This is a genomic window from Streptomyces sp. NPDC030814, assembly GCF_055572155.1.
On the sequence record NZ_JBVIDX010000009.1, the window covers coordinates 1 to 56,510 of the forward strand.

General features: G+C 71.3%; 49 protein-coding genes and 4 pseudogenes (1 of these 53 running past the window's edge). 19 read left to right on the top strand and 34 right to left on the bottom strand.

Annotated elements, in window-relative coordinates; genetic code table 11:
- Positions 1–127: 127 nt before the first annotated feature.
- From ACZ43N_RS20040 to ACZ43N_RS20055, 4 genes are all read right to left on the bottom strand, one after another.
- On the bottom strand, positions 128–1,156 hold the full coding sequence (locus tag ACZ43N_RS20040; RefSeq protein ID WP_468099065.1) for a methyltransferase: 1,029 nt from the start codon (positions 1,154–1,156) through the stop codon (positions 128–130).
- Positions 1,157–1,214: 58 nt separating this feature from the next.
- Complete coding sequence (locus tag ACZ43N_RS20045) at positions 1,215–2,273, bottom strand: right-handed parallel beta-helix repeat-containing protein (protein WP_468099067.1); 1,059 nt, start codon at positions 2,271–2,273, stop codon at positions 1,215–1,217.
- Between the two features lie 320 nt (positions 2,274–2,593).
- Positions 2,594–3,355 (bottom strand): CbtA family protein, encoded by a 762-nt coding sequence (locus ACZ43N_RS20050; protein WP_468099068.1) that lies wholly within the window; start codon positions 3,353–3,355, stop codon positions 2,594–2,596.
- An 18-nt stretch (positions 3,356–3,373) separates the two neighbouring features.
- Positions 3,374–3,595 carry a CbtB domain-containing protein gene (locus ACZ43N_RS20055; protein WP_468099069.1) on the bottom strand — a complete coding sequence of 74 codons (222 nt, stop codon included), beginning with the start codon at positions 3,593–3,595 and terminating at the stop codon, positions 3,374–3,376.
- Positions 3,596–3,856: 261 nt separating this feature from the next.
- Between ACZ43N_RS20055 and ACZ43N_RS20060 the strand changes: the two genes are divergently transcribed.
- Positions 3,857–4,426 carry a histidine phosphatase family protein gene (locus ACZ43N_RS20060; RefSeq protein WP_468099070.1) on the top strand — a complete coding sequence of 190 codons (570 nt, stop codon included), beginning with the start codon at positions 3,857–3,859 and terminating at the stop codon, positions 4,424–4,426.
- Between the two features lie 921 nt (positions 4,427–5,347).
- Here ACZ43N_RS20060 and ACZ43N_RS20065 read toward each other — a convergent pair.
- A complete protein-coding gene (locus ACZ43N_RS20065) occupies positions 5,348–6,691 on the bottom strand; it encodes an MFS transporter (RefSeq protein WP_468099071.1) in 1,344 nt (447 codons plus the stop codon).
- Positions 6,692–6,828: 137 nt separating this feature from the next.
- Between ACZ43N_RS20065 and ACZ43N_RS20070 the strand changes: the two genes are divergently transcribed.
- On the top strand, positions 6,829–7,188 hold the full coding sequence (locus ACZ43N_RS20070; RefSeq protein ID WP_468099470.1) for an ArsR/SmtB family transcription factor: 360 nt from the start codon (positions 6,829–6,831) through the stop codon (positions 7,186–7,188).
- A 120-nt stretch (positions 7,189–7,308) separates the two neighbouring features.
- On the opposite strand, the gene ACZ43N_RS20075 is transcribed toward ACZ43N_RS20070, so the two are convergent.
- Together ACZ43N_RS20075 and ACZ43N_RS20080 are read right to left on the bottom strand one after the other, a co-directional pair.
- The gene (locus ACZ43N_RS20075) at positions 7,309–8,052 is read right to left on the bottom strand and encodes a DUF1775 domain-containing protein (protein WP_468099073.1); all 744 of its coding nucleotides are present in this window, start codon (positions 8,050–8,052) and stop codon (positions 7,309–7,311) included.
- Between the two features lie 58 nt (positions 8,053–8,110).
- Positions 8,111–8,776, bottom strand: coding sequence for a hypothetical protein (locus ACZ43N_RS20080; RefSeq protein WP_468099074.1), 666 nt, complete (start codon positions 8,774–8,776; stop codon positions 8,111–8,113).
- 735 nt (positions 8,777–9,511) lie between these two features.
- On the opposite strand from ACZ43N_RS20080, the gene ACZ43N_RS20085 reads away from it, so the two are divergent.
- The 3 genes from ACZ43N_RS20085 to ACZ43N_RS20095 all read left to right on the top strand — a co-directional run bounded on the left by ACZ43N_RS20085 (position 9,512) and on the right by ACZ43N_RS20095 (position 12,055).
- Positions 9,512–11,167: an MFS transporter gene (locus ACZ43N_RS20085; protein WP_468099472.1), complete on the top strand. Its 1,656-nt coding sequence runs from the start codon at positions 9,512–9,514 to the stop codon at positions 11,165–11,167.
- A gap of 11 nt (positions 11,168–11,178) precedes the next feature.
- Positions 11,179–11,733, top strand: coding sequence for a hypothetical protein (locus ACZ43N_RS20090; protein WP_468099075.1), 555 nt, complete (start codon positions 11,179–11,181; stop codon positions 11,731–11,733).
- Between the two features lie 124 nt (positions 11,734–11,857).
- The gene (locus ACZ43N_RS20095; RefSeq protein WP_468099076.1) at positions 11,858–12,055 is read left to right on the top strand and encodes a hypothetical protein; all 198 of its coding nucleotides are present in this window, start codon (positions 11,858–11,860) and stop codon (positions 12,053–12,055) included.
- Between the two features lies 1 nt (position 12,056).
- Here ACZ43N_RS20095 and ACZ43N_RS20100 read toward each other — a convergent pair whose 3' ends face one another.
- Positions 12,057–12,683, bottom strand: coding sequence for a potassium channel family protein (locus tag ACZ43N_RS20100; RefSeq protein WP_468099077.1), 627 nt, complete (start codon positions 12,681–12,683; stop codon positions 12,057–12,059).
- Positions 12,684–13,027: 344 nt separating this feature from the next.
- Here ACZ43N_RS20100 and ACZ43N_RS20105 point away from each other — a divergent pair, with 344 nt between their 5' ends.
- From ACZ43N_RS20105 to ACZ43N_RS20120, 4 genes are all read left to right on the top strand, one after another.
- Positions 13,028–13,894: a YhjD/YihY/BrkB family envelope integrity protein gene (locus tag ACZ43N_RS20105; RefSeq protein WP_468099078.1), complete on the top strand. Its 867-nt coding sequence runs from the start codon at positions 13,028–13,030 to the stop codon at positions 13,892–13,894.
- A gap of 135 nt (positions 13,895–14,029) precedes the next feature.
- Entirely contained in the window at positions 14,030–14,470 is a 441-nt protein-coding gene (locus ACZ43N_RS20110) for an SHOCT domain-containing protein (RefSeq protein WP_468099079.1), read from the top strand.
- A gap of 64 nt (positions 14,471–14,534) precedes the next feature.
- Positions 14,535–14,972 (top strand): DUF7144 family membrane protein, encoded by a 438-nt coding sequence (locus ACZ43N_RS20115; RefSeq protein ID WP_468099080.1) that lies wholly within the window; start codon positions 14,535–14,537, stop codon positions 14,970–14,972.
- A 485-nt stretch (positions 14,973–15,457) separates the two neighbouring features.
- Positions 15,458–16,294: a class II glutamine amidotransferase gene (locus ACZ43N_RS20120; protein ID WP_468099081.1), complete on the top strand. Its 837-nt coding sequence runs from the start codon at positions 15,458–15,460 to the stop codon at positions 16,292–16,294.
- A gap of 7 nt (positions 16,295–16,301) precedes the next feature.
- Here the strand turns inward: ACZ43N_RS20120 and ACZ43N_RS20125 are convergent, their stop codons facing one another.
- The 10 genes from ACZ43N_RS20125 to ACZ43N_RS20170 all read right to left on the bottom strand — a co-directional run bounded on the left by ACZ43N_RS20125 (position 16,302) and on the right by ACZ43N_RS20170 (position 26,632).
- Positions 16,302–17,012 (bottom strand): gamma-glutamyl-gamma-aminobutyrate hydrolase family protein, encoded by a 711-nt coding sequence (locus ACZ43N_RS20125; RefSeq protein WP_468099083.1) that lies wholly within the window; start codon positions 17,010–17,012, stop codon positions 16,302–16,304.
- Positions 17,009–18,499 carry an aldehyde dehydrogenase gene (locus ACZ43N_RS20130; RefSeq protein ID WP_468099084.1) on the bottom strand — a complete coding sequence of 497 codons (1,491 nt, stop codon included), beginning with the start codon at positions 18,497–18,499 and terminating at the stop codon, positions 17,009–17,011. Before ACZ43N_RS20130 ends, ACZ43N_RS20125 begins: the two co-directional genes overlap by 4 nt.
- Positions 18,500–18,695: 196 nt before the next feature.
- On the bottom strand, positions 18,696–20,153 hold the full coding sequence (locus tag ACZ43N_RS20135; protein ID WP_468099085.1) for an APC family permease: 1,458 nt from the start codon (positions 20,151–20,153) through the stop codon (positions 18,696–18,698).
- 237 nt (positions 20,154–20,390) lie between these two features.
- Positions 20,391–21,029 carry a TetR/AcrR family transcriptional regulator gene (locus tag ACZ43N_RS20140; RefSeq protein WP_468099086.1) on the bottom strand — a complete coding sequence of 213 codons (639 nt, stop codon included), beginning with the start codon at positions 21,027–21,029 and terminating at the stop codon, positions 20,391–20,393.
- A 50-nt stretch (positions 21,030–21,079) separates the two neighbouring features.
- A complete protein-coding gene (locus ACZ43N_RS20145) occupies positions 21,080–21,925 on the bottom strand; it encodes a fumarylacetoacetate hydrolase family protein (RefSeq protein ID WP_468099087.1) in 846 nt (281 codons plus the stop codon).
- Positions 21,918–22,838 carry a 3,4-dihydroxyphenylacetate 2,3-dioxygenase gene (locus ACZ43N_RS20150; protein ID WP_468099088.1) on the bottom strand — a complete coding sequence of 307 codons (921 nt, stop codon included), beginning with the start codon at positions 22,836–22,838 and terminating at the stop codon, positions 21,918–21,920. Before ACZ43N_RS20150 ends, ACZ43N_RS20145 begins: the two co-directional genes overlap by 8 nt.
- The gene (locus tag ACZ43N_RS20155; RefSeq protein ID WP_468099089.1) at positions 22,831–24,291 is read right to left on the bottom strand and encodes an aldehyde dehydrogenase; all 1,461 of its coding nucleotides are present in this window, start codon (positions 24,289–24,291) and stop codon (positions 22,831–22,833) included. Before ACZ43N_RS20155 ends, ACZ43N_RS20150 begins: the two co-directional genes overlap by 8 nt.
- Positions 24,292–24,414: 123 nt before the next feature.
- Complete coding sequence (locus tag ACZ43N_RS20160) at positions 24,415–25,227, bottom strand: acetoacetate decarboxylase family protein (protein ID WP_468099090.1); 813 nt, start codon at positions 25,225–25,227, stop codon at positions 24,415–24,417.
- A gap of 14 nt (positions 25,228–25,241) precedes the next feature.
- Positions 25,242–26,441, bottom strand: a complete 1,200-nt coding sequence (locus ACZ43N_RS20165; RefSeq protein ID WP_468099091.1) for an NAD(P)/FAD-dependent oxidoreductase — start codon at positions 26,439–26,441, stop codon at positions 25,242–25,244.
- A 2-nt stretch (positions 26,442–26,443) separates the two neighbouring features.
- Positions 26,444–26,632, bottom strand: a complete 189-nt coding sequence (locus ACZ43N_RS20170) for a ferredoxin (protein WP_055512415.1) — start codon at positions 26,630–26,632, stop codon at positions 26,444–26,446.
- Between the two features lie 167 nt (positions 26,633–26,799).
- On the opposite strand from ACZ43N_RS20170, the gene ACZ43N_RS20175 reads away from it, so the two are divergent.
- Together ACZ43N_RS20175 and ACZ43N_RS20180 are read left to right on the top strand one after the other, a co-directional pair.
- Positions 26,800–28,155 carry a glutamine synthetase family protein gene (locus tag ACZ43N_RS20175; protein ID WP_468099092.1) on the top strand — a complete coding sequence of 452 codons (1,356 nt, stop codon included), beginning with the start codon at positions 26,800–26,802 and terminating at the stop codon, positions 28,153–28,155.
- Between the two features lie 20 nt (positions 28,156–28,175).
- Positions 28,176–29,474 carry a cytochrome P450 gene (locus ACZ43N_RS20180; RefSeq protein WP_468099093.1) on the top strand — a complete coding sequence of 433 codons (1,299 nt, stop codon included), beginning with the start codon at positions 28,176–28,178 and terminating at the stop codon, positions 29,472–29,474.
- A gap of 406 nt (positions 29,475–29,880) precedes the next feature.
- Here ACZ43N_RS20180 and ACZ43N_RS20185 read toward each other — a convergent pair whose 3' ends face one another.
- A complete protein-coding gene (locus ACZ43N_RS20185; protein WP_468099095.1) occupies positions 29,881–30,573 on the bottom strand; it encodes a DUF6215 domain-containing protein in 693 nt (230 codons plus the stop codon).
- Between the two features lie 229 nt (positions 30,574–30,802).
- Between ACZ43N_RS20185 and ACZ43N_RS20190 the strand changes: the two genes are divergently transcribed.
- Together ACZ43N_RS20190 and ACZ43N_RS20195 are read left to right on the top strand one after the other, a co-directional pair.
- Positions 30,803–31,825 (top strand): Gfo/Idh/MocA family protein, encoded by a 1,023-nt coding sequence (locus ACZ43N_RS20190; RefSeq protein ID WP_468099097.1) that lies wholly within the window; start codon positions 30,803–30,805, stop codon positions 31,823–31,825.
- 150 nt (positions 31,826–31,975) lie between these two features.
- A complete protein-coding gene (locus tag ACZ43N_RS20195; RefSeq protein WP_468099099.1) occupies positions 31,976–32,797 on the top strand; it encodes an SDR family oxidoreductase in 822 nt (273 codons plus the stop codon).
- 27 nt (positions 32,798–32,824) lie between these two features.
- Here ACZ43N_RS20195 and ACZ43N_RS20200 read toward each other — a convergent pair whose 3' ends face one another.
- From ACZ43N_RS20200 to ACZ43N_RS20215, 4 genes are all read right to left on the bottom strand, one after another.
- Positions 32,825–33,325: a hypothetical protein gene (locus tag ACZ43N_RS20200; RefSeq protein ID WP_468099100.1), complete on the bottom strand. Its 501-nt coding sequence runs from the start codon at positions 33,323–33,325 to the stop codon at positions 32,825–32,827.
- Entirely contained in the window at positions 33,322–35,679 is a 2,358-nt protein-coding gene (locus ACZ43N_RS20205; RefSeq protein ID WP_468099102.1) for a molybdopterin oxidoreductase family protein, read from the bottom strand. Before ACZ43N_RS20205 ends, ACZ43N_RS20200 begins: the two co-directional genes overlap by 4 nt.
- Before the next feature lie 206 nt (positions 35,680–35,885).
- Positions 35,886–38,102 carry a catalase/peroxidase HPI gene (katG, locus tag ACZ43N_RS20210; protein WP_468099103.1) on the bottom strand — a complete coding sequence of 739 codons (2,217 nt, stop codon included), beginning with the start codon at positions 38,100–38,102 and terminating at the stop codon, positions 35,886–35,888.
- Positions 38,103–38,126: 24 nt separating this feature from the next.
- Positions 38,127–38,576, bottom strand: coding sequence for a Fur family transcriptional regulator (locus tag ACZ43N_RS20215; RefSeq protein ID WP_468099104.1), 450 nt, complete (start codon positions 38,574–38,576; stop codon positions 38,127–38,129).
- Between the two features lie 130 nt (positions 38,577–38,706).
- Between ACZ43N_RS20215 and ACZ43N_RS20220 the strand changes: the two genes are divergently transcribed.
- Both ACZ43N_RS20220 and ACZ43N_RS20225 read left to right on the top strand, forming a co-directional pair.
- On the top strand, positions 38,707–39,387 hold the full coding sequence (locus ACZ43N_RS20220; protein ID WP_468099105.1) for a phosphoribosyltransferase: 681 nt from the start codon (positions 38,707–38,709) through the stop codon (positions 39,385–39,387).
- A 319-nt stretch (positions 39,388–39,706) separates the two neighbouring features.
- A pseudogene (locus tag ACZ43N_RS20225) lies at positions 39,707–40,390 on the top strand (UdgX family uracil-DNA binding protein); the annotation flags it as partial.
- A 35-nt stretch (positions 40,391–40,425) separates the two neighbouring features.
- On the opposite strand, the gene ACZ43N_RS20230 reads toward ACZ43N_RS20225, so the two are convergent.
- From ACZ43N_RS20230 to rhaI, 11 genes and pseudogenes are all read right to left on the bottom strand, one after another.
- Positions 40,426–40,713: an SAM-dependent methyltransferase gene (locus ACZ43N_RS20230; protein WP_468099474.1), complete on the bottom strand. Its 288-nt coding sequence runs from the start codon at positions 40,711–40,713 to the stop codon at positions 40,426–40,428.
- A gap of 224 nt (positions 40,714–40,937) precedes the next feature.
- Positions 40,938–41,042: pseudogene (locus ACZ43N_RS20235) on the bottom strand (transposase); the annotation flags it as partial.
- Between the two features lie 64 nt (positions 41,043–41,106).
- On the bottom strand, positions 41,107–42,423 hold the full coding sequence (locus ACZ43N_RS20240) for a glycosyltransferase (protein ID WP_468099107.1): 1,317 nt from the start codon (positions 42,421–42,423) through the stop codon (positions 41,107–41,109).
- A gap of 1,210 nt (positions 42,424–43,633) precedes the next feature.
- Positions 43,634–43,924 (bottom strand): annotated as a pseudogene (locus tag ACZ43N_RS20245) (YxiG-like protein); the annotation flags it as partial.
- A gap of 165 nt (positions 43,925–44,089) precedes the next feature.
- Positions 44,090–44,272, bottom strand: a pseudogene (locus tag ACZ43N_RS20250) (YxiG-like protein); the annotation flags it as partial.
- A 14-nt stretch (positions 44,273–44,286) separates the two neighbouring features.
- A complete protein-coding gene (locus tag ACZ43N_RS20255; RefSeq protein WP_468099109.1) occupies positions 44,287–44,943 on the bottom strand; it encodes a LutC/YkgG family protein in 657 nt (218 codons plus the stop codon).
- Positions 44,940–46,538, bottom strand: a complete 1,599-nt coding sequence (locus ACZ43N_RS20260) for a LutB/LldF family L-lactate oxidation iron-sulfur protein (RefSeq protein WP_468099110.1) — start codon at positions 46,536–46,538, stop codon at positions 44,940–44,942. The genes ACZ43N_RS20255 and ACZ43N_RS20260 overlap by 4 nt, the downstream gene beginning before the upstream one ends.
- A 43-nt stretch (positions 46,539–46,581) precedes the next feature.
- Complete coding sequence (locus ACZ43N_RS20265; RefSeq protein WP_468099112.1) at positions 46,582–47,337, bottom strand: (Fe-S)-binding protein; 756 nt, start codon at positions 47,335–47,337, stop codon at positions 46,582–46,584.
- A gap of 194 nt (positions 47,338–47,531) precedes the next feature.
- On the bottom strand, positions 47,532–48,980 hold the full coding sequence (locus tag ACZ43N_RS20270; protein WP_468099114.1) for a rhamnulokinase: 1,449 nt from the start codon (positions 48,978–48,980) through the stop codon (positions 47,532–47,534).
- Entirely contained in the window at positions 48,977–51,016 is a 2,040-nt protein-coding gene (locus ACZ43N_RS20275) for a bifunctional aldolase/short-chain dehydrogenase (protein ID WP_468099115.1), read from the bottom strand. The genes ACZ43N_RS20270 and ACZ43N_RS20275 overlap by 4 nt, the downstream gene beginning before the upstream one ends.
- A 159-nt stretch (positions 51,017–51,175) precedes the next feature.
- Positions 51,176–52,336: an L-rhamnose isomerase gene (gene rhaI / locus ACZ43N_RS20280; RefSeq protein ID WP_468099117.1), complete on the bottom strand. Its 1,161-nt coding sequence runs from the start codon at positions 52,334–52,336 to the stop codon at positions 51,176–51,178.
- 254 nt (positions 52,337–52,590) lie between these two features.
- Between rhaI and ACZ43N_RS20285 the strand changes: the two genes are divergently transcribed.
- The 4 genes from ACZ43N_RS20285 to rhaS form a co-directional block, all read left to right on the top strand.
- Positions 52,591–54,108, top strand: a complete 1,518-nt coding sequence (locus ACZ43N_RS20285; RefSeq protein ID WP_468099119.1) for a sugar ABC transporter ATP-binding protein — start codon at positions 52,591–52,593, stop codon at positions 54,106–54,108.
- Complete coding sequence (locus ACZ43N_RS20290) at positions 54,105–55,145, top strand: ABC transporter permease (protein ID WP_468099121.1); 1,041 nt, start codon at positions 54,105–54,107, stop codon at positions 55,143–55,145. Before ACZ43N_RS20285 ends, ACZ43N_RS20290 begins: the two co-directional genes overlap by 4 nt.
- Entirely contained in the window at positions 55,138–56,169 is a 1,032-nt protein-coding gene (locus ACZ43N_RS20295) for an ABC transporter permease (protein WP_468099123.1), read from the top strand. The genes ACZ43N_RS20290 and ACZ43N_RS20295 overlap by 8 nt, the downstream gene beginning before the upstream one ends.
- Before the next feature lie 61 nt (positions 56,170–56,230).
- On the top strand, positions 56,231–56,510 hold the start of the coding sequence (gene rhaS / locus ACZ43N_RS20300) for a rhamnose ABC transporter substrate-binding protein (RefSeq protein WP_468099125.1). The gene runs 803 nt beyond the window's last position; the window shows 280 of its 1,083 coding nt (coding positions 1–280); its start codon is at positions 56,231–56,233; its stop codon lies off the right edge, out of view.

Sequence of the window (56,510 nt, forward strand, 5' to 3'; positions counted from 1 at the left end):
CCCCCCCCCCCCCCCCCCCCCCCCCCCCCCCCCCCCCCCCCCCCCCCCCCCCCCCCCCCCCCCCCCCCCCCCCCCCCCCCCCCCCCCCCCCCCCCGGCTGCCCAGGAGGCCCGCCGAAGGGGTGCGGTCATCCGGGGACGGTGCAGTCGAACGCGTGCAGGTAGGGGTTGACGGGGCGGATGTCGCCGATGACCAGGCCGGCGTCCGTGAGCCTGGCGACCATGCTCTCGGTGGTGTGCTTGGCCCCGCCGACGTTGAGGAGCAGCAGCAGGTCCATGGCGGTGCTGAACCGCATCGAGGGCGTGTCGTCGACGAGGTTCTCGATGACGATGACCCGCGTTCCGGGTCCGCCCGCCTCGATGACGTTGCGCAGGGTCCGGCGGGTGCTGTCCTCGTCCCATTCCAGGATGTTCTTGATGATGTACACGTCGGCCCGGGCCGGGACGGCCACGCGGCAGTCCCCGGGCACGATCCGCATCCGGTCCGCGAGCGCGCCTCCCGGGCGCAGCCGCGGGTCGGCGTTCTCCACCACCCGCGGGAGATCGAGCAGGATGCCGCTCAGTGACGGATGCTTCTCCAGCAGGCTCGCCACCACGTGCCCCTGGCCGCCTCCGATGTCGGCCACGGTCGAGCTCCCCGACAGGTCGAGGAACTGCGCGACGTCCCGCGCGGACTGCGCGCTGGAGGTCGTCATGGCCCGGTTGAAGACATCGGCCGATTCCGGTGCGTCGTTGTTGAGGTAGTCGAAGAACTCCTTTCCGTACAGGTCCTCCACGACGTTCCGGCCGGAGCGCACCGCCTCGTCCAGCATGGGCCAGGCGTCCCAGGTCCACGGCTCGGTGCACCACAGGGAGATGAAGTGCAGGCTGTCCGGGGCGTCCTCGCGCAGCAGACGGGACATGTCGGTGTGCACGAAGGTCCCGTCCTGCTGCTCGGCGAAGATGCCGTAGCAGGTCAGGGCCCTCAACAGCCGTCGCAGCGGCTTCGGTTCGGCCTTCACGGCGGCCGCGAGGTCCGTCACGGATCGCGGGTCGTCTCCGAGGGCGTCGGCGACGCCGAGCCGGGCGGCCGCACGGATGGCCGCGGCACACGCGGCCCCGAACACGAGCTCCCTCAGGCGCATGGCCGGCGGTGGTGCGGTCTGTGCGGTCGTCATGCGCCGCTTTCCTTCCTCGAGTTCATGAGAGACCGTCCATGAGTGCCCATGGCGCCGGTCAGCACAGTCCCGCGGGCCTGGACGCCCGGCAGGAGTTGCGTGCGAAGGTGTTGTCCTTGCCGGTGTCGGCGTTGACGAGGTCCGCGGGCGCGTTGCCCTTCACCACGTTGTCGGTGATCCGGTTCCGCTCGCCGGGGATGCCCACGAAGCTCTTGAACAGGACGATGCCGCCCGACAGCGAGGAGGCGCCGACGTTGTCCATGACCCGGTTCCCCGTCACCAGGGTGTCCTCGGTACCGGTCAGCACGATGCCGGAACCCTGCAGAGCGTCCAGCCGCGCGGTCCTCGGGCAGGACTTGTTGTTCCGTGCGATGAGGTTGTCGCGCACGGTCAGGGCGCCCGCCCTCGGCGTGTTCTCGTCGCCCACGACGAACACGCCCGCGCAGTTGTCGGTCAGGTGGTTGTCCGCGACGGTGAGGTTCCGCAGGCGCCGGACGGTGATGCCGATCCGGTTGCCCGTCAGGCGATTGCCTTCGACCACCGTTCCCCCGGTGTCCTTGGCTCCCTCCTCGGCCTTGATCGTGTTCGCGAGGAACAGGCCGGCGTCGCCGTTCCCCCGGGAGGTGTTGTTCCGGAGCACACTGCGCACCGACCGCTCCTGGGCGATGCCCCAGACCCCGTTGTTCGTCGCGGTCACCTTGCGCACGGTCAGCCCGTCGGTCGCCACGGCGTGCACGCCGGTCCCGGCGAAGCCGGTCACGGTGAGGGAAGCGATGGTGACGTCCTTGACGCTGCGGTCCTTCGTCCCGGTCACACAGATGCCGTTGCCGCCCTCGGCGCAGCTGTTGCCGGCCTTCTGCGCGCTCGGCCTGACGACGGTGCTGCGGCCCATGCCGCGCAAGGTGACCCGGGGCGTGCTCACCGTGACGCTCTCGTGGTACGTACCAGGGGTCAGGAGAACGGTGTCTCCCGGCTCGGCGGAGTCCACCGCCTGCTGGATCGACTCTCCGGGAAAGACCAGGATCATCTGGGGGGCGGCGACCGACGGGGCGGCGCCGAGCCCCGTGCCGATGACCGCCGCGGCACACACCATGTAGGTGATATGGGATTTCTTCATATTTCGCACAGTATTTCCCGAAGGCCGGAGAACAGGCCGGATAGACCATCCGGCGGCGTGTCATGCGACACCGCGCCACCGCCTCCCGTTGCCCCGGCTTCTGCCCGCAGCGATGCGCCGGCGGCAGGCCGTTCAGGAGGAGCACCGGCCGGCCGGGCGGCCCTGACCGTCACGAAGGGCCCGATGCCGGGCGGAGACGGAGCCGACGGGTATGGACGCGGGTGACGGCCGGCCCGCAACGCGGTCGGGCGTGAAAACGCGTCAGGTGGCCCCGGGGCGTGGAGCCCGGGGCCACCTGACGCAGGCGTGCCGACGGCTTGCTACGGCGTCGCCCGCACCCCCGCCTCCGTCCCCGCGGCCGTCGTGACGTGCTGGGCGAGGGACCGTTCGGCCAGGAAGCCGAAGAGAAGGCCGAAGGCTGTCCAGAGCACGGCCTGGACGCCGAGGGACGCGAGGCGGAACTCCCAGAGGTCCGTGGCCGGGAAGCCGTGGGGAATGTTGTCTCCGCCGGGGAGGAAGACCATGGCCACGGCGACGGCCGCCGCGAAGGCGACCCCGGCGGCGATCGAGGCGTTCCAGTTGCCCCATGCCGGTGCCAGGCGGCGGCCGAGAAGGACGGCTGCGATGCCCAGGAGAACGCTCAGCGCGATCATCAGGAAGTAGAGGATCGTGCGTTGGTCGATGGTGTCGGGGTTGCCGACGGCCGGAGGGTTGGCCGGGTATTTCAGCGTCGGTACGAGGCAGACGGTGAGAAAGCCGGCGAGGGCGGTCAGAGCGGCGGTCGACCGGGCGTCGAACCGGCCGATGCGGCCCAGGGCGAAGCAGAACGCGAGCGTGGCGAGCCCGCCGATGGCGACGCCGAAGACGAGGACGCCGGTGGCGAGGCCCGCGGTCGACTGGACCGACCTGCTGACCAGTTCCTCGCCGCCCGCGTGATGATGGGCCTTCGCCTCCTCGAAGGCGATGGCCGCATCCACGGGGCCCTCACCCACCAGGTAGGCGAAGAAGAAGGCGAGCACGCCGGCCCCGAGGCCGGCGAGCATGCCGCGCACCAGGAGGGTGCGCACGGTGACGGAGTTCATCTGTGGGCGGCCCTGTCCTCAGTGGCAGGGGAAGCCGAGCAGGTGGCGGCCGTCGTGCACCCACTCGTGCACGCCCTCGCCGGAGAACAGCGCGGTGGCGCCCTGCTCGGCGCCGACGAAGTACAGCAGGATCAGCATCAGGACGCCGAAGAAGACGGCCCAGGGCAGGATGGCCCGGAGCGGCAGCGGCGCGGCGGTGGCCGGGGTGACGGGGGTGGGGGCGGCAGTGGACTGCGCCATCGTGAGACCTCCTCGGGAACACGCGTCCCGTAATCGTGTGGAGCACTCGACGGCGGCATCGGGTCTGACTTCCCCGGTTCCTGACGCGTGGTCAGAGGACCGAGGTCCACAGTGGCGCGACCGTGCCGGAATTGCACCGGACTTCCGTAACGCCGTCGTCCTTGTCGTCCCAGATCGTAGAGGCAATCGGGGTTCCGGCCAATATGGCCTGCACCACCTACCCTTGGCAGAACCGGTAACCAAGCCCTGGAGGAGCTTCCCGTGACCGTCCGGCTGACCCTGGTGTGCGCCGCCGCACCCTCTGTGCGTGAAGTGCGCTTCGCCGACGGACCCTTGGACGAGCGGGCGGCCCGGCAGGCGGGACGGGCGGCCGGAGCGCTGGGCGCGGCCGACCTCCGTTTCACCGCGCCGTCGCGGCGGTGCCGTGAGACGGCGGCGGCGCTGGGCTGGGAGGCGCTTGAGGAGTCGGCGCTGCGCGACCTGGGCGTGGGATCGTGGCAGGGCCGGTCTCTCGACGAGGTCGCGGCCGACGATGGCGCGGGCCTCGCGGCGTGGATGGCCGATCCCGACGCCGTTCCGCACGGCGGCGAGTCCCTGAGCGCGTTGTGCTCTCGCGTCGCCGACTGGCTGGAGACGTTGCCCGCCGAGGCGGGGCGGGTGTCCGCCGTGGTGGAGCAGGCCGTCGCGCGGGCGGCGGTACTGCACGCGCTCTCCGCGCCGGCGACCTCCTTCTGGCGCGTCGATGTGCCGCCGCTGGCCGTCGTGTGTCTCACCGGCCGGGCCGGGCGGTGGAATCTGCGCATGCGAGCCGCCGTCTCCGACGGCGACTGACCCGCGGCGGGTTCGGCGAGTCGCCCGAGGAAGGGTTCGTCGGTCCCAGGGCCGTCCGTGGCCGGGACGTGAAGTCACCGACGGCCATGGGCAGGTCGCCGGCAACGGCCGTCCGGCCGCTCGTCATGAATCTGCGCGATGAATCTGCGCGTCGAACCGCCCAGCGGTGACAGCGGCCCGTGAGCGGGCCCGTTTCTTCGAGGGGCGGGACGTGCCGGCTTGGCTGCGCCCGGCGCGACTTCCCGGGCCCCGAAATGCGGGCCGGACCGGCCCCGCGCAGGCGGGTTCCCGCGCCTCGACGCCGGGTTCCAGTCGCCGTTACCGGCCCTCTGCTTCACCGGCGTCCAGGTGGCGGCGACCGCGGGCCGCTGCCGAGGTTCACCTGCGGCTCACCGTTCGCGGCGCCGAGGCCGGCCGCCACCATGGGCGCCCGGAGCTGAGGGAGGTGACCGGTTGGATCTGCCCGGGTGGGGAGTCCGGTGCACGGACCTTCCCCGGACGGACCGCACCCACGGCGCTCGGCCCTCGGCCGGCATCGGGAGGAGCCGTCGAAGCCGCCGGTCGCACAGGCCCTGCTGGTGCTGTGACCGGAAAGGTTCACCGGCTCGCGACGCCCGGCACGGCACCTCGCCGCGCTGTCGCATCACCCGCGTACCTCCAGTACGCGGGTGCTACTCCGCCTTGCGATGCTCCCCCACTGCCTGAACGGCGTGGGAGGTCCCCCGGCGCCGGACGCCGCGAGCTGTCCGCGGCAAACCCTTCCGGTCACAGCACTGGAGTCGTATGCGGCCATGGTGTGAGGCTTCGAGCCCGGTCGGACAGGGCAGGAGGACGCCCGCCGCACTCCGGTCGGTGCCGCACATGTGACGACGACGGCCCACCGCCGCGCTCGGTGTCACCGAGCCGCACGTCCTGTCCGGATCAGTGGTGCGCGTGCAGCCCGTCCGCCGAGTAGTCGTGGCTGTGCCGCCAGCCCGCCGGAACGCGGGTGGCCCCGGCGAGGTGAGGATGGCCGGCGTGCAGGTCCGTGTGCTCGTGCTCGGTGACCACCCCCTCCCGCCTCGGCCACAGGCGTACCGCCAGCAGTGCCGCCGCCAGGGCGATCCCGCCCAGGGCGACCACGGCCGCCTGAAGCCCCGCTGCGGCGCCGAGCCAGCCGGCCAGGGGATACGTCAGCAGCCAGCAGCCGTGGGAGAGGGAGAACTGCGCGGCGAACGCGGACGTCCGCTGATCGGCCGGCGCCGAACGGCGGATGAGCCGTCCCGTCGGTGTGAGCACCATCGAGCAGGCGGCGCCGAAGGCCAGCCATGCCAGAAGCAGTGCGGGCCATCGCCAACCACCGCTCCCGGGGGCCGTGATGGCGCCGAGACCGAGGAACACGGCGGTCAGCAGCAGCGCCCCACGCAGCATGACCGTGCGGTCGGGGACGCGGTCGAGCACCCTGGGCAGCAGCAACGCCACGGTCATCGAGCCCGCGCCGTACGCGCCGAGCGCGAGCGAGACGTCGGTGCCGTTGCCGTCGAACCGGTCGCGGACGTAGACCACCGTGTTGACCGTGACCATGGCGCTCGCGGCGGCCACGGCCAGATTGAGGGCGAGCAGGGCCCGCAGCCGCGCGGTGCGGAGGAACAGACGGGTTCCGGCGGTCGCCTTGGCGTGGGAACCGCTCGGCCGGGCCGTGCAGGCGGCGCCGACCGGCTTGGGCAGGACGGCGGAGACCACCAGGGCGGCGGAGGCGAGGAAGCCGCACACCGTCCCCAGGAACAGCCAGTTGTAGCTCACTACGGTGAGCAGGGCCGCCGCGAGCGCCGGGCAGGCCAGGCTCTCCAGGTCGTACGCCAGCCGCGACAGGGAGAGCGCCCGGGTGTAGTCGCGTTCGGCGGGCAGTACGTCCGGGATGACCGCCTGGAAGGTCGGCGTGAACGCGGCGGAGGCCGCCTGGAGCAGGAAGATCAGGACGTAGACCTGCCAGACCTGGTCCACGAAGGGGAGCGTGAGCGCCACGGCGGCCCGGACCAGGTCCGCGCCGACCAGGAGCGCGCGCCGCGGCAGCCGGTCGGCGACCGCGCCGATCACCGGGGCGATCGCCACGTACGCCGTCATCTTGATGGCGAGCGCGGTACCGAGCACCGAACCGGCCTCGGCGCCCGCGATGTCGTAGGCCAGCAGCCCCAGCGCCACCGTGGCCAGGCCGGTGCCGACCAGGGCGATGGCCTGGGCCGTGAAGAGATGGCGATACGTACGGTCGCGCAGAACGGACAGCATGCGGCGGCCCTTCGACCGGCTCGACGAGGACGACGGACCTCCACTGTATCCATAGGTGCGCATCTGTGCACATGTCGATCGTCGAGGGAGTCGCCGACGAGGTCCTGCCCGCACCCGTACGGCCTACGCTGGGGCTCATGCCAGTGCGCGAGTCCTTGTCATCCGCTACCGGTGCGCATCTGCGTGACCCGGACAGCCTGCGCCTCGCGGAGGCGACCGAGGTGTTCGCCCTCCTGTCCGACGTGACCCGACTCCATCTGCTGTGGCTGCTCGCGCAGGGCGAGGCAGACGTCGGCTCGCTCACCGAGCGGTGCGCGGCGTCACGCACGGCGGTCAGCCGGCACCTGGCCAAACTCCGGCTCGCGGGGCTCGTCGAGACTCGGCGAGAGGGGCGGCACATCCACTACAGCCTGCGCGACGGGCATCTGCGGCGTCTCGTCCTGGAAGCACTCAGCCACGCGGATCACCGGGTGAGCGGAACGGCATCGCACGACTGAGCAGCCGGACCGAGACGCACGGTCTCCCGGCCGCTTCCGTGGTCCGGGTTCCCCCGTATCCCGCTGGGAGCCGGCGGGACACGGGGCGCGGTCACGTCGCCATCGGCCGTGTGGGCCCGCCTACGCCGACGCGCCGGACCGGCGGCGTACGAGGTGGACGGCCCCGCCCGCGACGACGAGCACGGCCGCTCCGATGCCGGCCCACGCTCCGGCGGACAGGCCGATGTCGCCCTCCTCGCCCGCCCCCGCGGCCGCAGTGGCCGTGGCCGTGGTGTCGGCTTCGACGGAGGTCGGGGTGGGCGACGGGGAGGCCGCCTCGGTCTCCGTCTCGGTCGGGGACGGGCTGACCGGCTTCGCGCCGGGCGCGGCGGGCTTGAGTTCGAGGAAGGGGGCCTCGTTGCCGTGGCCGTCACCGCTGGGCTCGCTCAGCTCGATCCAGCGGTCGATCCTGCCGTCGCTGTAGGTCTGGAGCGTCTTGAAAGCCAACTTCTTCGCGTCCGGGAGCTGGCGCACGACGACGGAGTACGCCACGTCCTCGCCCGCCTTCACGGCCGGGCCCTTGACCGTGTAACCGTCGTCGTCGGCGGTGAACTTCCAGCCCTTCGGACCCTCCCCGTAGGTGACGTCGGCGGGTGCGATGCCCTCGGGCAGGACCACGCGCAGCTCGGTGATGCCGGCCGCGTCGGACTCGGACTCGGCGACGAAGTCGAGTTCGACGTTCTCGGCGAGGGCCCGGGCGTTGTCCGACTCGACCTCCACGTGGGCGGCGGCGGGACCGGCGACGAGCAGGACGGCCGTGGCGGCCACGGCGGTGGTCAGGGTCAGACGCCGGGCGGTGCGGCGCCCGGTGACGGCACGGAACATGAGTGTCTCCAGACAGGGGGAGCCAGGGGGCGAATTGAAAGGGCCGGTCCCAGCGGTGTCAAAGGGCGAGAGGTATTCCCGCCTGGGGAGGGCCCCGCCGCACCACGACGTTCGCGAGCACCCTAGCCCGGGGCGGTCGGCGCCTCGTCCGGGTCGGAGGGAACGTCGGCTGCCCGGAATCCGCCGAGGCGCTGCCCTCGGCCCACAGGGCCCAGGCGGTGGCGATTCCCCCGCGCACGGCTCCGACCGTCGACGTCAGCCCCCGTGCCAGACGCCGGCACGCCGCGTCCGCGCGGTGCAGGAGCACGGCGACCCCGACGGCGGCGACGGCATGGACGGCGGTCATGGCCGGCGAGTCGTGCAACCGGTCGTGCCACGCCTCGTGGACACCCACCGACCGACGATGGACGTGCCCGTGTGCGGCGGGAGTCGTCTCGTGGGCACTCGAAAGCCACAGGTGCACGCCCATCTGCACGGCACCGCACGTCGCCACCACCGAGCCGAGCGAGCGCGGTCGCCGCGCGCCGGCCGGACCGACCGCGAACAGCACGCCGGCCGTCACCACGCACTTGCGCCAGGGCAGACGGGCCTCGGCGACCAGGTGGTGTGCGCTCGCCCCCAACACCGTGCCGACGACCGCGAAGACCACGGCCCGTGGAACGGGCACTGGCGCGCGGTGCGACGTGGTGCGGAACTCGTTCATGATCCGCCCATCATCGGTCATCGCGCGGTCGTCCGGCAGGAGGGTCCCGCAAACCGATCGCGGGTGTGCGCCTCGGAAGGGAGGCACAACAGACCCGTGAGGAGCGGATGTTGCCCAGGCCGGAGACGGTGGCGTCGTGCGGGCCCGCGTGGGGCGCCTCGCTGCGGGGCCGCCGCCAGAACATGACCACGGTCGCTTCGCACCCGGGCCGAGGGGCCGGCTCGGGCTGGTGATCCTTTCTCCCCACAGGCGTGAGGGGCGACATGCGCACCGTCGGAACTCGCCCGCTGTCCCGCCCGATTGCTGAATCGGTACGGCGCCATCAGGCCGACGCCGTACGACGTGGACGGGAGACACGGTTGATGGAGGAACCCCGGCGACGGAGGAAGGCCACTGCGGTCGGCCGGCCATGCAGGGCGTGTCAGCGCCGAGCACGGCCCCTCCAAGGCGAGGGAGTCGGCGGCGCTCGGAGAGCAGGCGTCAGCCTGCCGGGCGGAACTCACGCGTGTTCTTCCGAACCGACGCCGGCGAGCCACAGAAGTGCTGTGCCGGGCACGCGAGCGGGGGTTGGCACGACCTGTCCAGCCGGCATGGCGGTCGTGGTCACCGGACGGGCGGGGCCCAGCAGCTTCGCCCGTGGCGGGTGAGGCGCGGGACGGGCCCCTGAGCTGGGATGGAGACGGCGACCGGTCGGTGGCGGTCGTCGCCCGGGGGACGCTCAGCGGTGTCCCGGGCCGACTCGGCGAGGTGGACACCGTGGCGCACTGGCGGGCTCTGATCGTTCTCGGGACGGCCCAGTTCCTGATGGTTCTGGACACCTCCGTCATGAACGTCTCGATCAGTCAGCTGGTCGAGGACTTCGACACCGAGGTCACGGCCATCCAGACCGTGATCACTCTGTACGCGCTGGTCATGGCCGCCTTCATGCTCATCGGAGGACGCCTCGGGGACATCCTCGGGCGACGCCGCGTCTTCCTCCTGGGCCTCCTCGTCTACGCCACCGGTTCGGCCCTGACCGCCGTCGCCCCGACCCTTTGGGTCCTCACGGTGGGCTGGTCCGTCATCGAGGGAATCGGGGCCGCCATGGTGCTGCCGGCCATGGCGGCCCTGGTCGCCGAGTCCTATCGAGGGCGGGACCGGGCCGTCGCCTACGGCGTCATCGGCGGACTCGCCGGTGCGGGCATCGCGGTCGGCCCGCTGCTGGGCGGCTGGGTGACGACGTACCTCACCTGGCGGCTGGTCTTCGCCGGCGAGGTGGTCGTCGTCGTGACCGTCCTCTGCTTCCGGCGGGTGATCGCGGACACCCCGCGGACCGGACGGCGCCCCAGGCTGGACGCCGTCGGCGCGACCCTCTCGGCCGCCGGTCTCGCGCTCGGTGTGCTGGGGGTGCTCCAGAGCGGCACCTGGGGCTGGGTGCAGCCCCGGAATCCGCCCTTCACGATCCTCGGATTCGCGCCGACGCTGTTCGTCGTCGCCGCCGGAGTGGCCGTACTGGCCTTCTTCCGGCACTGGGAACGGCACCGGGAGCGCCAGGACCGCGACCCCCTGGTGAATCTGTCCCTGCTGGGCGTACCCGCCCTGCGGTCCGGCCTGATGACGCTGGTGAGCCAGAACCTCATCCTGCTCGGCCTGTTCTTCACCATCCCGCTGTATCTCCAGGTCGTCCAGGGGTTCGACGCGTTCCAGACGGGACTGCGGCTGCTACCGGTGTCCATCACCATGCTCGTGGCGTCCACTGCCGCCGCCCGGCTGGGACGGCTGGTGGGGCCGCGCCGCATGGTCCGGCTGGGCCTGGCCGCACTCGTCGGGGCCGTCGTGTGGCTGCTGGCCACCATCGACCCCGTCATCGACGACGCGCAGTTCGCCTGCGCCATGGCCCTGCTCGGCGTGGGCATGGGCATGCTCGCCTCGCAACTGGGCAATGTCGTCCAGTCCAGCGTGGACGAGGAGGAACGCAGCGAGGCCGGCGGCTTGCAGTTCACCGCGCAGAACCTGGGCTCCGCGCTGGGCACGGCGCTCATCGGGTCGCTCCTCGTCGGCGCGCTGGCCCACGCCTTCACCTCACAGGTGGCCGACGACCCGCGCCTGTCCGAGGAGACCCGCGAGCGGACGGGCATCGCCCTGGAGGCCGGGATCTCGTTCGTCCCCACCGACCAGGTGCGCTCGGCCGCCGAACGGGCCGGACTGCCGCCGTCCGAGGTCGACGCGCTCACCGACGCGTACGCCTCGGCCCAGCTGAACGGCCTGAAGGCGGCCCTCCTCGCCGCCGGCGGCATCACCCTCGCCAGCTATCTCGTCACACCGCATCTGCCGACGGGGCGGACGAGACGGACGGGCGGGAAAGGACGGGCACTGCCGCCGGACTCCGACGCGTCGGCCGCCCGGGCGCCCGGACCGACCCGCCGCTCATGAAGGGGGTTCCCGTGTCCGAGCGCGACCGGACCACCACCCAGGCCCAGACCAAGCTCCACGCGCACTCCACGGCCCGCGCCAAGCGGGCCGAGCGCCGGGCCCACGCGGACTACACCGGCGGCATCTACGGCTCCATGCTGGCGGCGTCCGTGGTACTCGGCGCCGGCACGCTGGGATCCTTCCCCCGGCTGGAGATCGTGCTGCTGTTGCTGCTCACCGGCATGGTCTTCTGGGTCGCGCACGTGCACGCCGTGCTGTTCGGGGAACGCCTCGCCCAGCGGACCCTGGACCACCGGGTCGTGCTGCGCGTCTGCCGGGAGGAGTGGCCGATCATGAAGGCCGCCGTCCCACCGGCCCTGGCGGTGGCGATCAGTCCGCTCCTCGGCCTGGACGTTCAGGGCGCCGTCTGGCTGGCGCTCTCCGTCGCCCTGGCCGGGCAGGTCGGCTGGTCCGTCGCGGCGGCACGATGGGCCGGGGCCTCCTGGCGTCTGGTGCTGCTCGCCGCCTCCGTCAATGTGCTGCTGGGCCTGCCGATCATCTGCTTCAAGCTCCTCCTGAAGCACTGATCCGGCCCCCTCGTCCACCGCACCGGGCAGTTCACCTGCACGGGGTGAGGTCTCGGGACACACCGACCGGCACGATCGTCGGGTAGGGACGGAGTCCCCCCGGCCGCCCGCGGGAGAACAGCTCATGCGCTACGAGATCCGCGTCGAGGGACATATGTCGGAGACGCTGGCCAAGGCCTTTCCGGAGCTGGACCATGTGCTGATGTCCGGTCAGACCCTGCTGTTCGGCCAGGTCGTCGACGAGGCACACCTGTACGGGCTGCTGGCGCGCTGCCGGTCGCTGGGACTGCGTGTCGTGGAGATGCGACAGCTGCCGGGATGACTCACGGCCCGGACTTCCGGCCCCGTCCTTCGGGCCCGGCACCGGAGCCTCCCGGGGCGGAGGGGTCGTCACCCCGACGACGGAGCCCCACCTGTACCGCGGTCGCCAGCACCCGGGCGGCACCGCCCACGAGCAGCAGACCCACCACCATCTGGATCATGGTCGCCACCCGCCCCGTCTGCGAACGGGCGGTGATGTCGCCGAATCCGACGGTGGTGAACGTGGTCAGCGTGAAGTACAGGGAGTCCGTCCTGGTCAGGGTCTCACTGAAGGAGCCCGGCGTCGTGTGGTCCATCAAGTAGTACGTGGTGGCGAACAGCACCAGAACCAGGACCAGGGTCGCGGTGAGGGTCTCGACGGCCCGCAGCCGGGGATAGGGCGAGCGCGCGATGGTCCTGACCTCCCACAGGAACAGCAGCAGCACCGCCAGCATGCCCCCCACGATCAGCACCAGAGCACTGCCGGTGCGGTAGTCCTCCAGCGGCAGCAGGTAGTACGCGGTGAGGGCGCCGACGCTCAGGACCACCGTCCGGCTGACCACTCCGGCCGCCACCCGCCGCCGGGTACGGCGTTCACGGGTGCGCCGGGAGCGGCCGTGGCCCGCCCGTGTCCCAGAGGGATCACTCATCTCGTTCCCGTCCTCTCCGCCACGCGGTCGGTGCGCGCCCCCGCCGACCGGCCCGCCCCACGGGGATGCCCCGTCCACCGCCCCGGCCCCACACGGATACCCCCGGATCACCCGCCGCGGGTGACCCGGGGGACGGCCGAACGGGGGGACGCTGGCCGAGTCGGCCACCGCGTCGCCGCCGGCGGACGGCCACCACATGGCCAAAGGCGCGTGAACGCCTTGGGTGACAGTGGAGGAGGACCTCTATGACCACGTCGCACGCCCCGGCGCCGGCCTGCGGACGGACCCGCCACCGCCGCCTTCGCAACGTGGCCGGTGTCCCGTACCGAGCGGTTTCATGAGCCATGGCCAGAAGGCGTGGCCCGGTTGCGCCCACCCGCGGAAGCAGGGCCGAACGGGTCGCCGCCGGACTGCGCGCGGGCCCGGCCGCCCGCCTCCTCCCCCGTCTGTCGGCCCTCAACGTGGTGGAGGGCTCCGTGCGACTGGCCGCTCAGGCCTTCGTCACGGCGCTCCCCCTGCTGATGACGGTGGCGGCGTTCGCGCCCGGCGCGGTGCAGGACCTGCTCGTCGATTCGCTCCGCGCGGTGCTGGGGATTCGCGGTGACACGCTCGACGAGATGCGTCAGGCCTTCGCCGCGACCGGCACCGCCCGGGACACCGTGGGAGCCCTCGGGGTGATGATCACGCTCATCTCCGCCACCGCCTTCAGCCGGGCGCTCCAGGCGGTGTGCGAACGGTGCTGGCACCTGCCGCGGGCACCGCTGCGGGCCGCGACGGCGTGGCGTTGGCTGCTCTGGCTGGTGGTCTGGCTGGGCGTCCTGCTCTTCCAGGCCCCCCTGCGCGGCGGCTTCGGGCTGGGCACGGTGACGGGGCTGGTGCTGTCCGTGCTGTCGGCGCCGCTGCTGTGGTGGTGGTCCCAGCACCTGCTGCTGGGCGGACGGGTCGGCTGGCGTGCGCTGCTCCCCGGAGCCGTGCTGGCGGGAACGGGCACGGTGGTGCTGAGCTGGACGGCCCGCCTGTTCATGCCCGCTGCCATGCAGCGCAGCCTGGAGGAGTTCGGCCCGCTCGGACCGGTCTTCACGTTCATGTCCTGGCTGATCGCGGTCTTCCTGGTCGCGGTGTCCGGCCTGGCCCTCGGCCCCGTGGTCGCGTCGAGCGCCTGGTACCGGGCGGCCACCCTCCCGCGCCGCCGGACGCCGGAGCACGAGTGAGCCGATGCGCGGCCGGTCCGCCCCGGCGGTGCGGCTTCATCCTTCCCGGGTGAGGACGCGCGGTCCCCGGCGTGCGCACGCTGAGGGGGCAAGGCCGGGCGTGACTGCCGGGCACGGGCAGGACGGAGGACAGACATGAGTGGGCCGACCTATCTCGCGTACGACTATCCACTGCTGAGCGCCTTCTGGACGATGCTGGTGTTCTTCCTGTGGATCATGTGGTTCGTCCTGCTGTTCCGGGTCATCGCCGACATCTTCCGCGACGACGAGCTGAACGGCTGGGCCAAGGCGGGCTGGCTGGTGTTCGCCATCGTCCTGCCGTTCCTCGGCGTGTTCGTCTACGTGGTCGCCCGTGGCAAGAACATGGGCCGCCGCGAGGTGGCGCAGGCACGGGCCCAACAGCAGGCCTTCGACAGCTACATCCGTGAGACCGCCGCCGGCTCCGGTGGCAGGCCCACCAGTGTCGACGAACTGACCAGACTGTCCGAGATCCGCGCCCGCGGTGACATCACCGACGACGAGTTCCGCCGGGCCAAGGAACTGGTGCTGAGCGGCTCCGGCACCTCGGAACGCTGACTCACGTCCCCCACTCCTCCGGTCGCCGACCGCGCCCGGAGTCCACACGAAACGAGGCAGCAGAATGGCAACCACACACCACACCCGCCCCACGGGCACGCACTCGGCCAAGCAGGGATGGGCCGTCGGACTGACGGCGTTCGCCGCCGTCATGCTCCTCATCGCAGGTGTTCTCGACGTCCTGCGCGGCATCGCGGCGATCGCCGAGGACGACATCTTCCTCAGCACCCGCAACTACGTCTACGAGTTCGACCTCACCAGCTGGGGCTGGATCCATCTGATCCTGGGTGCCGTCGCCCTGATCGTGAGTGCCGGGCTGTTCCAGACGTCCACGTGGGCACGCGTCGCCGGAGTGGGGATCGCCTCGCTCATCATCGTCGCGAACTTCCTCTCGCTGCCGTACTACCCGGCCTGGTCGATCGTGATGATCGCGATGTCCGGCTTCGTCATCTGGGCGCTGTGCGTGGTGCGCAAGGACTCCCTCGCCTCGAGCGGCATGTGAGAGGACGACGGGCCCTGGAGGCGCTGACCACCCGGTCCGCGGGCCGTCGACTCGGCCCGCCCCGGCCGCCGGGAGCGGCTGGACTGCGGACGGCTCGGCCTGCTGTGCGTGCGGGTGGACGACACCGCGCAGGCCGGAAGGGCGCGCGGTGCCCGCTCCGGCGGCCTGGTGCGGCTCACCCGCCCGGACGGCGATCGTCGAAGCGGACACGGACACCGTCCCGGTCGGTGTCCACGGGAGCACGTGCTGCTGCTCACGCCGGTGCTGTGCCGTGTGGAGCCGGGAGCGCCACGCGGCCGGGTGCCTCGCGACCGTCCCGGCACGCCGCTCGGCGGAGCGACGGCCGACTTGCCGCGCGTCACCCGGCTCGGCGCGGCCAGTCGGTCGGCCCGGCGCGGGCAGCACGCCCCGACGGCCACCCGGTCCGCGGAACCGGGTGACCCGCGCCGGTCGGCGCACCAGAACACCAGGAAAGGCGGAGACCCATGTGCCGGTGGCTTGCCTACTCGGGAACACCCGTACTGCTCGACACCATCCTGTACCGGCCCGCGCACTCGCTGATCGACCAGAGCCTGCACTCGCGGATGGGTGTGGAGACGACCAACGGCGACGGGTTCGGTGTCGGCTGGTACGACGCGTCCTCGCACACCCGCTCACCGGCCGTCTTCCGGGACATCGGGCCGGCGTGGAGCAACCGCAATCTGCGGGAGATCGCCGACCACGTCCAGTCCCCGCTGTTCTTCGCCCACATCCGGGCGACCACCGGCACGGCGGTACAGCAGACCAACTGCCATCCGTTCCGCCACGGCCGCTGGATGTGGATGCACAACGGCGCGATCGCCGAGTTCCACCGGATGCGCCGGGACCTCGCGCTCGCCGTCGACCCGGAGCTCTTCCCCGACATGGAGGGGTCGACGGACTCCGAGATGATGTTCTATCTGGCGCTCACCTTCGGTCTGGAGCAGGACCCGCCGGGCGCCGTCGCGCGGATGGCGGGCCTGGTGGAGCGGATCGGTCACGAACACGGTGTTGAGTTCCCGCTCCAGATGACGGTGGCCGTCACGGAGGGGCAGCGGCTGTGGGCCTTCCGCTACTCCAGCCAGGGCGCCTCGCGCTCGCTCTACTACAGCACCCAGGTGGAGACGCTCCGGTCGCTCCACCCGGACCTGACCTTCCTGCGCGAGGTCTCCGACGAGACCCGGCTCGTCGTCTCGGAGCCGCTGGGCGATCTGCCCGGCGCCTGGAACAAGGTCCCGGAGAGCAGCTACGGCGTGGTGCAGCCGGGCGGCGACGAACTGCTCCCCTTCGTCCCGCAGAACTGAGGCCGGGTCAGCCGCGGTCCCGGGCGGCCCGGACGAGGGCGTCGAAGAGGGCCTGCTGCGCGGGGTCGTCGGCGGCGGTGTCCTCGGGATGCCACTGGACGGCCGTGAACCATCCTCGCGCACCCGGCAGGTCGAGCGCCTCCACGGTGCCGTCCACCGCCGTGGCCGCCACCGCGAGCCCCGTGCCGAGCCGGTCGACACGCTGGTGGTGGTAGCAGGACGCGTCGACCTTCTCGGCGCCCGTCGCCCGGGCCGGCTCCGACGCCGGACGCAGGGTGACGGGGTGTACGAGGTGCCGGTGCTCGCGCTCCGGGCCGCCCATGTCCTGCTCCAGGGTGCCGCCGAGGGCGACGTTGACCACCTGGAGGCCCCGGCAGATCGCCAGGAGCGGCAGGCCCAGGCCGAGCGTCTCGCGGGCGACCGCGAGGTCGAAGGCGTCCTGCACCTCGTCCACGTCGTACACGGTGTCGTGGGTGTCGGTCGCGCCGTAGCGGTGGGGAGCGAGGTCGCCGCCGCCGGGCAGCAGGACACCGTCGAAACGGGCGAGGCGGGCGGCCACGTCCTCGGCGGCGGGGTGCACGCTCACCGGCTCGCCGCCGGCCCGCCACACCGCCTCGACCAGGGCGCGGGCGTTGACCTCGGCGGCGTACCGGAGCGCGGACGTCGTCGCGGAGAAGCGGGCGGGGATCGCGATCAGCGGTCTTACGGGCGTCGTCACAGCTGGATCCAGGTGGTCTTCAGTTCGGTGTACTTCTCGATGGCGTGGGCGGACTTGTCGCGGCCGTTGCCCGACTGCTTCATGCCGCCGAAGGGCACCGTGAGGTCGCCCTCCTCGTAGCAGTTGACCCAGACGGTGCCGGCCCGCAGGGCGCGGGAGACCCGGTGCGCGGTGGAGAGGTCGGAGGTCCACAGTCCGGCGGCGAGGCCGTACTCGGTGGCGTTGGCCAGGCGCACGGCCTCGTCCAGGTCGTCGAAGGTCAGTACGGAGAGCACCGGGCCGAAGATCTCCTCCCGGGCCAGGCGCATGCCCGGGTCCACCCCGTCGAAGACGGTGGGCCGCAGATAGCTGCCGCCGGTGCCGGCCAGGGTGCGCTCGCCGCCGGCCAGCAGGCGCGCGCCCTCCTCCAGGCCGGTGCCGACATGGTCGAGGACGCGCTCCAGATGGGCCTCGCCGACCAGCGCGCCCATCTCGGTCGCCGGGTCCAGCGGGTCGCCGACCCGCAGGTCCCGGGCGCGGGCCACGATCGCCTCGGTGACGCGCTCGGCGACGGAGGAGTGCACCAGAAGCCGGGAGGGGGCGGTGCACATCTCGCCCTGGTTGAAGAAGATGCCCCAGGCCGCGGTGGCGGCCGCCTTCTCCAGGTCGGGGGCGTCGGGGAGGACGATGTTCGGCGACTTGCCGCCCAGCTCCAGCCAGACGCGCTTGAGGTTGGAGTCGGCGGCGTAGCGCAGGAAGTGGCGGCCGACCGCGGTGGAGCCGGTGAACGCCAGCACGTCCACGTCCGGGTGCAGCCCGATGGCCCGCCCGGCCACGGGGCCGTCGCCGGTGACGACGTTGAGGACGCCCGGCGGCAGTCCGGCCTCGGTGGCGATCCGGCCGAGGAGCAGCGCGGACAGGGGTGAGTTCTCCGACGGCTTCAGGACGACCGTGCAGCCGGCGGCGAGCGCCGGTGCCACCTTCCAACTGGCCAGCGTCAGCGGGAAGTTCCACGGCACGACGGCGCCGACGACACCTGCCGGCTCCCGGGTGACCAGGGCGAGGGCGTCCGGGGTGGTGTGGGGGGACTCGTCGGTGAGCTTGTCGGCCAGTTGCCCGTACCAGCGGAAGGTGTTGATCGCGGCCCGCAGCTCTGTCCCGTACGCGTCCGTGATCGGCTTGCCCATCTCCAGGCTGATGGTGAGGGCCAGCTTCTCCCGGTGTTCTTCGAGGAGTTCGGCGACGCGCAGGAGGATCCGGCCACGGTCGGCGGGCGCGAGGCGGGGCCAGGGGCCGGAGTCGAAGGCCCGGCGCGCGGCGGCCACGGCCAGGTCGACCTCGGCGGGCCGGGCGTCGGCGACCTCACGGAGGACCTGTCCGTTGCGGGGCGAGACGACCGTGAACGTGGTGCCCCCGCCCGGCTCGTCCGTACCGTCGATGTGGTGGTGGGCGGGCAGGTACAGGTCCTTGGCGCTGCGCAGGAGGTCGTCGTGGTCGAGGGCCGGCATCAGCTCTCCTCTTCCTGAATCGGGTGGGTTGCAGGTCGGATCGATGGCCCCGCCGGACCGGCGGGCCGGGGCCGTGCCGACGGGGCGGATCGATGGCCGGGGGTGCTACCGACGGGGCGGATCGGTGACGGGGAGTGGGCCGACGGCGGCACCAGGGGAGTGGTGCCGCCGTCGGCCGCGCGGCGGGAGGTCGGGGTCAGCCCGCGGCGGCGTGGTTCCGCCGGGTCAGCCGGGCCGCGACTAGCCCGAGGACCAGCACGGTCGGCACGGTCAGCTGGAGCCAGACGGCGGTGGTGAGGTCGCCGCCGATGAGCGTGGTGAAGTTCTCGATGATCAGCCAGATCGCGCCGGCGATGCCGAGGGCGCCCAGGACGGGGGCGACCAGCGTGTTCCAGGGCCGGGTGTCGGCGCGCGAGCGGCGGAAGAAGACGACCACGGACACGGAGGTCAGGAAGTAGAGGAGCATCATGGCGAGGACGGCGACCCCGCTGAACCAGGAGAAGAGGGTCAGTACCGGGTCCTTGCCGAGAAGCGCGAACGGGACGACGAGGGCCACCGAGATCACGGTCTGGACGGTGCCGGCCACCCACGGGGAGTGACGGCCGTTGAGCGCGGTCAGACCGTGCGGCAGCAGACCCTCACGGCCCAGGGAGAACAAGTAGCGGTTGGCGGAGTTGTGGAACGCCAGGATGCCCGCGAACAGCGAGGTGGCCAGCAGGATCGGCAGCACGTCGCCGGTCCACGCGCCGAACAGGTCCGTGATCGGGGCGAACACCCAGGACGTGGCGTCTCCGCTCTCCAGCGCCTTGCCCGCCTCGGCCGTCGCCCCGGACGCGCCGTGCGCGGAGACCAGCATCCATGACGTGAAGGCGAAGAAGCAGGTGACGACGGCGACCGACAGATAGGTGGCCCTGGGGACGGTCCGCTTCGGTTCCCGCGCCTCCTCGCCGTAGATGGCGGTGGCCTCGAAGCCGAACATCGACGCCACCGCGAACATCAGCGCCACACCCGGGGCGCCCTGGAGCGCCGCGTCCGGCGAGAAGCTGTCGGCGAAGCCGAGGCCCTCGGGGCCCCCGCCCTTGAAGAAGGTCACCAGGGCGAAGGCGGTGAGGATGCTGAACTCCGCGAGGACGAAGACGGCGAGCACCTTGGCGCCCATCTCGATGCCGGCGGCGCCGAGCACCTGGACGACCGCCATCGTGACCAGTGCCCAGACCCACCAGGCGATGCGCACGTCGGAGTAGTGCTCGACCAGGCCGCTCATCGTCGCGCCGTACAGCCCGTACATCGCGGCCTGGATCGCGCAGTAGGCGAAGAGGGCGACCCCGGCGCTGCCGGATCCCGTCGACCGGCCGAGCCCCTTGCCGATGTACGTGTAGAAGGCGCCGGCGTCCACGACGTGGCGGCCCATGGCGACGAAGCCTATGGAGAACAGCAGCACCACCACACCCGCCGCGACGTACGCGGCGGGGGCGCCGGCCCCGTTGCCGATGACGACGGCGATGGGCACGGCTCCGGCGATGCCGGTCAGCGGGGCCTGGGCGGAAAGGACGAAGAAGAGGATGCCCAGGACGCCGAGGGAATCGGGCTTGAGCCTGCCTGCCGGGGTGGGATCTTGCGTGCTGTGCGGGGCGACCGCCGTCTGACTGTCCATTCGGATCACCTGTCGGGACGGGGAGGGATGGAGGTTCGTTTTGAGTCAAACGAGTTGCCTTATCGTGGGCTTGAACTATCCGTTTGGCAAGGGGTTGAGGGCAAGATTTTCCAAGGGGTGGACACCTCCGGTGCACACCCCTGGTCGCCGGCCCGGAACATGGCGAGGCCCCGGACGCGACGCGTCCAGGGCCTCGGAATGCGCAGGTGGGAGCGTTACCCGCGGGCGTCCCCGGCGTTACCCGCGGGCGTCCCCGGCGTCGGCGCGGCTGTCGTCGCCGTCGGCGTCGAGGAGCCGCAGCAGGGCACGCAGCCGCTCCAGGGCGGCGTCCGTGACCTCCGGCTCGCCCAGCACGAGCTGGTGCAGCACCAGACCGTCGAGCGCGGCGAACACCAGGCGGGTCAGCGCCTGGTCCGCGCCGGTCGGCAGCATCCGGCCCAGCTCGCGCCGGGTGGCGTCGAAGTACTCGTCGTACAGTGCGCGGATCTGCGGCAGCAGCTCCGGGCTGCGGCGCGACTCCAGCAGCAGCTCGTACTGGAACGCCTGCCTCCCGGGGTCCGCCGTGACCATCTCGGACAGACCGGTGGAGAAGTCGGCGACCCTGCCCGTGCCGGGTTCGAGGGCGCTCACACTCAACGACGTGCGGATGGTGTGGGCGAGCGCCTCCTCGATCAGCGCGTCGCGCGAGCCGAAGTGGTGCACGACGAGACCGTGGGTGACCCCGGCCTCCTCCGCGACGGCCCGATAGGTGAGCTTGCGCAGTCCGCCGCGGGCCACCACCCTTACGGCGGCGTTCAGCAGGGCTTCCCGCCCCTCGCCGTAGTGCAGGCGCTTGCGTGGCTTCCGGCCCTTGGGCTCGTCGGCGGAATCGGTCATGCCGGTGACCCTACCTGTAGGGTTCCGGCCGCCCCGGGCCGCGGGCTGCGTCAGCGCCGGGGCGGGCGGATGCCGCGGAACTCCCAGTCGCCGCCGAGCGCCGTGGACAGCACCTCCTCGGACTCGGTGGGCTGCGCGCCCACGTCGGTACGGATCGGGGTCGGTCCGGTGACGATGTGGTTGGTGAGCCGTCCGAGGCCCTCCACCTCGACCTCGACGACGTCACCCGGCTTCACGGGACGGGAGTTGGCCGGCGTCCCCGACAGCAGCACGTCGCCCGGGTACAGGGTGATGGTGCGGGCGATGTCGGCGACGAGGTAGTGCATGTCCCACTGCATCTCGTCGGTCGAACCGTCCTGCACGACCTCGCCGTTGACGTACGTCCTGAGGCTCTTGCCGTGGAAGTCCCAGTCGGTGACCAGCCCCGGACCGAGCGGGCAGAGGGTGTCCGAGCCCTTCACCCGGAGCATGGAGCCCGCGTCGGTGTCACGGAAGTCGTGCAGCCCGTAGTCGTTGGCGACGGTGTAGCCGGCGATGTACTCGCCGGCCTCGGCCGGGGAGATGTTGCGCGCCGTCCTCCCGATGACGATGGCCACCTCCCCCTCGTAGTTGAGCCACTTGCAGCCCTCGGGGCGGACGATCGCGCCCCTGTGGGAGTTGAGGGCCGAGGTCGGCTTGTGGAAGTACGTGGGTGTGGCCGGGAGTTCGATCCCGAACTCGTCGACCCGGCTGCGGTGGTTGAGGTGGACGGCGATCACCTTCGACGGCACGACCGGCGGCAGATGCTGCGCGTCCTCGATCTTGACGCGGCGGCCGTCCCCGGCGACCAGTTCGTCACCGTCGACGGTGACCTGGACGGCGGCGCCGTCGAGCAGGATGCGGCGGTACTCAGGCATGGGCGGACTCCTGTGCGGGGCTGTGGGATGCGGTCCAGCCGTCGGCGGGCCGGTCGAACCAGAGGTGGACCTGACCGGTGCCGACGGAGTTCTCGTACTCGCCGTACTGCCGGGCCCTGGCCACGCACGCCCGCTCGCCGAGGGCGCCGGCCATCATCAGGTAGTGGAAGAACTTCGCCTCCGGCTTGTACTTCCAGAACTCGTCCATGGTGTCGAGGACCCGGTCGTGGCGTCCCTCCTTGAACCAGGCGATCCGCTCGTAGTCGGCCGCGCGGGCTTCCGGCGTGAAGATGTGCACCGGGTCGCTGGCCTCGTGGTCGCGCAGTTCGCGCAACGGCCAGAAGGTGTGCGAGAGGGCGCCCGAGGCGATCAGCAGCACCCGGCGGCCCGGTGTGGCCGCGATGCCGTCGGCGAGCGCCCGCCCCAGCCGCAGATGGTCCTCCATGTCGCCGGTCTGGCAGACCCCGATGGTCACCCACCGCTTGTCCGGCAGCCCCTCGCCGAGGAACTTCCACAGATTGATGGTGGCGTAGTAGATCGGCAGGTACTCGTCCTCGATCGCGGTGATCCAGGTGCCGTGCTTGTCCGCGAACTTCTCGATGTTGCGGGCGAGTTCGGGGTCGCCGGGGAAGTCGTACGGCATCCGGCACATACCGCGTGGCAGTTCCTCGGAGGTGAAGAGCCCGGCCCGCCGCTGCTGCGCGGTGACCACGAACTCGACCGTGGTCGCCCAGTGCGAGTCGAGGACCACGACGGTGTCGTAGTCGTCCCGCTCGAAGACGTCCTGGCGGAGTTGCTGGAGACCGGTGACGAGGGTGATTTCCTTGCCCTCGTTGAGCTCCAGCCGGTCCTCCTTCGGCAGCACGATGGTGGGGACGTGGGCGAGAAGGCCCGCCCCGACGATCTCACCCATGGTTCGTCCATCCGTTCGGTGCGGTCACGGTGTTCTTGACGTCGCAGTAGAAGTCGAAGCTCCAGGTGCCGCCCTCGCGGCCCACACCGGACTGGCGGGAGCCGCCGAAGGGCGCCTGGAGGTCGCGTACGAAGAAGCAGTTGACCCAGACCGTGCCCGCGACGAGCCGAGCGGTGACCCGCTCGGCGCGTGCCCGGTCGCCTGTGGCGAGGGTGGCGGCCAGCCCGAAGCGGGTGTCGTTGGCGAGCCGGACGGCCTCGTCCTCGTCGGCGAAGGTCTGGAGCGTCAGGACCGGCCCGAAGACCTCCTCCTGCACGATCTCCGAGTCCTGGGCGACATCGGTGAGCAGGGTCGGCGCGTAGTACTGCCCCTCCAGCCGGTGCCCGCCGATGACGGCCCGCGCCCCGGCCGCGAGCGCCCGCCGGACGAAGCCGTCGATCTTCTCCAGCTGCCGGGGGTGGATGTTGGGCCCGAGGTCGGTGCCCTCGTCCCGCGGATCGCCCTGCCGAAGTCCGGCGGCCTTCTCGGTGAACCGCCGCGTGAACTCTTCGGCGACCGACTCCTCGACGAGGATGCGGGTCGCGGCCAGACACACCTGCCCGGCGTTGTCGTACTGCTCCACCGCGAGGTCGACGGCGAGGTCCAGGTCGGCGTCCGCGAACACCAGCAGCGGTGACTTGCCGCCGAGTTCGAGGCTGAGCGGGGTCAGGTTGGCGGCGGCCGACTCGGCTATGCGCCTGGCCGTGGGCACCGATCCGGTGAAGCTGATCCGGCGCACGTCCGGGTGCGAGGTGAGGGCGTCGCCGATCTCGGCGCCGTAGCCCTGCACGACGTTCAGCACCCCGGCCGGCAGCCCCGCCTCGGCGGCGATGTCGGCGAGCAGGGAGGCCGTCAGCGGCGACCACTCGGCGGGCTTCAGCACCACCGTGTCGCCGGCGGCGAGCGCCGGGGCGACCTTCCACGTGGCGAGCATCAGCGGGGCGTTCCAGGGCGTGATCAGCACACAGGGGCCCGCCGGGTCCCACGACACGTGGTTCGTGTGCCCTCGCGTCTCGAAGTCCTCGTGCTCCAGCTGAAGCAGCCAGTCCGCGAAGAACCGGAAGTTGTGCGCCACCCGCGGCATCACCCCGCGCCGGTGCGACCGCAGCAGGGCTCCGTTGTCGGTGGTCTCGACGACCGCGAGCTCTTCGAGGCGCTTCTCCACGCCGTCGGCGATGGCGTGCAGGATGCGCGCCCGTTCGGTCCGTGAGGTGGCGGCCCAGGCGGGGAAGGCCGCCTTCGCGGCGGCGACGGCGGCGGCGGCCTCGGCGGGCCCACCACGAGCGATCTCGCCGAGCACGGCGCCGTCGATGGGGGAGTGGTCGGTGAAGGTGTCGGTGGAGGCGACCCGCGAGCCGCCGATCCAGTGCCGGGTGTCGACGGAGACTCCGCCGACGATGATCTTGTCAGACATGAGAAGGGGTGTCCTTTTCAGCGAAGGGGAAGTGCGTCGGCCCCAGAGGCGCGGGACGTATCGACAAGCGGCTCCGCCGCGGGGGCGCGACCAGCTCGAACCACCCGGGGCGGCCCGCCGTCCTCACTCGGCGACGGCTCCCGACGTCCCGGACTCCAGCAGCCGCCCCCCGTCCCACACCACGCCGACCTGGCGGTAGTACGCGGCGATCGGCTCCTCCACCGTCAGCCGCGCCAACTCCTCCGTCGGCGCCTCGAACAGCTCCAGCTCCGCGTCACCGACCCACGGCTGCCCGCCCTCGAAGGAGGCCGCGCCGGACTCGATCAGCTCGTCCAGCGCCAGGCCCTTCCCCTTCTCGATCGACGGCAGCCACCGGTGGTGGGCCATGGGATGGCCGTTGACGAATCCGTTCGTCTCCGAGGGCTCCCGCAACGTCACCACCGTCTGCGCCAACCTCCGGTCCGCCGCGGCGAGCGTCGCCCCGAAGCGGGCCCCCGCCTCGATCCGCGGAGCGGGCCCGTACGGGTGGGGCCGCGTCTGGTGGATGGACCCGAGCTTCTTCGGGTAGCCCTGGTGGAGCCCGCGGGCGATCGCGAAATCCTTGTCGACCCAGATGTACACGCACCGCGAGTACGTCCGCCCCCGGTACTTGCACCGGACGACCGCGAAGGCCTCCTTGTACTGGGAGAGCACCGGGTCGAGCAGCTCCGCGCCGGACGCCGAGCACGACTGCCAGTCGGCCCAGATCAGTGCCACCGCGCCGGGGTCCTCGTCGGCCGGTTCCAGCGGTGCGGGCAGCAGTTCGCGCACCCGCGCGGGATCCGTGCGGTACTCGACGGTGAGCAGGTCGCCCGAGTAACGCCAGGGCGAGGACGGGATCAGCGACGAGGAGCCCGTCGCCGTCTTGGGGTGGAAGAATCCACGGACGGTGGTCATGGTCAGGCGGTTCCTTACGCGGTGAGGGCGGGCTGCTTGAGCAGTTCGGCGCGGTGGCGGGCGGCGGCGGAGGCGATGGCCGGCCCGCCGAGCGCCACGACTCCGACCAGCCGGTCGTCGTGGTGGTAGCCGACCAGGACGTCGTCGGCCGGGTCGCCGTCCAGGACCCGTACGTCGTCCTTGCCGAGGACAGGGGCACCGAAGGACTGGAGCCGGAAGTCGTGCTGGTCGCTCCAGAAGGTGGGCAGCGGAGCGAAGGGCGCCGGCTCGGCGCCGGTGAGCACCTTGGCCGCGTGCTTGGCGGTGTCCGTGGGGATGCACCAGTGCTCGACCCGGCGCGGTACGCCGTCGTAGCGGGCGTTGGGGAAACGCGCCACGTCCCCCACCGCGACCACGTCCGGACGTCCGCCGACCCGTAGCTGCCCGTCGGTGAGCACCCCGTCGGTCAGGTCGAGGCCGTTGCCGTCCAGCCACTCGGTGTTCGCCAGGGAGCCGACCGACTCCACCACCACATCGGCGGGCAGCACGGTTCCGTCGTCGAGCACCACGCCGGTCACGCGGTCCTCGCCCTCGAAGCCGGCGACCCCGGTGCCGAGGGCGAAGCGCACCCCGCGCTCCTCGTGCCGGGCGAGCAGCGCGCGGCCGAGCAGTTCGCCGAGCGGGCCGACCATGGGCAGCGGCAGTGGATCGACGACGGTCACCTCGGTGACACCGAGGCCCACGGCGGTGGCCGCCACCTCGCAGCCGATGAACCCGGCGCCGACGACGACCAGCCGGGCACCGGGCCGGGTGAGCTCCGCCCGCAGGCCCTGCGCGTCGGCGAGGGTGCGGACCGTGTGACGGCCGGCGAGGGGGCCGGGGCAGCGCAGCCGCCGGGGCCGCATCCCGGTGGCGACCACCAGCCCGTCGTACGACAGCTCCGAGCCGTCGTCGAGGACCACGGTCCGTTCGGTGAGGCGGGACGCCACGACCTTGGTGCCGAGGCGCCACTCGGCGTCGGCCACGCTCGCGCGCGGACGGAAGGCGAGGGACTCGAAGGGCGCCTTGCCTGCCAGCACCTCCTTGGAGAGCGGCGGCCGGTTGTAGGGCATGTGGGGCTCGTCTCCGACGAGCGTGATCGCCCCGGTGAAGCCGGCCGCGCGCAGTTGCTCGGCGGCGCGCAGACCGGCCATGGAGGCGCCGGCGACGACGACGCGTGCGCTGGTGGAAGCCATGGTCAGGCCTCGATCCGGATGGCCTGGAGCGGACAGACGTCGGCGGCTTCCTCGACCTCGTCGAGCAACGCGTCGTCGGGGTCGCTGACGTAGGCGAGCCGCCCGTTCGCGTCCAGCTGGAAGACCTCGGGGGCGGCGAAAACGCACTGGCCGTGGTCCTGGCACTTGTTCATGTCGACGACGACCTTCATGGCCGGTCCTCCTCGGGTCATTTGACTCCAAACAACATAGGAAGCTGCGCACCCCTGGTCAATACCTGTCCAGGTGGATAATTTTTTGTCCTCGACCCCTTGCGGGGTGGGGGGGCCGTTCATATCGTTTGGGCTCAAATCATTTACCGGCCGCCGAGGAGACAACGGTGAGCGCATCCCCAACACCGGACGCCCGTCAGTACCAGGAGCGGCTCGCCGCCGAGGGCATCGACGTGGTCCGCGTGACCTATCCCGATCTCATCGGCACCGACCGCGCCCGGGACGTTCTGCTCGACAGCCTCCCCGCGGCCTGCGCACACGGACTCACCTTCTGCCGCGCCGTCTACCACACCTCGCCCCAGGGGGACGTCGTCCCGGTGCCCGGAGGCCTCGACGCGGGACTGCCCGACATCCATGTGCGACCGGACCTCGACACCCTGGTTCCCCTGCCCTGGGAACCGGGCGTGGCCGTCTGTCTCGGGGAGACCGTCGACCCGGCCACCGGGTCACCCGCGCCCGAGTCCCCCCGCGACCTGCTGCGCACCGTGCTCGCCCGCTGCGCCGAACAGGGTCTGACCCCGATCGTCGGACCCGAGCTGGAGTACTTCCTGTGCGACGAGGACCCGGCGTCCCCGAGCGGCTGGAAGCGCTACTCGGGCGCCGCCGGAGTCGTCTACACCGCGGGCCTGCGCGCCGACCCCGACAACCATCTGTTGCGCACCCTGCGCCACCTCCGCGACCTGCGGATCGGGGCCACCAACGGCAACCACGAGTTCGACGGCGGACAGTTCGAGATCAACCTCGACCACTCCGGGGCGCTGTCGGCCGCCGACCGGTCCTTCCGCTTCAAGGCCGCCGTCAAGGAACTCGCCCGCAGGGAGGGCCGGCTCGCGACCTTCATGGCCAAGCCGTTCAACGACGCGGGCGGCTCCGGCTTCCACCTCCACATGTCCTGCGACGACGAGCACGGGAAGAACGCCTTCGGCGATCCGTCCGGCGCCCACGGCCTCTCCGCCACCGCCCGGCACGCCATCGCCGGCGTTCTTGCCCACGCCCCCGCCCTCGCGGCCCTGGCCAACCCCACGGTCAACTCCTACAAGCGCTTCGGCCCCGACACCCTGGCGCCCTGGCTGATCGACTGGGGGCTCGACAACCGCAGCGCCATGGTCCGCATCCCGCCCGAGCGCGGCTCCGGCGCCCGGCTCGAACTGCGGCTCGGCGACGCCAGCGCCAACCCGTACCTGCTGATCGCCGGCACCATCGCGGCCGCCCTCCTCGGGGTCCGGGCGGGCGAGGAGCCCCCCGCCCCGCTGGAGGGCTACGGCTACGACACCGCCCGGTCGGCCGTCCTGCCCATGAGTCTGTCCGACGCCCTCGACGCGCTGGAGGCGGACACCGCCCTCACCGAGGTGCTCGGCAAGGACTTCACCACCTCCTACCTCGGCTACAAGCGGAACGAGGTCGAACGCTTCCACCGGCACGTCACCGACTGGGAGTTCACCGAGTACGCCTACCACCTGTGACGTCCAGGAGAACCAAGAACATGACCACTTCCGCCCACCTCCCCACCGTCCGCGAGGCCATGCAGGAGCCCCTGCCGCTGGCCGACGTGGACCTCGCCGACCTCGACAACTTCACCGACGGCATCACCCCCTGGCGCATGTTCCACACCCTGCGCCACGAGGACCCGGTGCACTGGCAGCCCGAGCAGGCCCCCAACTCCGGCTTCTGGGCGATCACGCGGCACGCCGACATCGCCCGCGTCGACCGGGACGCCGAGACCTTCACCTCGATGCGGTTCGTCAACCTGGAGGAGGTCGACGACGACCAGATCAAGACCCGGGCCTCCATCCTGGAGATGGACGGCGTACGCCACCGGGCACTGCGCAGCGTGATCCAACGGCAGTTCGGCGCGAGCGTGATCAACGGCTACACCGACTTCCTGCGCGGTCTGACCGCCACCACGCTGGACGCGGCCCTGGCGAAGGGCACCTTCGACTTCGTCGCCGACGTCTCCGCCGACTTCCCCATCAACGTCCTCGCCCGGCTGCTGGACGTGCCGCCGGAGGACAACCAGAAGCTCATCGACTGGGGCAACCGCATCATCGGCAACACCGACCCCGACTACGCGGACGTCCTGCTGCACAGCGAGGAGAGCGAGAAGTACCGGCACCTGCCGTTCCGCTCGCCCGCCTCGGTGGAGGTCTTCGAGTACGGCCGTGAACTGGCCCGGCAGCGGCGCGGCGGGGACGGTACCGACCTGGTCTCACGCCTGGTCAACACGACCCCGCGCGACGGGGTGCCGCTCTCCGCGCAGGACTTCGACAACTACTTCCTGCTGCTGGTCGTGGCCGGCAACGAGACCACCCGCCACACCATCTCCCACTCCATGCTGGCCCTGCTCCAGCACCCCGAGCAGCTCGCCCGCCTCCAGGAGGACCCGTCCCTGATCCCGGTCGCGGTCGAGGAGTTCCTGCGCTGGGCGTCGCCCGTCTACCACTTCCGCCGCACCGCGACCCGGGACGTGGAACTGGGCGGCAAGCACATCAAGGAGGGCGACAAGGTCGTCATGTGGTTCGCCTCCGGCAACCGTGACGAGGAGGTCTTCGGCAACCCGTACGACTTCGACGTGGCCCGGCAGAACAACGACCACGTCACCTTCGGCAAGGGCAGCCCCCACCTGTGCCTGGGCAATCTGCTGGCGCGCACCGAGATCCGCATCATGTTCGAGGAGCTGATCCCGAGGCTCGCGGACATCCGGCTCGCCGGTGATGTCCCGCGCGTGCGGTCCAACTTCGTCAACGGCATCAAGAAGCTGCCGGTCGAGGTGACCCTCGCCTGACGGTCAGGGACGGTCGTCCTGTGCCGGGAGCGGAGATGCCCCCCCGCTCGACGAGCTGGGGGAGTGCCGGGTGCAAGCCCTCGTACGGGACGTACTCGGGCGTGCACCCGGTGCGGCGAGTGGGGGTACCTCCCACGCCGTCAGGGCAGTGGGGGAGCATGCCGGACGTCGCGACGGGACGAACGCTGCCCAGTCGGGGCACTGGCGGGAGCGCGCAGGCGCCGGTGAACCGCCCCCGCCCAGGGGGGTGTTGTGAAAGTCCCGCACAGCACCCACGGCGCCCGGCACGCACCCTCGCCGCACCGGCCAAAGACCCACGTAGCGCCGTTACGAGGGCCTTCGTCCGGCACGCCGAGGCCACGCACCGGACACCGCGGGCACCGCACTGGACTTTTACAACACCCCCCTAGCCGGACTTCCAGCCCGGGATCGTCGGAAGCACCTTCTCGGCGATGCGGAACAGTGCCGCGTCGTCCGGCGGCAGCAGGTCCTCGCGCCAGATGACCAGGTCATAGGAGTCACCCTTGTCCTTGAGGTCGCCCGCCACCAGCAGATGGCGGGCGACACCGCCGGGGCCCGACTTCGCGTCGCCGCCGTCGAGGCGGAAGGAGATGGCGATGGTCTGGCCCGAGTAGAGCACCGCCGGGTGCCCCAGGACCGTCTTGGACCGGGCCCCGTCGCCCAGGTAGCCGATCGACTCCGCGACCGGGAGATCGTCGTAGGACGCCGAGATCTGTACGGTGTGGGACTCCAGTTCGACCTTGGCCTCGGGGGTGACGGTCTTGGTGCCCCCGGCCCAACGGGACTCGCTCTCGCCGCCCGAGGCGATCACCGCCTCCTCGAGCGGTGTGCCGATGAGCTTCGGGAGGTCCTTGCGGTTCAGCGCGGTGCACAGCTGTGCCCCGGAGACCCGCTTCTTCGATGCCGGAGAGGCGTCGTCCGAGGTCGAGCAGGTGGCCGGTCCGCTACTCGTGGCCGTCCCCTCGAAGGCGTCCTGCAGCCACAGGCCACCGGCCACCACCCCGAACAGGACGAACGCCAGTATCGCCTGGCCCCACGCCACCGTGTCCTTCCCGGACTCCCCTTGACGGTCGTTCATGTCCCCCACCCCGATGTCCCCCACCCCGATGTGCGCGCCCCGTGCGCGCCGGGGGAGCTTAACGGGTGGTCGTTCGGCGCGGAAACGATATTGCGATCATGTGATCGTCGGGTTCGAGGTGAAGGGCATCCACCGACGGGTGGATCCCCGGCAACCCGGCCCGGCCGTGACCCACCGCCCGGCCCGCGGCCGTACGGCCACGTCATCTCCCGTCGAGCGAAGGACCCGAATGACCCAGCAGAGCTCCCTCGGTGTCGCCGTCATCGGCACCGGCCGGATGGGCGCCGACCATGTGCGCCGGATCACCGAGGTCACCAGCGGCGCCCATGTCACCGCCGTCGTCGACCCCGACACCGAGCGGGCCGAGACGATCGCCGCCGGCATCGAGGGCTGCACGGCCTTCGCCGACACCGCCGAGGCGCTGGCCTTGCCGGGCGTCGACGCCGTGCTCGTCGCCTCACCGGGCCCGGCCCACGAGGCCGCCCTGCTCACCGCCTTCGCACACGACCTGCCCGTCCTGTGCGAGAAGCCCCTCACTCCGGACGCCGCCTCCGCGCTCCGCCTGCTGGAGGCGGAACAACGGCTCGGCCACCGCAGGGTGCAGGTGGGCTTCATGCGCCGCTACGACCGCGAGTACGTCAGGCTCAAGGCCCTGCTGGACAGCGGGGAACTCGGCCGGCCCCTGATGCTGCACAACCGGCACCGCAACCCCGAGAACCCGCCCGGCTTCACCAGCGCCATGGCCATCAACGACTCCGTGGCCCACGAGATGGACATCACCCGCTGGCTGCTCGGCCAGGAGATCACCGCCGTCACCGTGCTGCGTCCCCGGCCGTCCGGGAACGCCCCCGGGGGCCTGGCCGACCCCCAGTTCGTCGTCCTCGAGACCGACGGCGGCGCACTCTCCGACGTCGAGATCTACCTCAACGCCCGTTACGGCTACCAGGTTCAGGCCGAGGCCGTCTGCGAGCACGGCACGGCGCGCATCGGCGACGGCCACGACCTGCTGGTCACCGCCGCGGGACGCTGGGGCGGCACGGTCACCCCCGGCTACCTGGAGCGCTTCGAGGACGCCTACGACCGCGAGGTACAGGCCTGGGTCGACGCCACCCGACGAGGCGAGGTCACCGGACCCGGCACCTGGGACGGGTACGCCGTCGCCGCGATCTGCGAAGCGGCCGTCCGCTCCCAGACCGAGGGCGGCCGCGTCGAAGTGCGCCTCGTCGACCGCCCCGACTTCCACGGTGCCTGATCTCCGCACCCGCTGACCAGGCCCGGAGGTGGGCTCGCCGCAGGTGATCGGAACATCGGCGCATTCCGTCCGGTGGGCATGCTCAGTTCAAGCGAGTTCAAGGGCGAGTTCAAGGGCGTTCGAGGCGCCCCGGCTGGAGGGCTGAGGCTCATGGGAATCGGGGACCGGAAGCAGGCGCGACCTCTGGAGGGGAAGACCGCGCTGATCACCGGCGCGGGCACCGGGATCGGCCGGGAGACGGCGCTGCTGCTCGCCGAGGGGGGCGCGACCGTCGTCCTCGTCGGACGGCGCCGGCATGTGCTGGACGAGGTCGCCGCCGTCGTCGGGCGAGCCGGCGGTACGGCCTTCATCCGCCCCACACACATCGAGCACGCCGAGGAGGTACGCGCTCTCGTCGCCTGGGCCAGGAACGCGGCCGGGCCCGTCGACATCCTTGTCAACAACGCGGGCGGCGCCGGCAGCGTCGTCGACGTCCGATACACCGGCGAGGACGAGTGGAACGCCGTCATGGGCGTCAACCTCACCGCGGTCTATCTGCTCACCCAGGCCGTCCTGCCGGACATGCTGGAGCGCGGCGGCGGCTCGATCGTCACGATCTCCTCCCTGGCCGCGATCCGGCCCACCCTCCTCGGCGGCGCCCCCAACGGCGCCGCGAAGGCCGGCGTGCGGAACTTCATGGCGTACCTGCGCAACAGCTACCGCGACGACGGCGTCCGGGCGACCTGCATCCTGCCCGGAGCGGTCGACACACCGGTCCTGGACACCCGCGCCGTACCACCGAGCCCGGAGCAGCGGGCGGCCATGGTGCGGCCCGAGGACGTGGCGCGCGCCGTGCTGCTGTGCGTCTCGCTCCCCGAGCGGACGCTGATCGAGGAGCTGGTCATCGCGCCCACCGTGCAGTGGGACCGGTCCGCGCAGACCGGGACCGGCCGCCGGGCCGGGGCGCCCGAGGAGGACCCGCCGGACACCTGAGCGGCACCGGACCGGTGGGGGACGGGATCACAGGCTCGTCAGCACCTGCGGAGACATGGTTTTGATCATGGTGTTGGTCCAGCGCATCTGGCGCAACGTCCGCGGGTGGCAGGCGGAGGCCAGCGAGAGCAGCGCCGGGTCCTTCGCCGCCTGGGCGACCTGGGCCAACATCTCCCAGTGCAGGGAGTTCGCCGTGGCGCTCAGGTGGAGTTCGCGCAGGTCCCGCAGGAGCAGCAGTCCGGGATCGAGGACGTCGGCCGTGACCATGGCCGACCGCTTCCCGTGCGGGGTGAACACCTCGTGGGACGCGTCGTCCGCCTCCGGTGGGCCGGTGAGGTCCACATCGCGGTCGGCGGCGGTGGCGGCGATCCGCCGGACGTGCTCGCGGGACCAGGCGGCGAGATCGGTGGCGACATGACGGATCTCGTGCTCGGCGCGGTGCCGGTCGGCGATCAGCGCGAGTTCTCCGGCGAGGTTTCCCTCGCCCCGGTGGAGCGCGCGCAGGGCGAGGGTGATGCCGTCGTTCACCGTGCGCCTCCCTCACGGTCGAGGGCGGTCAGCGCGGCGGCGGCCGTCTTGAACAGCGGCTGCTTGGACGCCGGATCCCAGTCCGTGATCGTCGTCTCGTTCGCCGCGCGCGGCGGGGTCTTCTCGCTGGGCCCCGACCCCGAGGGCGTGTCCCAGTAGCCGTAGTGGAAGGGCACGAACAGCACACCGGGCCGCATGTCCGACAGCCGCAGCCGCGCCTGGAGGCTGCCGCGCGGGGTGGAGACCTCGACCGGGTCGCCCTCCCCGAGCCCGAGCCGCCCCGCGTCCTCGGCCGCGATCTCCACCCACACCTCGGGCGCCGCGGCGTTCAGCTGAGGCGTCCGGCCCGTCTTGGTACGGGTGTGGAAGTGGTACAGCGTGCGGCCCGTGGTGAGCTGGAACGGGTACTCCTGGTCGGGTGCCTCGTGCGGGGCCACGTACTCGGCGGCCTTGAGCACGGCCTTGCCGTCCGGGTTCAGCGAGCGGTACTCCACGACGTCGGCGGTGGCGCCCGTGACCAGGTCCTTGCCGTAGGACTCGCAGACATCCGGGTGCGCCCAGTCGAAGCCGTCGCCGTAGAGCCGTGGTGTGCCCCGGGGGTTCCGCTCGTCGCAGGGCCACTGGATGCCGCTGCCGCCGCGCAGCCGGTCGTAGGACAGTCCGGTGTAGTCGCACGGGCGGCCCGCGCTGCACCGTTTCCACGCCTCGAACGCCGACTCGGGGTCGTGCCAGGTGATCAGTGGCCCGCCGTCCTTGTCGCGGAAGTCCATCCGGGCCGCGTAGTCGAGGAAGATCTCCAGATCGGGCCTGGCCTCGCCGGGTGGCTCGACCGCCTTGTCGGACAGGTGCACGGTGCGGTCGGCGTTGGTGAACGTGCCCGTCTTCTCGCCCCAGGTCGCCGCCGGCAGCACCACGTCGGCCAGCTGGGCGGTCTCCGTGAGGAACAGATCCTGGACGACGACGAACAGCTCCTCCCGCGCCAGGATGGAGCGGATACGGGCCAGCTCGGGCAGGGAGACGGCCGGATTGGTGCCGCTGATCCACAGCATGCGGATCGAGCCCTGCTCGGCGTGGCGGAAGATCTGCATGGCGTGGGTGGGCGGCGCGTAGTGCGGGATGGTCTCCGGCTCGACGTTCCACACCCGCGCGAGGTCGGCCACATGCTCGTCGTTCTGCCAGTTGCGGAAGCCCGGGAGGTCGCCGTCGGCTCCGCACTCGCGGGTGTTCTGGGCGGTGGGCTGCCCGTTCATCTGGAGTACCCCGGCGCCCGGCCGGCCGATCATGCCCCGGATCAGCTGAAGGTTGTTGATCTGCACGGCGGCGGCCGTCGCCTGGTGCGACTGGTACACCCCCTGGAGCACGGTCGACAGCAGCCGTTCGGCGCCGCCGAGCACCTCGGCCGCCTCACCGATCCGCGCCGCGGGCACGTCGCAGATGCCGGCCGCCCACACGGGGGTGCAGTCCGCGACCCGCTCGGCCAGCTCCTCGAAGCCGACCGTACGGGCCTCGATGAAGTCACGGTCGACGCGGTCGCACCGGATCGTCTCGTGCAGCAACGCGTTCAGCAGCGCCACATTGGTGCCGAGGCGTGGCGCGAGGTGCACGGTCGCGTGCCGGGCCACCTCGGTGCGCCGGGGGTCGACGCACACCAGCCGTGGCGGGTCGGAACCGGCCAGGCGGTCCAGAATCCGCATCCACTGCACGGGCTGGGTGGCGGCGATGTCGTGGCCGTACAGGGCGATCACATCGGCGTGGTCGAAGTCGTCGAAGGTGCCCGGCTGGCCGTCGCAGCCGAAGGACTGCTTCAGGGACTCGGCCGCCGTGGACGTGCACAGCCGGGTGTTTCCGTCGAGGTGGTTGGTGCCGATGCCGGCCCGGGCGAGCACCGCGAGCGTGTAGTACTCCTCCAGGAACAGCTGGCCGGTGGTGTAGAACCCGACGGAGCCGGGCCCGTGCGTGTCGAGCAGCCGCCGTGAGCGGTTCACCAGCCGGTCCATCGCCGTCGCCCAGTCGGTCTCGACGAGTTTCCCGGCCTCCCGGACCAGGGGCCTGGTCAGCCGGTCCGGCGAGGCGTTCGCCTGCCAGCCGAAGAGGTCCTTGGGTTCCAGCCGGCCGCGGTTGACCCGGTCGGCGGCCCTGCCCCGTACCCCGACGATCCGGTCGTCGAGGACGGCGATGTCCATGGCGTCGCCCCCGGAGTCCAGCAGCGACGCCGTCTGCACCCACCGCGCCACCGTCTCGGGTCGTACGCCGTCGGCGAGGCAGCTGTCCACGCGGGTGGGCCACTGCTCGGCACGGCCGTACGGGGTCCGCTCTCCCCAGGGTCGTTCGACTCGGCCGAGCGATGACTCCATCTCTGCCTCCCGGCGACTGATCACCGCCGGGTACCCCCGAGCCCCGGCGGATAAGCCACCGGATGACTCGGCTGACCTGTTGCGCCGCGGGACGCTCCCGCACACGGACGTCCGGGCCGGCCCGTGGGGGCCGGCCCGGACGCCGGGGTCGGACGGGGTCGGGTCAGTTCCGACTCACGTCACTCGGGATTCGGATCCCGCTGGGATCAGACGAGGTCGAACCGGTCCAGGTTGGAGACCTTGACCCACGCCGCGACGAAGTCGTTGACGAACTTCTCCTTGGCGTCGTCGCTCGCGTAGACCTCGGCGAGGGCACGGAGCTCGGAGTTCGAGCCGAAGACGAGGTCGGCACGGGTGCCGGTCCACTTGACCTCGCCGGTGGCCGCGTCACGGCCCTCGAAGAGGGTCTGGTCCTCGGAGGTCGACTTCCAGGTCGTGCCCAGGTCGAGCAGGTTGACGAAGAAGTCGTTGGTCAGCTTGCCCGGGGTCTCGGTGAAGACACCGTGCGTGGACCCACCGGTGTTGGCGCCCAGGACGCGCAGACCACCGACGAGGGCCGTCATCTCGGGGGCGCTCAGGGTCAGCAGGTTCGCCCGGTCGAGCAGCAGGTACTCGGCGGGGAGGCGGTTGCCCTTGCCGAGGTAGTTGCGGAAGCCGTCGGAGGTCGGCTCCAGCGCGGCGAACGACTCGACGTCGGTGTGCTCCTCCGTCGCGTCCACCCGGCCCGGCGTGAAGGGGACCTCCACGTCGAAGCCGGCGTCCTGGGCGGCCTTCTCCACGGCGGCGGCACCACCGAGGATGATCAGGTCGGCCAGGGAGACCTTCTTCGCGCCGGTGTTGAACCCGGCCTGGACGCCCTCGAGGACGCTCAGGACGTGACGCAGCTCGTCCGGGTTGTTGACCTCCCAGCCGCGCTGCGGCTCGAGGCGGATACGGGCGCCGTTGGCGCCGCCGCGCTTGTCGCTGCCGCGGAAGGTGGAGGCCGACGCCCACGCGGTGGACACCAGCTGGGACACGGTCAGGCCCGAGTCGAGCAGCTTGGCCTTGAGCGCCGCGACGTCGGCGGCGTCGATGGCCTCGCCCTCGGCCTGAGGCAGCGGGTCCTGCCAGAGCAGCGTCTCCTCCGGGACCTCCGGGCCGAGGTACAGCGACTTCGGGCCCATGTCACGGTGGGTCAGCTTGTACCAGGCGCGGGCGAAAGCGTCCGCGAACTGGTCCGGGTTCTCGTAGAAGCGGCGGGAGATCTGCTCGTAGACCGGGTCGAAACGCAGCGACAGGTCGGTGGTGAGCATGGTCGGGAGGTGCTTCTTCGACGGGTCGTGGGCGTCCGGGATGATCGCCTCGGCGTTCTTGGCCACCCACTGCTTGGCGCCGGCCGGGGACTCCGTCAGCTCGTACTCGTACTCGAAGAGGTTCCTGAAGAAGCCGTTGCTCCACTGGGTCGGCGTGGCGGTCCAGGTCACCTCGAGACCGGAGGTGATGGTGTCGCCGCCCTTGCCGGTGCCGTAGGTCGACTTCCAGCCCAGGCCCTGCTCCTCCAGCGAGGCGGCCTCGGGGTCGGCGCCGACGTTGTCCGCGGGGCCGGCGCCGTGGGTCTTGCCGAAGGTGTGGCCACCGGCGATGAGGGCGACGGTCTCCTCGTCGTCCATCGCCATGCGGCGGAACGTCTCACGGATGTCGCGGGCCGCGGCGAGCGGGTCCGGGTTGCCGTTGGGGCCCTCGGGGTTGACGTAGATCAGACCCATCTGGACGGCGCCGAGCGGGTTCTCCAGCTCACGGTCGCCGGAGTAGCGCTGGTCGTCGAGCCAGGTGGTCTCGGGACCCCAGTACACGTCCTCCTCGGCCTCCCAGACGTCCTCGCGGCCGCCGGCGAAGCCGAAGGTCTCGAAGCCCATCTGCTCAAGCGCGACATTGCCGGTGAGGATCATGAGGTCGGCCCAGGAGATGGACTGGCCGTACTTCTTCTTGACCGGCCACAGCAGACGGCGGGCCTTGTCCAGGTTGGCGTTGTCCGGCCAGCTGTTCAGCGGCGCGAAGCGCTGCTGACCGGCGCCGGCGCCGCCGCGGCCGTCACTGATGCGGTAGGTGCCGGCGCTGTGCCAGGCCATACGGATCATGAGCGGGCCGTAGTTGCCGAAGTCGGCCGGCCACCAGTCCTGCGAGGTGGTCAGTACCTCGGCGATGTCGCGTTTCACGGCGGCCAGGTCGAGGTTCTTGAACGCCTCTGCGTAGTCGAACTCCTCGCCGAGGGGGTTCGCGACGGCGGGGTTCTTGGCAAGGATCTTCAGGTTGAGCCGCTCCGGCCACCACTGACGGTTCCCGCCACCCTGGGTGGGGTGCGCGGCCCGCCCGTGAGCGACCGGGCAGCCGCCTGTCGCCTCGGCCTTCTGGTCCGTGACGATCGCGTCGTGGTTCTCAGTCATGGGAGTCCTTCCGGAACTGGTGGATCACGGTGCTGAACTGCTGGCTCTGGCTTCGGAGCACTGTGGGCACAGGCCCCAGTAGATGACCTCGGCCTCGTCGATCGCGAAGCCGCGGTCGTCGGACGCCGTCAGACACGGGGCGTGTCCCACAGCGCAGTCGACGTCGACCACGGTGGCGCACGACCGGCACACGAGGTGGTGGTGGTTGTCCCCGACGCGGCCCTCGTACAGGGCCGGGCTGCCGGGGGGTTCGAGGCGGCGTACGAGGCCCGCTTCGGTGAGTGCGTTGAGCGCGTCGTACACGGCCTGGACGGATATGTGGCCGACGCGATCGCGGACGCCGGAAGCGATCGCCTCGGCGCCGAGGTGGTCGCCGTCCCGGACGGTCTCCAGCAGAGCGACCCGCGCGGCCGTCACCCGCAGGCCTGCACCGCGCAGCTCGTCGGCGGCGGTCGGAGTCTGGGGCTCGGTCATGACGCCCAACCTAGCGCCCCAAACACGAATAGTTCAAGAAAACGAATGACCCAAGTTTGGTGAACGGTTTCGGACACGCTCGGCGTGGACGGCTCGGCCGTGCGCGGGGACACTGGAAGGGAGGGAAGCCATGAATGCGCGTCCGAGCAGCGGTGGCGCCCCGGCGGCGACCCGTTTCCGTGACCGTGTGCACGCCGGGCGGGAGCTGGCCGCGCGCCTGCGCCTGCCGGGGGAGAAGGGCGAGCTGCCCGATCCGGTCGTCCTCGCCCTGCCGCGCGGCGGCGTCCCCGTGGCCCGGGAGGTCGCACGGGAGCTCGGCGCGCCGCTCGACGTGCTCGTGGCCCGCAAGATCGGCGCGCCCTTCCAGGAGGAACTGGGGGTTGGCGCCCTCGTCGGGGACGACCCACCTCTGTTCGACCGGTCGTCCCTCGTCCGACTGGGGCTCACGGAGGCCGACCTCGCGCCCGTGGTCGCACGGGAGCGGGAGGAACTGCACCGCCGCGAGCGCCGGTACCGGGGCGGTCGTCCCGCCCTCGACCTGCGCGGCCGCACCGCGATCGTCGTCGACGACGGACTGGCCACCGGCGCCACGGCCCGCGCCGCGCTGCGCGCCGTCCGCCGGGCACACCCCGCCCGCCTGATCCTCGCCGTGCCCGTCGGCGCCCCCGAGTCCGTGGAACTGCTGCGCGGCGAGGCGGACGTGGTGCTCTGCCTGCGCAGCCCGCCCGACTTCCGTGCGGTCGGCCTCTGGTACGAGCACTTCGACCAGCTCACGGACGACGACGTCCTCGCGGCGCTGGCGGATGTTTGACCTGGGCGGATGCCGGTGTCCGCCGGAGTGCGGGGCCGGGGTGGACAGAGGCTGGCGCGTACGGTGCCGGGTGGGGTGGACCGGCGTCGGGCGGGGTACCCGGATGGGGCCCCGACCACCCGCTCCGGTGAAGGAGGCGACCCGGATGAGCCCCAGCCGACCCCAGCGCGATGCGCGGTCACGGTCTGCGAGCGGAGACACACGGTCCTCGGGCACAGACGCGCGCTCTGCGAGCGGAGAATCGCGGTCTGCGACGACCGTCAGGCGGTCCGGAAGCGGCAGCCGCGCCAAAAGCGCCAGGGAAGCCCCCAGTGCCTCGCGCGAGCCCGGACGGGCCTATGACGCGGGACCGTTCCTGCCGAGCCGTGGCGGGCTCGCGGCACACCGGCGCGCGGCGGCCGACTGCCGCGGCTGCCCGCTGTACGAGGACGCCACGCAGACGGTCTTCGGCGCCGGCCCGGAGTCCGCGAGGATCCTCCTCGTGGGGGAGCAGCCCGGCGACCAGGAGGACCGGCAGGGCGAGCCCTTCGTCGGCCCCGCGGGGCGGCTGCTGCGGCGGGCCGCCGAGGAGGCCGGGATCGACATGGACTCGGCGTACGTGACCAACGCGGTCAAGCACTTCAAGTTCGTACGGCCGCCGGGCGGTGGCAAGCGCCGCATCCACAAGGCGCCCGAACTGCGGGAGGTCGCCGCATGCCATCCCTGGCTGAGCGCGGAACTGCGCCTGGTGCACCCCGAGATCGTGGTGGCACTCGGCGCGACCGCCGGCAGGGCACTGCTGGGCAGCTCCTTCCGGGTCACCAAGGACCGGGGCGCCCTGCTGCCGCTGCCGGGCGACGAGGGTGACGGCGGGGACCGGGACGAGCGGCCGTACGTCGTCGCCACGCTCCACCCGTCGGCCGTCCTGCGTGCCGACGACCGCGAGGGCGCGTACGCGGGGCTGGTGTCGGACCTCAAGGTGGCGGCGGAGGCGCTCGCGGGTGGCGGCGGAGCGGGGAGCTGAGACCCGGGTACGTACGAGGTTGCCCACGGCGCCGCCTACGGCTTGAGCCCGACGCCGCCGAAGCAGTCCACGTCCCACGGCTCATCCCCGAGTCGGGCCCCGGGGCCGCCCGCGACCCCGCCCGGGCGGCCGGCCGGGCCGTCCGCTCGCTCGGCCCGCCACCGGGCCACGGATACCAGCCCCGGTTCGAGCAGCTCCAACCCCGCGAAGACGCGAGCGAGTTGCTCGGGGGAGCGGTATGCGGGGATTGTCGCCGGTCTGGTGCCAGTGCTCGTGCTGCCAGTCCCCAGCTGCGCCTGGCCTTGCCGGTTCGTTTGGTTCAGAGCTCTCGCCTCGGCGGGGTGGCGCCTGCCTCACCGTCACCTCGCGCGTACACCGTGGGATGCCAGCCGTTGGGAAGACCAGCCGACCAGTGCTCTCGGGGCTTTGCTCGGCCGCCTGCACCTGATCGTGGTCCGGGTGCCCGGGTGCCCGGGTGCCCGGGTGCTCGGGTGCCCGGGTGGCAGCCGGTGGTGCAGTACCCCATGGCCGAAGCCGGCCCGCCGGACCCCATGTAGCCTCGGGCGACGAGCGAGCGCAGGAAGGCGATCCAGTCCGCGCCGTCCTCGGCGGTCGCGACGTCCAGACCCAGGATCTCCCGGTGGCCGTCGGCCTGCGCAGCCGACCTCGGCGGCACCAAGATCCCCGACAGAGCCAGGACTTACAGGCCGGTGCCGTCACGATTGGGCGAGGATGAGATCGGCGGCCCGGTGCACCCCGCCTGCCTCGTGCAGGAGCATGCCCCAGCGGGCGCTGCGCTGGGCGAAGCCGTCGTCAGACAGCAGACGGTGCAGTTTGGCCGCCAGCTCATCGGCGTCGAGATGATGGGGGCGGTCCAGAGTGAGGCCGACGCCCGCGTCCACCGCGCGGGTGGCGAGGTCGTAGCAGTCCATCCAGAACGGCATCACCAGCAGCGGCTTGCCGAAGTAGATGCCCTCGTGGAACCCGTTGCCCCCGCCGTGAGTGACGAAGGCCCGCACATGTGGATGGGCGAGCACGTCCAGCTGGGACGGGACCCACTCGCGCACCTGTATGTGCGCGGGCAACGGTTTGGGTAGCCGGGCTTGCTGGTCGGCCGGCAGTTTCCACAGCACTTGGTGCTCGGGGTCGAGCTGGGACAGAGCGTTTGCCAGGGCGGCCAGTTGTGAGTCGGACAGCACGGCGATGGTGCCGAGCCCCACGTACACCACCGATGGGTGCTGGTCGAGCCACACCGACAGGTCATCGGTCGGATCGGTCCTTGACCGATCCGGCACCATGGCGCCCAGCATATGAACATTCCCGGGGGCCTGGAACGGGTACTCGAGGCCGAAGACCGAGTAGGCGAGCACCGCCGAAGCGGCCTTGGTGTATTGCAACTGGTCGCCGAGGAAGTTGGGGATGCCGAGCGCCCGCCGTCGCCGCGCCGACCGAACGAGGCCGGTACGGGTGAGCGTGGCCGTGAGCATTCGCAGCCGGAACGCCACGTTGGCAACGTGCTGCGCTCGGCTCATTCGCTGCGGGAGACCCGAAAGCGGGGTCGGGTAGTTCCATGGAAGTTTCGCCGTGTAGAGGAGGCTGACCGGAAACGGCACGCTGAGCATGAAAGGCACGTTGCGGGCCATGGCCGCATCGATCGCGGCCAGATGCATGAGGTCGGCAACGACGAGCCGGGGACGGATCCGGTCCATCTGATCCAGCAGCATCGGGTATTGCTCGGCGGTGAGATCCGGGTCTCGCACCATACGCAGCACCTCCACCATGCCGCGGGTGGTGCGCGGACCGTGGGTGATCGCGGAGTACCGGGACTCATTGACCGTGATGCGGGTCTCGCCCGTCGAAATGAACCCTATGGACGTTCCCGCTGCTGCTTCCTTGACGCGTTCTGCGGCCTCTTCCTCGGAGACGAACCACAGGTCAGGCACCCCCCGACGCGACAGTTCTCCTGCGATGGCGAGCAGGGGGTTGAGCTGCCCGAACTGCGCCACGCTGGCAAAGAGGATGGGGCGGCTCATGGTTGAGGTCCTTTGACTGGGAGGGAGGTTTCTCGATCCGCTCGCCGCATTGGTCAGTGGGGCCTTGTCGCGTCGTTCGACGACCGGGATGCCATAGGGGCAGCCAGGCGATGTCGCCCGCGCAGTACCAAGGCGTCCGCGGAGCGGAGCGGGTTGTCCGAGGCGTCGATGGCGAGGAGGGGTCCTTCCTCCCCAGCGATCTCTTCTTTGAAGGGCGGTGCCGAGCAATGGCTCGGTGCGGAGGGCGACGTGCCTGCTCACGCCTCTCCTGGAAACGCCGATCCGTGGTGGGCTTGAGGAGAGCCGGCTGCTGTCCCGGCCATCGGGGGCGGAGGCGCCACCGCCGCTGACCGTTGCGCCCTGAACCGACACCGTCTTGTGCATGACGTGGCTGCCTCGACCTGCACAAGATGACCTTCTCCGTGCTGTGGGAGGGTAGCGTTTCGCATGTCAAGGGGCTCTGCAGGTCTGGTTCGCCGGTGCAGTTGACTGGCCCAGGGCCGCGCTGTCGGGGGCAACGCTTCGGGGGCCTTCAGACATGTGCCGCTGTCTCGGGGTTCGGCGTCTCAAGAGGGCTTCGGCATCCACGGGCCCGAGCCGGTCCGCTGCTGTTGAGGCGGCCCGGACCAGGCGTCCTCGTCCCACTGCCGTGTCACCTCCGGATAACGAGTGCTGTCACTGTTCGAATAGTTGTGTGAGGCTCTTGCCATAGCCAACCTCGACCACCCGCCCATGTCATGGAACGCAGGCTGGCGAAGATTCAGAACTGTCCGCGCCTGCTCGACGGCTGCCTCGCTGGAACATGCCTGATCATCAAGGAGTCAAGACCAGCCAACCGCACGTGCGGGCTCAGCTTCAGTGACTTCCCTACAAAAGCGTCGAGTTGTTGAAGACACATGGACATGGCGCAAGTCTGGTGGCGTCAGCGGAACCTCGATGCGCCCCTAGCCAGGGGTTCGCCTCACCTGTACGCGTGCCTTGTCGGACACCGTCGCCCCCGGAGGGAACCTGAACCTTGCGTATGCACGTGCCCGAGCAACGAGTGTGCTCACCTTCGGGCACAGGAGGGAGGCGTTCACGTCACTCTCAAGCTTCCGGGGTGAGTTCTGTGCGTCTGGGGCCGCCCGGGCGCTGGACCGTGGCATGCTGCGTGGGGCCGGGCCGCCGGAGCCGGGCGGGGACCTCGCCGGATCAGGGCCGTGAGCGCCGGTCAGTCCGTGACGAACGGGGCGTATCCGAGCGGGACTTCGTTCACCTGGAGCTCGGAGAAGACCAGGGTCAGGTCGTGCGCGGTCGTGTGGATACGGACCTCGTGGAAGTCGATGCCGATGGCCTCGGACCACTGTCGGGCCGCATCCGACTCGGGTAGGAGCCGCGCGCCCGGCCAGAGCCCGTGCCACCGCACGCCCCAGACGTAACCGTCGAGGTCGGAATCGGGTTCAGGGGCGATGAGCCGGTCGTCCAACGAGTCCTGCCAGATCGCGGCGGCCACAGATGTCTTAGGGGTCCTTTCACTATGAGCGTCCGATCAGGTCGCGTGGTCTGGTGCCGTGCATCGCAAGGCGCCGAAGAGCCCTGGTAGCTGAGCTACCTGGGCTTTTCGGCAACGCGGCGAGGGGCGGTGCCAGACCACGCGACCCGGGCGGGCATAGTGAAAGGACCCCTTACAGCGGGCCTCGACGCAGAACCGGAAGAGATAGCGCAGGTAGGACGGTGCGACGCCGATCCTGGGATCGGCCGTGGCGTGGACGATGACCTCGTAGTCACGCATGTAGTCGGTGTAGCCATGGTGCACGACAGCGTGATCGAAGGCATCGTCCAGCATCTGCTCGAGTGCGGCGGAGTCCATGCCGCCCTTCTACCTCACCCGTCGCCGCTCCCGTCGACCAGCACCACCTCCAGCGTGCGCGGACCGTGGACGCCCTCCACGCGGTCCAGTTCGATGTCGCTCGTGGCGGAAGGGCCGGAGATCCAGGTCAGCGGGCGGGTGGGATCGAGGCGTTCCAGGGCCAGGGGGACCGAGGGGACGACCTGGTCGGGGACGCGTACGACGCAGATGTGGTGGTCGGGGACCAGGGTGATCCGGCGGCGGCCCTGGTCGGGGGAGCCGTCCAGGACGATCGTGCCGGTCTCCGCGATCGCGAGGGCGCAGGCCGTGACCACGCTGTCCACCTCGTCCAGTTCGTGCGGCGTGCTCTCCGCCCGGTCGGCGACCCGTGCCACCTCCGTCGCCGACAGCCACTCCTCGCGCAGCGCGGGCGGTACGAGGACCGAGGTCGACCCGCGCCCGGCCAGCAACTCCGCGATGACACCGGGGAGTCCGCGGGTGTCCGTGCGGTGCACGATCGCCCGGTAGTCCGCCAGGTTCTCGGCCAGCAGATCCACCGTCTGCGCGACGCTCCGCTCACCGTGTTCCCGAAGGTAGGTGCGTGGAACGGTCTGCTCGTACGACATGTCGTGCTGCCGTACGTCGGCCAGGGCGCGTCGTACGCGACCCAGGATCAGATCCCTGCTGCTCACTTGCCGGTGTCCCTTCCGCCGTCCGCCCGATCGCGGCCCGCGCGCCCGCCGTCCACCCCGCCGGCGCCGGTGCCCGCGCCGTTCGTACGCCCTTCGTACCCAGGGCCGGTGCCCGCGCCCCGGCCCTCCGTCCGCCCCCCGTTCGTCCGTTGCCACCAGTCGCGGAACGGTTCCGCCGGCAGCGTCGGCAGGTCGCGGCTCGCGCTCCACGCCATGCCGGGCCCCGGCAGCGTACGGGGGTGGAAGCGGCGGGTGCGGGACGCCAGCCGCTGGCCGGTGCGCAGCGCGCCGGGGTGGGTGAAGGCCCAGCGGGCCGCCCGCATCGCCGCCCGCTCGGCGGCGTGCCCCTTCGCGGGCTTGAGGACGACCCTGGCGCCCTTCTCGGTCACCTGCCCGCCCTGCGCCACCCGCTCCCGCAGATGCACCAGCACCTCCGGGATGTCGATGGCCACCGGACACACCTCGTAGCAGGCACCGCAGAGCGACGAGGCGTACGGGAGCGACGCGTCGATCTCGCTGCCCGTCCCGCGGAGTTGCGGGCTGAGGATGGCACCGATGGGGCCGGGATAGACCGACCCGTACGCGTGGCCGCCCGCCCGCTCGTAGACGGGGCAGACGTTCAGGCACGCCGAGCAGCGGATGCAGCGCAGCGCCTGGCGGCCGACCTTGTCGGCGAGCGTGTCGGTGCGGCCGTTGTCGATGAGGACGAGATGGAAGGTGCTCGGGCCGTCCCCGTCGGTCGTGCCCGTCCACGTCGAGGTGTACGGGTTCATCCGCTCAGCCGTGGAGGAGCGGGGGAGGACCTGGAGGAAGACCTCCAGGTCCTGCCAGGTCGGCACGATCTTCTCGATGCCGACCACCGAGATCAGCGTCTCGGGCAGCGTCAGGCACATCCGGCCGTTGCCCTCCGACTCCACCACGACCAGCGTGCCGGTGTCGGCGACCATGAAGTTGGCGCCGGAGACGCCCACCTTGGCCCGCAGGAACTTCTCCCGCAGATGCAGCCGCGCCGCCTCCGCCAGTTCGGCGGGCGAGTCGGTGAGTCCCTCGGGGGCCGGACGGCCCCACTCGCTCATCTCGCGCGCGAAGATCTCCCGGATCTCGCCCCGGTTGCGGTGGATCGCGGGGACGAGGATGTGCGACGGGCGGTCCTTGCCCAACTGCACGATCAGCTCGGCGAGATCCGTCTCGTAGGCGCGGATGCCCTCGGCCTCCAGCGCCTCGTTCAGCCCGATCTCCTGCGTCGCCATCGACTTGACCTTGACGACCTCGGTCTCACCGGTCGCCTTGACCAGATAGGTCACGATGCGGTTGGCCTCGTCCGCGTCGGCGGCCCAGTGGACGGTGCCGCCCGCCGCCGTCACCGACTCCTCCAACTGGACCAGGTACCGGTCGAGATGACGGAGCGTGTGGTCCTTGATCCGCTTGCCGGCCTCGCGCAGCTCCGCCCAGTCCGACACCTCCGCGACGGCCTTCGCCCGCTTCGCGCGGATCGTGTGCGTGGCGTGCCGCAGATTGCCGCGCAGCGTCGCGTTGTGCACGGCCTCGTGCGCCGCCTTCGGAAACGCCGGCATCCCGACGAACATCCCGCTCATGCGCCGCCCCCGGTCCCGTGCACCGTCTTCTCCGTACGACCGGTCATGCCGCCGGCTCCACTTCCGTGCTCGCCAGGATCTCCGCGATGTGGACCGGCCGCATGCCCGTGCGCAGCCGGGCCATCGTGCCGCCGATGTGCATCAGACACGAGTTGTCGGCCGCGCACAGCACGTCCGCGCCCGTCGACTCGGCGTTGCGCACCTTGTCCCTGCCCATCGCCGCCGACACGTCGGAGTTCTTCACGGCGAAGGTGCCGCCGAAACCGCAGCACTCCTCCGCCCCCGGCAGCTCCACCAGCTCCAGGCCCTTCACCGCCTGGAGCAGCCGCCGCGGCCGCTCGCCGAGCCCGAGACCGCGCAGCCCATGACAGGTCGGGTGGTAGGTCACCTTGTGCGGGTAGTACGCCCCGACGTCCGTCACGCCCAGCACGTCCACCAGGAACTCGGTCAGCTCGTACGTCTTCGGCACGACCGGCGCGAGGGTCCGCGCCAGCGTGTCGCCGCGCCCCTCGGCCCGCGCCCGCTCACCCATCCGCGGATACAGCTCCCGCACCATCGCCCCGCATGAGCCGGACGGCGTCACGATCGCCTCGTAACCACCGAATACATCGGAGAACTTTCGAGCCAGGGGCTCTGCCTGATATCGGTACCCGGTGTTGTAGTGAGCTTGTCCGCAGCAGGTCTGACCCGTCGGGAAGTCCACGTCAACGCCCAGCCTGGTCAGCAGTTTCACCACGGCGCGACCGGTGTCCGGATAGAGCGTGTCGTTGACACAGGTCAGGAACAGGGCGACACGCATCGCGGCTCCTTGAGGGTCTGTCATCGGATGAAAGCAGGGTACGACGTCAGTGCCCGGAGGGCGAGGGCCCCGCCGGCCGGAATCGCCGTGCGAGGCCCCGTCGGTCACCGGGCGCGGGAGGGACGCAAGGCCGGAGAACGCACCGGGCACGGGAGTGCGCGCTCAAGCCGGAGAACGTGCTGCCGGGGCGCCGCTCACCCCCGGGCGAGCCGGTCCTCCGCCGCGCGCCAGGCCGCCGGGTCGCCCTGCGGCTCGTACCGCACCAGCGGCTGCGTGCGGGCGACGAGCCGGCGCATCGAGGCCCGGTCGCCCACCACACCGTGCGTGCGGGCCTGGACCAGGACATTGCCGAGGGCCGCCGCCTCCGCCGGGCCCGCCACCACCGGCAGCCCGCAGGCGTCGGCGGTGAGCCGGCACAGCAGGGCGTTGCGGGTGCCGCCCCCGACGACGTGGACGACGTCCACCGGGTGGTCGGCCAGCGCCTGGGCCTCGACGACGGCCCGCCGGTGGGCGAGGGCGAGGGAGTCGAGGATGCAGCGGGTGATCTCGGCGGGGGAGGACGGCACCGGCTGCCCCGACTCCCGGCAGGCCGCGGCGATCCGATCCGGCATCCGGCCGGGCGCGAGGAACGCCGCGTCACCGGCGTCCACGACCGACCGCAGCGCCGGCACCCCGGCGGCGGCCCGCAGCAGCTCCTCGAGATCCGGGTTCCCCCAGTCCCGTACGCACTCCTGCAGCAGCCACAGTCCCATGATGTTGCGCAGGTACCGGACCGTGCCGTCGAGCCCCAGCTCATTGGTGAAGTTGGCGGCCCGGCTCTCCTCGGTCAGCACCGGCGCGTCCAGCTCCAGTCCGGCCAGGGACCAGGTGCCGGTGCAGATGTACGCGAACCGCTCACCGGTGGCGGGTACGGCCGCGACCGCCGAGGCCGTGTCGTGGGACCCCACGGTCGTCACCGGCACCGGCCCGGTCAGCCCCGTCTCCTCCAGCACCCGCCGCTGCAACAGTCCCGCGGGGTCGCCCGGCCGCCGCAACGGCCCGAACAGCTCCAGGTCGACCCCGAGCCGCTCCGCCACGTCGTACGCCCAGTCACGGGTCCGCGGATCGATCAGCTGGGTCGTGGAGGCGTTCGTCAGTTCCGTGCCGAACTCACCCGTGAGCCAGTACGACAACAGATCAGGGATCAGCAGCAGCCGCTTCGCGTACGCCAGCTGCGCGGACGACTCCGCGGCGACCAGCTGGTACAGCGTGTTGAACGGCGCGTACTGCAACCCGGTCGCCGCGTACAGCTCGGCAGCGGGCACGATGGCCCACACCTTCTCGGCGACGCCCTCGGTCCGGGTGTCCCGGTAGTGCACCGGGTTGCCGAGGAGGGCCCCGTCGGCGTCCAGCAGCCCGTAGTCGACGGCCCAGCTGTCGATGCCGACGGAGTCGACCTGCCCGGCCGCCTTCAGCCCGTCGAGCAGCCCCGCGTACAGCGCGAGCACGTCCCAGCGCAGCCCCTCGGGCGTCCGCACCGGCCGGTTCGGGAACCGGTGCGCCTCGGCCAGTTCCAGGGAGTCCCGGTTCGCCCGGCCGACCATGACCCGCCCGCTGGACGCGCCGAGGTCGACCGCCGCGTACGACTTCACGGCCGTGCTCATCGCAGGAAGGCGGCGGCGACGCCGGCGTCGACCGGGACGTGCAGCCCGGTGGTGTGCGTCAGCTCCCCGCCCGTCAGCGCGAACACCGCGGCCGCCACGTGCTCCGGCAGCACCTCGCGCTTGAGGATGGTCCGCTGGGCGTAGAACTCGCCGAGCTTCTCCTCCTCGATGCCGTAGGTCGCCGCCCGCTGGGCGCCCCAGCCGCCGGCGAAGATGCCGGACCCGCGCACCACACCGTCCGGGTTGACGCCGTTGACGCGGATGCCGTGCCCGCCCAGCTCGGCGGCGAGCAGCCGCACCTGGTGGGCCTGGTCGGCCTTGGTGGCGGAGTACGCGATGTTGTTGGGCCCGGCGAAGACGGCGTTCTTGGAGGCGATGTAGACGATGTCGCCGCCCAACCCCTGCGCGATCATCACCCGTGCCGCCTCGCGCGACACCAGGAACGAACCGCGGGCCATGATGTCGTGCTGGAGGTCCCAGTCCCTGGCGGAGGTCTCCAGCAGCGGCTTGGAGATCGAGACACCGGCGTTGTTGACGACGAGGTCGACACCGCCGAAGGCGAGCACGGCCGCCTTGAAGGCCCCGGTGATCTGCTCCTCGTCGGTCACGTCGACGGTCACGGCGACAGCCCTGTCCGGCCCGCCCAGTTCCTCGGCGACCGTGGAGGCGTTGTCGCCGTTGAGATCGGCGACGACGACACACGCGCCCTCGGCGACGAGCCGGTGCGCGATGGCCCTGCCGATCCCACTGCCCGCGCCCGTCACCAGCGCGACCCGCGTGGCCAGCGGCTTCGGCCTGGGCATCCGCTGGAGCTTGGCCTCCTCAAGGGCCCAGTACTCGATGCGGAACTTCTCCGACTCCTCGATCGGCGCGTATGTGGAGACCGCCTCGGCCCCTCGCATCACATTGATCGCGTTGACGTAGAACTCGCCGGCCACGCGTGCCGTCTGCTTGTCCTTGCCGAAGCTGAACATGCCCACGCCCGGGATCAGCACGATCGCCGGGTCGGCGCCGCGCATCGCGGGGGAGTCGGGTTCGGCGTGCCGCCGGTAGTAGGCGGCGTACTCCTCGCGGTACCCGGCGTGCAGCTCCTTCAGCCGGGCGATCGCCGTGTCCAGGCCGGCGGCCGGCGGCAGGTCCAGCACGAGCGGCCGGACCTTCGTACGAAGGAAGTGGTCCGGGCACGAGGTGCCGAGCGCGGCGAGCCGCGGGTGCTCCGCGCGGGCCAGGAAGTCGAGCACGACGTCGGAGTCGGTGAAGTGCCCGACTTGTGCCCTGTCCTGCGAGGCGATGGCCCGGATGTGCGGCGCCAGCGCGGCGGCCCGCTCCCGGCGCGCGGCGGCGTCGAGCGCCTCGTAGCCCTCGATGACCGCCCCGAAGGGTTCGGTCCTCCCCTTCTCCTGAAGGAACGCCTCGGCGGTGCGGATGATGTGGAGCGAGTTCCTCTCGCACTCGTCGGCGGTGTCGCCCCAGGCGGTGATGCCGTGCCCGCCGAGCACACACCCGATGGCCTGCGGGTTCTCCCGCTTCACCGCGGCGATGTCCAGCCCCAGCTGGAAGCCCGGCCGCCGCCACGGCACCCACACCACGCTGTCCCCGAAACACTCGGCCGTCAGCTTCTCCCCGTCGGCCGCGCAGGCGAGCGCGATCCCGGAGTCCGGGTGCAGATGGTCCACGTGGGCGGCGTCCACGAGCCCGTGCATGGCCGTGTCGATCGACGGTGCCGCGCCGCCCTTGCCGTGCAGGCAGTAGTCGAACGCGGCGACCATCTCGTCCTCGCGCTCCACCCCCGGGTACACGTCGACGAGCGCCCGCATCCGGTCCAGCCGCAGTACGGCCAGGCCCGCCTCGGTGAGCGTTCCGAGGTCACCCCCGGACCCCTTGACCCACATCAGCTCCACATCACCCCCGGTGACGGGATCGGTGGCGGTTCCCTTGGCGGACGCGTTGCCGCCGGCGTAGTTGGTGTTGCGGGGGTCGGCACCGAGCCGCCGGGACCGGGCGAGCAGAGCTGCGGCTTCGGGATGGGTAGCCATACGGGATCAGTCCTTACGGTGACGTGTGCGGAGAAGGGGGGCAGCGCCCCTTCAGGGGCGCGGGGAACTGCGCGACCAGCCACGATCGGCCCGCAGTCCGGGAACCGGCAGTTACCCGGCAGACGAGGTTCGGCGGTCGGCTTCAGCCCGGCGCAGCGGTCACGCCCCCCACCCCGCCTGCTCCCCGCCGACCCGCTCTTCGACGATCTTCGCGGCCCACCCGGACCGGCGGTACGCCCCCATCGGATCGGGGTCCAGCCCCATCTCCTCCCGCACCTCGGCAAGCAGTGGCCGCACATCCGTGTTGTACGCGTCCATCAGCACGGCGTTGGCCTCCAGTACGTCACCGGCCCGCTGAGCGGAGCGAAGTGCCTCCCGGTCCACCAGCAAGGCCTTCGCCGTGGCCTCCTGGACGTTCATCACCGACCGGATGATCGCCGGGATCTTCGCCTCGATGTTGTGGCACTGATCGAGCATGAACGCGACCTCGGGAGTGAAACCGCCCCCGCGCACCACCTCGTACATGATCCGGAACAGCTGGAACGGGTCGGCGGCCCCGACCATCAGGTCGTCGTCCGCGTAGAAACGTGAGTTGAAGTCGAACGCGCCGAGCTTCCCCTCACGCAGCAGCGTCGCCACGATGAACTCGATGTTGGTGCCGGGCGCGTGGTGCCCGGTGTCGACAACGACCTGCGCCTTCGGTCCGAGCTTCAGGCAGTGGGCGTAGGCGGTGCCCCAGTCCGGGACGTCGGTCGTGTAGAAGGCGGGCTCGAAGAACTTGTACTCCAGCAGCATCCGCTGCCCGTCGCCGAGCCGCTCGTACACCTCGGCCAGCCCCTCGGCCAGCCGGTCCTGCCGTTCGCGCACATCGTCCTGGCCGGGATAGTTCGTGCCGTCCGCGAACCACAGCTTCAGGTCGCGGGACCCGGTCGCGTCCATGATGTCGACGCACTCCAGCAGGTGGTCGACGGCCTTGCGGCGGACCGCCGCGTCCGGGTGGCAGATGCTGCCCAGCTTGTAGTCGTCGTCCTGGAAGGTGTTGGAGTTGATCGCGCCGAGCCGCACGCCCCGCTGCTCGGCGTGTTTCGCCAGAGCCGCGTAGTCGTCGACCTTGTCCCACGGGATGTGCAGGGCCACCGTCGGGGCCACGCCCGTGAACTCGTGCACCTTGCCGGCATCGTCGAGCTTCTCCCACGGGTTGCGCGGCACACCCGCCTGGGCGAACACCTTGAAACGGGTTCCGGAGTTTCCGTACGCCCACGACGGCGTCTCGACGGCCTGTGTCTTGAGGGCGGCCTTCACCGCGGCGAGCTCGGTCACGTCAGGGCTCCTACCGGCTTTGATGTCTGAAACGATTCAGCACGGGAAACTATGAGCGGCTCGTCCGACTGTCAACCCCCCAGGTCAAGACCGTTGGCCGTGACACTGTTGTGACCTCTTCGGTCGAAAAAATTTCGACCGGAACCCATTGACGTGACCTGCGTGGGGTGCCTAACGTCCCGGCAACCTAGTTGAAACCTTTCACGACGCAGCGAGGGCCCGCCCTCCGCCACCGGCGTCGTCGAGGAGCCCCCATGACTGACCGGTCCGACACGGGTCCGGCCCCCGTTCTCGCGCTGAAGGGCATCTCCAAGTCCTTCGGCGCCGTACGCGCCCTGCGGGACGTGTCCCTCGAACTGTTCCCGGGCGAGGTGCACGCACTCGCCGGTGAGAACGGAGCGGGCAAGTCGACCCTGATCAAGACGCTCGCCGGGGTGCACCGACCGGACTCCGGTCAGGTGCTCCTCGACGGAGCGCCCACGGTGTTCCACGGTCCGGCCGACGCCCGCGACGCGGGCATCGCCGTGATCTACCAGGAGCCCACGCTCTTCCCCGACCTGTCGATCGCCGAGAACATCTTCATGGGCCGGCGGCCCCGGCGCACCCTCGGCCGGATCGACCACAAGGCCACCCACGCGGCGACCCTCGCCCTGATGCAGCGGCTCGGCGTCGAACTCGACCCCGAACGCCCGGCACGCGGCCTGTCCATCGCCGACCAGCAGATCGTCGAGATCGCCAAGGCCCTGTCCTTCGACGCCCGTGTCCTGATCATGGACGAGCCGACGGCGGCCCTCACCGGCAGCGAGGTCGCCCGCCTCTTCGGAGTCGTCCGCACCCTGCGCGACCAGGGCTCCGCCGTCCTGTTCATCTCCCACCGCCTGGAGGAGATCTTCCAGATCTGCCGGCGGGTCACCACCCTGCGCGACGGCGCCTGGATCTCCAGCGAACCCGTCGACGGCATGACCGAGGACGACCTGGTGCGCCGCATGGTGGGCCGCGACCTGGAGGAGCTGTACCCCAAGCAGGAGGTCGAGCCCGGCGAGGTCGCCCTGAGCGTGCGCCGGCTGACCCGCGAGGGCGTCTTCACCGATGTCTCCTTCGACGTCCGCCGCGGCGAGATCGTCGGCCTGGCCGGCCTCGTCGGCGCCGGCCGCACGGAGGTGGCCCGAGCCGTCTTCGGCGTCGACCGCTGGGACGCGGGCGAGGTCGCCGTCGACGGGAAGCCCCTCACCAACGGGGCGCCCTCCACCGCCATGTCCGCCGGGCTCGCCCTGGTCCCCGAGGACCGCCGTGCCCAGGGCCTGGTGATGGACATGTCCATCGAACGCAACATCGGTCTCACCGGCCTCAGGACGACCGTGAAGGCCGGCCTGGTGGACCGCGGCGCCGAACGCAGCCGCTCCCTCGACTGGGCGGTCAAGCTCCAGGTGAAGTACGCGCGTCTCGCGGACACCGTCAACACACTGTCCGGCGGCAACCAGCAGAAGGTCGTCCTCGCCAAGTGGCTCGCCACCGGACCCAAGGTGCTGATCGTCGACGAGCCCACCCGCGGCATCGACGTCGGCACCAAGGCCGAGGTGCACCGCCTCCTCAGCCGGCTCGCCGCCGACGGTGTGGCGGTCCTGATGATCTCCTCCGACCTGCCCGAGATTCTCGGCATGGCCGACCGCGTGCTCGTGATGCACGAGGGCCGGCTCACCGCCGAGATCCCCCGCTCCGAAGCCACCGAGGAAACCGTGATGGCCGCAGCCACGGGGAGGGCAGCCGCATGACGTTGACCGCCCCCGAGAACACCCCCGTCGCCGAGGTGCCCAGGTCCAGCGGCACCCGGCTCGTGGACCGCGTCTTCAAGATGCGTGAACTCGCCATCCTGGCCGTCTTCGTGGCGATGATCGTCATCACCCAGCTCGGCAACAGCGAGTTCCTCACCGAGCAGGGCATCAAGGACCTGCTGCTCAACGCGACCATCCTGGTGCTGGTCGCCGTCGGCCAGTCGCTGGTCGTCATCACCCGCAACGTCGACCTGTCGGTCGGCTCCACGCTCGGCATCAGCGCCTTCGCCGCGGGCACCTATCTCCAGGGCGGCGGGAACGCGGTCGTGGCCGTGCTCCTGGCGGTCCTGACGGGCATCGGTTTCGGCCTGCTGAACGGCCTGCTCGTCAGCCTCGGCCAGGTGCCCGCCCTCGTCGTCACCCTCGGCACGCTGTACATCATCCGCGGCATCGACTCCGTCTGGGTCGGCTCCCGGCAGATCGTCGCCTCCGGCCTGCCCGACGGGTTCGTCGACTTCGGCTCCGGCGGCATCTCCGCGGTGCCCTACCTCGCCCTGATCGCGCTCGTGGTCCTGGTGGCGACGGCGTACTACCTGAAGCACTTCGGCAGCGGCCGCGAGCTGTACGCGCTCGGCTCCAACCCCGAGGCCGCACGCCTCGCCGGCATCCCCGTCCGCAAGCGGATCCTGGTCGCCTACACCTTCTGCGGCGCCCTCGCCGGCCTCGCGGGCGCCCTCTACCTGGCCCGCTTCGGCAACGTCGACTCCGGCACGGGCACCGGGTACGAACTGACCGTCGTCAGCGCGGTCGTGGTCGGCGGTGTCGTCTTCACCGGCGGCTCCGGCAGCGTCTACGGGGCCGCGCTCGGTGCCCTGCTGCTGACGTCCATCAACAGCGTCCTGCCCGCCCTCGGCGTCAGCTCGGTGTGGGTGCTCGCCATCAACGGCGTCCTGCTCATCCTCGCCATCGCCGTGGACCGCGTGGTCGCGCTGCGGGTGGCGACCGCCCTGAAGAAGAGGAACGCCCGCCATGGCTGACTCCACCCTGTCGCGCGGGATCGGCTGGTCCGCCCTGAAGAGGTGGGATTCCGCCGTCGGCGCCCTCCTGATCGTCGTGCTCCTGCTGTCCTTCTCCACCGTCGACGGCTTCGGCAACGCGCTCAACCTGTCGTTCCTCATCGGCAACACCCTGCCGATCGCGCTGATCGCCCTGCCGATGACCCTGCTCGTGGTGTCCGGCGATATCGACCTGTCGGTCGCCTCCACGGCCGGTCTGTCCGGCGCGGTGATGGGCGCCCTGTGGAACCAGGGCATGACCATCGAGGCCATCATCCCGGTCTGCCTGGCCCTCGGCGTGGTCTGCGGACTGATCAACGGCCTGCTGGTCACCCGGCTCGGCCTGTCCTCCCTCGCCGTCACCATCGGTACCCTCGCCGCCTACCGGGGCATCGCGCAGATCGTGCTCGGCTCCGACGCGGTGACCGACTTCCCCACCCAGTACCTGGACTTCGCGGCCGGCCGCATCGGCGACAGCTTCGTCCCGCAGGCCCTCATCCCCTTCCTGGTACTGCTCGTCATCGCCGTGATCGCCCTGCACGCCACCCCGTTCGGGCGCTCCCTGTTCGCGATCGGCGCCGGCGAGGAGGCCGCGCGCTTCACCGGCATCCGTGTCAAGCGCCAGAAGCTGATCCTCTTCACCGTCACCGGTCTGATGGCCTCCCTCACCGGGATCTTCTGGGCCCTGCACTACGCCAGCGCCCGGTACGACAACGCGACCGGTCTCGAACTCTCCGTCATCGCGGCCGTGTTGCTCGGTGGCATCGACTTCGACGGCGGCAAGGGCACCCTCGGCGGCGCGATCGCCGGAGTGTTCCTCCTCGGCACCCTCCAGAACGTGATGAGCCTGCGGGACGTCTCCGCCCAGTCGCAGATCGTCGTCACCGGTGTCCTGCTCGTCCTCTCCGTGCTCGGCCCCCGGGTCGCACGTCAGATCTCCGTCGCGAGGGCCGGCCGCGGCGCGGCCTCAGCGCCGGTTCCCAAGGCGCCCACTCCAGCCCCCTGACGGCTGGGCCCCCACCGCCGATCCGCACACCCGCCCGTCCCTCCGTATCCAAGGAATCCTCATGCGCAAGGCAACTCTCCGTCGATCCTGTGCGGCGCTCGCGGCCGTCACCTCCTTCGCCCTCGCGGCCACCGCCTGCGGCGGCACCACCAAGGAGGACGTCAAGAAGGACGCCGCCTCGGCGAGCGCGACCGGCAAGGCCGACCCGAACGCCGAGCTGAAGAAGGGCCTGACGGTCGGCTTCCTGCCCAAGCAGGTCAACAACCCGTACTTCACCTCCGCCGACAAGGGCGGCGAGGCGGCCCTCAAGGAGCTTGGCTCCAGCTACAAGGAGGTCGGTC

Coding starts and splice junctions, on each gene's coding strand:
- ACZ43N_RS20040 (WP_468099065.1), bottom strand. CDS start 1,156: ATGACGACCGCACAGACCGCACCACCGCCGGCCATGCGCCTGAGGGAG.
- ACZ43N_RS20045 (WP_468099067.1), bottom strand. CDS start 2,273: ATGAAGAAATCCCATATCACCTACATGGTGTGTGCCGCGGCGGTCATC.
- ACZ43N_RS20050 (WP_468099068.1), bottom strand. CDS start 3,355: ATGAACTCCGTCACCGTGCGCACCCTCCTGGTGCGCGGCATGCTCGCC.
- ACZ43N_RS20055 (WP_468099069.1), bottom strand. CDS start 3,595: ATGGCGCAGTCCACTGCCGCCCCCACCCCCGTCACCCCGGCCACCGCC.
- ACZ43N_RS20065 (WP_468099071.1), bottom strand. CDS start 6,691: ATGCTGTCCGTTCTGCGCGACCGTACGTATCGCCATCTCTTCACGGCC.
- ACZ43N_RS20070 (WP_468099470.1), top strand. CDS start 6,829: ATGCCAGTGCGCGAGTCCTTGTCATCCGCTACCGGTGCGCATCTGCGT.
- ACZ43N_RS20075 (WP_468099073.1), bottom strand. CDS start 8,052: ATGTTCCGTGCCGTCACCGGGCGCCGCACCGCCCGGCGTCTGACCCTG.
- ACZ43N_RS20080 (WP_468099074.1), bottom strand. CDS start 8,776: ATGACCGATGATGGGCGGATCATGAACGAGTTCCGCACCACGTCGCAC.
- ACZ43N_RS20095 (WP_468099076.1), top strand. CDS start 11,858: ATGCGCTACGAGATCCGCGTCGAGGGACATATGTCGGAGACGCTGGCC.
- ACZ43N_RS20100 (WP_468099077.1), bottom strand. CDS start 12,683: ATGAGTGATCCCTCTGGGACACGGGCGGGCCACGGCCGCTCCCGGCGC.
- ACZ43N_RS20105 (WP_468099078.1), top strand. CDS start 13,028: ATGGCCAGAAGGCGTGGCCCGGTTGCGCCCACCCGCGGAAGCAGGGCC.
- ACZ43N_RS20110 (WP_468099079.1), top strand. CDS start 14,030: ATGAGTGGGCCGACCTATCTCGCGTACGACTATCCACTGCTGAGCGCC.
- ACZ43N_RS20115 (WP_468099080.1), top strand. CDS start 14,535: ATGGCAACCACACACCACACCCGCCCCACGGGCACGCACTCGGCCAAG.
- ACZ43N_RS20120 (WP_468099081.1), top strand. CDS start 15,458: ATGTGCCGGTGGCTTGCCTACTCGGGAACACCCGTACTGCTCGACACC.
- ACZ43N_RS20130 (WP_468099084.1), bottom strand. CDS start 18,499: ATGCCGGCCCTCGACCACGACGACCTCCTGCGCAGCGCCAAGGACCTG.
- ACZ43N_RS20135 (WP_468099085.1), bottom strand. CDS start 20,153: ATGGACAGTCAGACGGCGGTCGCCCCGCACAGCACGCAAGATCCCACC.
- ACZ43N_RS20140 (WP_468099086.1), bottom strand. CDS start 21,029: ATGACCGATTCCGCCGACGAGCCCAAGGGCCGGAAGCCACGCAAGCGC.
- ACZ43N_RS20145 (WP_468099087.1), bottom strand. CDS start 21,925: ATGCCTGAGTACCGCCGCATCCTGCTCGACGGCGCCGCCGTCCAGGTC.
- ACZ43N_RS20150 (WP_468099088.1), bottom strand. CDS start 22,838: ATGGGTGAGATCGTCGGGGCGGGCCTTCTCGCCCACGTCCCCACCATC.
- ACZ43N_RS20155 (WP_468099089.1), bottom strand. CDS start 24,291: ATGTCTGACAAGATCATCGTCGGCGGAGTCTCCGTCGACACCCGGCAC.
- ACZ43N_RS20160 (WP_468099090.1), bottom strand. CDS start 25,227: ATGACCACCGTCCGTGGATTCTTCCACCCCAAGACGGCGACGGGCTCC.
- ACZ43N_RS20165 (WP_468099091.1), bottom strand. CDS start 26,441: ATGGCTTCCACCAGCGCACGCGTCGTCGTCGCCGGCGCCTCCATGGCC.
- ACZ43N_RS20170 (WP_055512415.1), bottom strand. CDS start 26,632: ATGAAGGTCGTCGTCGACATGAACAAGTGCCAGGACCACGGCCAGTGC.
- ACZ43N_RS20180 (WP_468099093.1), top strand. CDS start 28,176: ATGACCACTTCCGCCCACCTCCCCACCGTCCGCGAGGCCATGCAGGAG.
- ACZ43N_RS20185 (WP_468099095.1), bottom strand. CDS start 30,573: ATGAACGACCGTCAAGGGGAGTCCGGGAAGGACACGGTGGCGTGGGGC.
- ACZ43N_RS20190 (WP_468099097.1), top strand. CDS start 30,803: ATGACCCAGCAGAGCTCCCTCGGTGTCGCCGTCATCGGCACCGGCCGG.
- ACZ43N_RS20195 (WP_468099099.1), top strand. CDS start 31,976: ATGGGAATCGGGGACCGGAAGCAGGCGCGACCTCTGGAGGGGAAGACC.
- ACZ43N_RS20205 (WP_468099102.1), bottom strand. CDS start 35,679: ATGGAGTCATCGCTCGGCCGAGTCGAACGACCCTGGGGAGAGCGGACC.
- katG (WP_468099103.1), bottom strand. CDS start 38,102: ATGACTGAGAACCACGACGCGATCGTCACGGACCAGAAGGCCGAGGCG.
- ACZ43N_RS20215 (WP_468099104.1), bottom strand. CDS start 38,576: ATGACCGAGCCCCAGACTCCGACCGCCGCCGACGAGCTGCGCGGTGCA.
- ACZ43N_RS20220 (WP_468099105.1), top strand. CDS start 38,707: ATGAATGCGCGTCCGAGCAGCGGTGGCGCCCCGGCGGCGACCCGTTTC.
- ACZ43N_RS20240 (WP_468099107.1), bottom strand. CDS start 42,423: ATGAGCCGCCCCATCCTCTTTGCCAGCGTGGCGCAGTTCGGGCAGCTC.
- ACZ43N_RS20260 (WP_468099110.1), bottom strand. CDS start 46,538: ATGAGCGGGATGTTCGTCGGGATGCCGGCGTTTCCGAAGGCGGCGCAC.
- ACZ43N_RS20265 (WP_468099112.1), bottom strand. CDS start 47,337: ATGCGTGTCGCCCTGTTCCTGACCTGTGTCAACGACACGCTCTATCCG.
- ACZ43N_RS20270 (WP_468099114.1), bottom strand. CDS start 48,980: ATGAGCACGGCCGTGAAGTCGTACGCGGCGGTCGACCTCGGCGCGTCC.
- ACZ43N_RS20275 (WP_468099115.1), bottom strand. CDS start 51,016: ATGGCTACCCATCCCGAAGCCGCAGCTCTGCTCGCCCGGTCCCGGCGG.
- ACZ43N_RS20285 (WP_468099119.1), top strand. CDS start 52,591: ATGACTGACCGGTCCGACACGGGTCCGGCCCCCGTTCTCGCGCTGAAG.
- ACZ43N_RS20290 (WP_468099121.1), top strand. CDS start 54,105: ATGACGTTGACCGCCCCCGAGAACACCCCCGTCGCCGAGGTGCCCAGG.
- ACZ43N_RS20295 (WP_468099123.1), top strand. CDS start 55,138: ATGGCTGACTCCACCCTGTCGCGCGGGATCGGCTGGTCCGCCCTGAAG.